Here is a 57,463-nt window from a genome sequence, read left to right as displayed (position 1 = left end):
GCTACGGTAGTAGCGGGTGCTGTGCGCTTGCTTGACCAGCCCACACGCCCGACACTTGGGGAGGTGCAAGTGATCTACGATGTAGTCCACGGCTTGCGCTTCATCGCCAACCGCCGAAAAGAGATTTCCGCGCTGAAACACTAACACTCATTTCCGTCCTGGCTTTCTCAACCAGATCAGTCCGGTTCATGATGAATGCCGGTACGAGGCAGGTCGGGAAGAAGCGCTACGCGCTTTGGCTGTTGACGTGGTGTCCCAGCCCGCTCGCCGGACTTCAGCCCCGGCAACTCGAGCCCGATTGCCGGCAGGTCCGCGTCGAGCGATTCCTCGAGCAGGCTCATTCTGTAACAAGGCGCAAGCATCGGCGGGAGCTTTGCGGCAAACTACCGGCTCGGATCATTCGTGTGCCGCACGAATGCATTTGTCGATCGACCAATATGGAAGCTCATCATGGCCAGCTCGCCCCGCATCAGCATCGCCATCCTCGACGATTACCAAAACGTAGCGCTGGAAATGGCGCGCAAAACGCTAGGCGTCCTCGGTCTCGGACATATCGGATCAGCCGTCGGTGTGATTGGGCGCGCTTTCCAGATGAATGTGATTTCCTGGCGCCAGAACTTCACGGCGGAGCGCGCCGAATCAAAGGGTGTGCAACGGGTCGACAAAGACACCTTGTTCTCGACGTCGGACTTCCTCAGCCTCCACTTTCGCCTGAGCGAACGGACTCAAGGGCTGGTCGGCGCCGAAGCGTTTGCGCGGATGAAGAAGACAAGCCGTCTGATCAATACGTCGCGAGGTCCGATTGTCGATACGTCGGCGCTGATCGACGCGCTAACGAGCGGTCAGATCGGTGGCGCCGCAATCGATGTGTATGACGCCGAGCCACTCGAACTGGCTCATCCGTTGCGCTCGCTTCGGAATGTACTGCCTACGCCGCACATCGGATACGTCACGCGCGAGCGCTATCAGACGTTTTACGGCGATACGATACGCAATTTCGTCGAGTGGCTCGATCAGTCGCAACGGATCGATCATGCGTAAGGGCGCGCCATTCATCCCACTTGGCTCCAGAGACGGGGGTTGGAGTACGAAGCTCGATCCCGTATCGCTCAAGCTCTTTGTGCGCGTGGTCGAAGAAGGCACCATCGCCGGCGCGTCGGAGATCGAGCACATCGCCGCACCCGCTGTCAGCAAGCGGCTCAGAGAACTCGAAGAACTCTTCGGCACGCCTTTGCTCACACGCACGAACAAAGGCATCAGTCCGACCGCGGCAGGCGCAAAGCTGTCCGTCCTCGCGCGTGACGTGCTGGACGACATGCGAAATATCGTGCTGCAAATGAAGGCGTACTCGGATGGCCTGCGGGGATCCGTGCGCGTGCTCGTCAATATCTCCGCGATCTCGACCGATATGCCGCCGATTATCAAATCGTTCACCGAGCGCTATCCCGACATCAACATTTCTCTGCTCGAACGCGACAGCCTCGCGATCACCGAGAGTATCGCCGAAAACGTTGCTGAAATCGGCGTCTTCACCCGCTTGCCTCATAGCGCCGACATAGAGGTCCATCCGTTTCGTACGGACGAACTCAAGGTTCTGGTGCCATCGGGTCATCCACTCGCACATCGCCGGCATGTCACGTACATGGAGACGCTCGCCTATGAGCATGTCGTTCTCCGGGCGGGAACGCATTTGCACTTTCAGATGCTGACGGCAGCAAGCCAGGCCGGCAAGACCTTGCGTGCGAAGGTCGAAGTATCGTCGTACGACGCGTTGTGCCGAATGGTCCAGGTCGGCATAGGCATCGGCATTCTTCCTGCCGGCAATGCGGCGTTGTACCGCCTACCGGGCACGCGGCTTCTGAAGCTGGACGAGGCGTGGGCCAAGCGGGAACTGGTGGTCTGCGTGCGACGCAAGGACGCGCTTTCCCCCGTCGCGCGCCTGTTCTTCGACTACCTGCTCGGCAGCACTCAAGGCTAGTCGCACACGCTCCCGCCATAACGGTTGGCGATGGCGGGATAGCCAACCGCTCATGTACAGCGCGCAACCGCTCCTTTAGCATGAAGAACCTCGAAACGCACAAGTAGCGTTGGTTCCTTCGCCCGTCGTGTGCCCTCTCCCACAGACATGCTCACCGGCCGGGCGCCACCTGGATCAATAGAACGACAATGAACAATACCGGAGCAATGGAGACAGGACGCGCGGGTGCCGCTACGTCCAGCAATCAGATCGGGCGCGCGCAGCGCTACGTCACCCTAGGAGGCTCGTGGGGTGCATGGCTGTTCGACGCGCTCGACGCGACCGTATTCGGCTTCGTGATTCTCGCCGTCTCGCGTACGTTTTCGGCTTCGCTTGCCGACGTGGTATCCACTGTCGCGTGGTTTCTTCTGGCGACGGGCATCGGCGGATTCCTCCTCGGCAATATCTCCGACAAGATCGGACGCAAACGCACGCTGCTCATCTCGGTGCTGACGTATGCGACGGGCACTCTGTTGTGCGGATTTGCCCACAGCATCGCGGAATTGAACGTGTACCGATTTGCGGTCGGCATTGGCGTAGGCGGGCTTTGGTCGGCCGCCGTCGCCCTCATTAGCGAAATCTGGGCACCGTCAGGACGCGCCAAGGCAATCGCCGTGATGCAGACGGGGTGGTCGGGCGGTAGCCTGCTGGCCGCCGTCTTCGCCTGGACATTGCTCGATGCGTCGAACCCCGACTCGTGGCGACGCCTGTTTATTATCTCCAGCATTCCGGCGTATTGCATCGCGCTGTTCATTCTCGTCTTTGTCAAAGAGTCGCCCGTCTGGCTGGCCAATCGCGAGTATTTGAAAAGCAATGCGAGCAAGGCCAATCTGCTGCAGATTTTTCAGCCCAAGTACCGGCGCACGACGCTGCTTGCACTGCTCATTTCGATCATGGGTATGTACGGTTACTGGATCATCACGACGTTCACGCCGACGTATCTGCAGAGTATCTTGCATGTGCGCATCGATCAGGCTCCCGTCTTTCTGGTGTGGACGGGCATCGGCGCAACGCTTGGCTATCTTGCGTACGGCTGGCTCGCCGAGCGAATCGGCAGGCGCGCGGCGTTCGCCGCTTTCTTTGTGGGAATCGCAGTGGCCGTGCCCGTCTTCGCATACGGGGCGACGATGATTCCCCTGACCAACGGCAAACTCGAATTCAACGCACGGAACATCGTGACGATCGGCATGTTGTCCGCGCTGCTCGGATTCTGCACGGGCTATTTCAGCGGCTTCGGTGCATGGTATGCGGAACTCTTCCCCACCAGCATCCGCTCGACGGCAGCCGGCTTTTGCTTCAACTTTGGCCGCGTGGGCGCAATTGCCGGAATCAAACTCGTCCCGGCTCTGATTCCCATCCTGGGATTCACGATGACCTATTGCATCGCTTCGATCGCTTATGTACTGGCCGCAATACTCGTGTTCACGCTTCGCGAGACGCAAGGCGTCAAGCTCACTAGCGGAAACTGATTTTCTCAACCTCTTATTTGCAAGCTCATGAAGACCTATCGAATCGGACAGATCGTCCCTAGCTCGAATACGACGATGGAAACGGAGATTCCGGCCATGCTGACGGCCCGTTACGACCTGTTCCCGCAAGAACGCTTTACGTTCCACTCCGCGCGCATGCGCATGATGCATGTCACTCCGGAAGAACTGAAGAAAATGGACGTCGATAGCGACCGTTGTGCGCTCGAACTCAGCGATGCACGCTGCGATGTGCTCGCCTATGCGTGCCTCGTCGCCATCATGTGTCAAGGCGCCGGCTATCACCGCGTGTCGGAATCCCGCCTGAAGCAGACTGTCGAAGGCAATAACTGGCCGACGCCGATCATCAGCTCCGCCGGCGCTTTGGTCGATGGCGTGAAGACCATGGGTTTTAAGCGCGTAGCGATCATTACGCCGTACATGAAGCCACTAACGCAACAGGTCGTCGATTACATCCAGAGCGAAGACATCGAAGTCACTGATGCGATGAGCCTCGAAGTGTCCGACAACCTCGCCGTCGGCCGTCTCGATCCGATGAATCTCATTGGACATGCAGACCGCCTCGACATCAGCAACGCAGATGCTGTCGTGCTCTCCGCATGCGTGCAAATGCCGTCGCTGCCTGCTATTCAGGCAGTCGAAGATCGGATCGGCAAGCCGGTTCTGTCGGCCGCGACGTCGACTGTCTACCGCATCCTCAAAACACTCGGCCTCGACGCACAAGTGCCGAGCGCGGGACATCTGCTGTCAGGCAAATACTGAGGTTCTCTCGCAACAAGATGGGCCGGTATTCTTTGCCCCCCCCCGAGCGAACGATCCGATCGATGTAGCAAATCGTGACTCCAGCGATGGCGAAAGTGTTCAAATGCCGACACCATCGCTGGACGTGATGCTGCTATCCGCACCGCCCCGGATTTGGTGGAGGCTCGAATTCCTGAAAGAATCGAGCCATGCGCAAGAAGGCAATGAAGTTTTCCTCGACGGTTCGCGAGCGAGCAGTACGTTTGGTGCGCGAGCCGCGTAGCGAACATCCGTCGATACGGGCGGCGGGTCGAGTCGATTGCAGCAATGATCGGCCGTACGTCGCAGGCGCCGCACGAATGGGTCAAGCGCGACCACCGACGAGCGCGAACGGCTCAAGGCGCTGGACGCATCAACTGAAACCAACCAGTCTCCACCATTCCCGGTGCAGCGCCCAATCCTGGGAATGGCTCAGAGGTCATGTGTTCGCCGCTCGGCAGCTCGGCCGCGACACGCGCATCGAAGCGCATTACAGCACGTATCGAATTACCCCGGACCTCGCTGGACACCGCTGAATTTTCCCTTACTCGTTCTCTTCGAAGTAATGTCCGAACTTGACCTGCTTGGTGCGGATATAACGTTCGTTCTCTTCACGCATCGGGATGTCGAGCGCCACGCGCTCGCACACCGGGATACCGTGCTTCGCGAGCGTGTCGAACTTCTTCGGATTGTTGCTCATGAGGCGCACCGAACGCACGCCGAGAATGCGCAGAATCGCGGCTGCCGAGTCGTATTCACGGGCGTCGTCGGGCAAGCCCAAATCGAGATTGGCCTCGACGGTATCGCGGCCCTGTTCCTGCAGCAAATACGCGCGAATCTTGTTGCTCAGGCCAATACCCCGCCCTTCGTGTCCCCGCAGGTACAGCATCACGCCGCGCCCTTCCTCGGCAATCTTGCGCATCCCCGCATCGAGTTGCTCTCCGCAATCGCAGCGATAGGAACCGAAGACGTCCCCCGTCAGGCATTCGGAGTGCAGACGCACGAGCGTGGGCGCATCGCCGCCGACATCGCCCATGACCAGCGCGAGGTGCTCGTTGTCGCTGCCCTTGACGCGAAACGCGTGAGAGATGAAGGTGCCGTATCGGGTCGGCAGGGTCGCCGTTGCGACAAGCTCGACGCATTCGCCAGCGTCGCACGCGGGCGTGGCAGAGGCAGTACCAGGGGACTTCATGTTGACGTTCAAACAGGCCGAAATTGGGGAGTCGCCCGCCACCGGATGGCGGGGCGTGCGCTAGAAGTGTAACGCCATTTCCGAATTTCGGCCCGCAACGGCATGCAACACACCGTTTCACGGCGCCTGATCATCGGCTGACAACCGGCCAGCGTCGATCTAACGTATTTCGCGCTGCGGCGCGTCGTGCACTGGGTCAGCTACGGCGCCGTGTCGTGTCGCGCCGCGCCGACCCGGCAAGGACGCCAACGAGACCATCGTGCCCCCCTTGCGCCAGCCGTCACGATGTTACGATGCCCGAGCGCACCGTCATGCCTGCGACACCGGCCAATGCTTCCGCGCCTTCGGTTGCGTCACCGATCGCGCCACTCCCTCTGCCCCATGATCGATATCACCGTGCTTCCCTACTTTCTGGTCACCGTCGCCGTGCTCGTTGCGATTCCGGGACCGAATACGATCTACATCGCGACGGCGAGCGCCAGCCAGGGATTTCGCTTCGGGTTGGCGTCGTGCTTTGGTGTGATGCTGGCCACGCTTGTCCACGTTGCCCTCGCGGCGGGCGGATTGACCGCCCTGTTGCTGGCCTCCCCACTGCTGTTCAGCGTGATCAAGTCGCTCGGCGCGGCCTATCTCATCTTTCTCGGCGTGAAGGCCATGCGCAGCCAACCCGCGGCGCTCGGCACCGCGCCGCTGCCGCCAGCACGCATGCTCGGCACATCGATCAAGAAAGGCTTTCTCGTCAATCTGCTCAATCCGAAGACGGGGCTCTTCATCGCCGCCTTCCTGCCGCAATTCGTGAACCCCGAGTCGGGCCATGTGCCGCTGCAAATCGCGACGCTCGGCGTATTGCTCGTGTGCGTCGGTGCGTTGAGCGACATCACTTACGCGGCACTCGCGCGCACCATCGGCAAGGCGCTCACCCGCCGGCGCGCAAAGCCCGGGGCCGGGAAGTATGTGACCGGTCTGCTGTACATCAGCCTTGGCGTCGCTGCGCTGGCAACGTCGAACGGTTCAACGCGGTAACGCCGCTTCCCTCGCGTTCCGGGACCTTCCCCGCCCCGCCGCCCTGCTGCCTGCCCCCCCGCCGACACCTTTCATTTTTGTAATCTCCCAGTAACGATCGGGTCAGCCCCCGCACCGCAAAATGCCTTCAACGCTGAGACGCCAACGTCACGGCGGGACCGGCCGGCGCGAAGTGTTCGCGTTGGCACTCACAACCAAACCGTTGAGGCAAAACATCATGAAATCGATCGTAAAGTCCGTCATCGTCGCTTGCGCGCTCGCCATCCCCGCCCTGTCGTTTGCTCAGGCATCGCCGACAACACGTGCAAGCGTTGAGCATGAGCTCGTTCAGATGGAGAACGCTGGCTATGTTCCCTCCGCGAGCAACACTCACTATCCGGACAACATTCAGGCTGCAGAAGCCATGCTGCAATCGCAACCCCACACCGCGAGCGCGTCGAGCCTTGGCTCGGCACCGCAAGTCCTTAGCCAGCAAAGCACGAACGACGCGGCGGCGACGTACGTTGGCTCGTGATCGTGTCGCGAGTTGATGCGCACGGCGAACGGTCACCGGCGGCAATGGAAATTGCACCGTGGCTCGTCCGCCGTGCCGCACGGCTCGTCAACAGGTCAGGCGCCGCGAAGCCGCTCGCACGTGACAACGCGCCGACACAACGCCCGGAGCGGACTATCGCCGATATGGCGTTCAAGACGCGTTCCGCGTTCGGCTATCATGGGCAAGCGTAGCGTCGGCCAATGCGGCGCGACGCGCCTATTCCGAGGCGACAAAGCATGCGCGTTCTGTTGATTGAAGATGAACCGAAGACCGGCGCCTACCTGAAAAAGGGATTCGAGGAATCCGGCATCTCGTTGGATTTGGCAACCGATGGCGCGCAAGGGCTCCTGCTTGCGCAGGAAGAGGAGTACGACGTCATCATTCTGGACGTCATGCTTCCCGTCATGGACGGATGGGCCGTGGTCAAACGCCTTCGCGCGACCAAGGGAACGCCCGTGTTGTTTCTCACGGCGCTGGACGACGTCCACGATCGGGTTCGCGGCCTCGAGGCCGGGGGCGACGACTATCTCGTCAAACCTTTCGCCTTCGTTGAGCTGCTGGCCAGGGTCCGTACGCTTGCCAGGCGGGGGCCTCCGCGAGACTCGGAAACGCTGCGCGTCGGGGATCTGGAGATCGACCTGCTGCGCCGGCGTGTCAAACGGGCCGGCCATCGGATCGAACTTACGCCGCGCGAGTTTGCCTTGTTACAACTGCTCGCGGGCCGACAAGGTGAAGTGCTCACGCGTACGCAAATCGCCTCGTATGTCTGGGACATGAACTTCGACAGCGACACCAACGTCGTCGAAGTTGCCATCCGCCGGCTACGGTCGAAAATCGATGATGACCAAGCGCTAAAGCTGATACATACCGTGCGTGGCGTAGGGTATGTGCTCGAGGTCCGAGACGAATCATGATTCGCCGTTCCCTTGCCGCAACGCTGGCCCTGTCGTTCGGCGTTACGCTACTTGCCGTTTTTGTCCTCGTGGGGTGCTACCTATATGTAGCGCTGGACCGTCAGGTCAAGACAGAGCTCGACTCGGATGTCGTACTGGCCAGCCGCCACGTGCGACGTCTGGCGTCCGAACTCGAGACCAAGGACGATGTGAAGTCGCACACGCCCCGCTTGGTGAGTGCCGTGCTGGGCGATCGCGCCTTGTCCCTCGTGCTGTTCGACCCGAAAGGCGATCGTCTCCTCTCCTATGGCCCGAACCAGGTCATTGATGACCTGGATTCCGCACCGGACAAAGGCGTCCGGCTCGACCCTGCCACCATACCGTTGCAGCAGGCGCGCGTGTCCGACAACGCCAAGATCGCCTCGTCGGATGTCGTCGCGTGGACAACGGATCAGAAAATCCCGGTCAGGAGCGTTGCATTTGACGTTCAGCTTCGCGACGGCACCCGTTTGAACGGGATCGTGGTTCGCGATGTCAGGGCCCCGCTCCGGTTGCTGGACAAATACCGGGATCAGCTCACCATGGCGGGCATCGTCGGCAGCCTGGTCACGATGCTTGCCACCTATCTGTTGATTCAATTTGCCCTTCGGCCGCTACGCCAAATGACCGCTGACGCCACCGACATTACTGCGACCCGTCTCGATGCCCGCCTACAGGTCGTGCAATCGCCAACGGAACTCAGCGCGTTGGCAATGTCGCTCAATCGAATGCTGGCGCGCCTGGAGGAAGGGTTTCAGCGACTGTTCCAGTTCACGGCGGACCTCGCCCATGACATGCGAACGCCCATTGGCAACATCAAAGGGGCAACCGAGGTCGCCCTTCGTCGACCGCGTAGCGTCGACGAATATGAAAATTTGCTGGCGTCGAATCTCGAGGAGTGCGACCGCCTGTCGCGGATGATCGAGAACGTGCTGTTTCTCGCGCGAGCGGAGCACCCCCAATTCATTACCCATATGCAAGTGTTCAATGTTGCCGACGAACTCGGGAACATAGCCGGCTATTTTGAAGGGTTGGCAGACGAGGCCGGGTCGGCGATTCACGTATCAGGCCGCGCCGATACGATGCTGAAAGCCGATTTGGAATTGTTCCGCAGAGCCGTGGGGAACCTGCTCGCCAATGCGATCCGGCATACCCATGTCGGCACGATTGAAATTTCCGCCGAGGTCAAGGCAGGCCGAGTCGACGTATCCGTGTCCAACCCCGGCGTCGCGATCGACGATGAAGATATCGAACGCATTTTCGACCGCTTCTACCGGGGGGACAAATCACGTCGGCAGCCGTCGGGCGTCGGCACCAGCGGCGCTTCGGCCGGGTTGGGGCTCGCCATTGTGCAAACGATCATGGGGCTTCACGACGGGCGCGTCGCCGTCACGAGCCGCGACGGCAGAACGACATTCTGCCTGTCGTGGCCCCAACGGTGACGGTGTTTTTGCCGGGCAATCTCCGGCATCAAACGTCCCGTGCCCCGGGCGCTTCAAGCATCCGGCTCACGGCGAGCGGCAGCCCCGCGTGCGGCTTCGCGGGCGGGCGCTGAAAACTGCCCAGCCGCGCCACGCCCGGCTGCAATGCCACCAGCGACTCGCAATGCCGGACCGCGCTGGAAACGCCATCGACGACCGGCACCGGAATGCGATCGCGCAATGTCCGCGCCAGTCCTGCCAGCGGCGCACCCGCCACCACGATCACGTCTGCGCCGTCTTCCTCCACGGCTTGCCGACTCAGTTCGATGAGGCGCTCTGCGTGGTCCTCCTGCACGGTCGCAATATCGCGCAACGGCGACGTCAGGCTGCGAATGCTGGCGAGCCGCGACGTCAGCCCGTTCGCTTCGACACACTCCCGATACCAGGCTTGAATCCGGTGCGAGATGGCAATGATCGAAAAGCGCGCGCCGAGCAGGCACGCGCTCGCCAACGCCGCTTCGGTCATGCCGACCACCGGCACGTCGAATAGCTCCTTGATCCCCCCTAACCCCGGGTCGCCGAACGCCGCCACCACGAGACCATCGAACGTGCCCGTCTGTTCCGCAGCAGCACACGCCGTGGCATAGCCGCCGACGAGCGCTTCGAAACGCGTCTCGATGTAGGCCACGCCGAACGACGCCGTCGCGAAGGCGAGCGTCGTCTCCGGCGATGCGGCGCGACGGGCTTCGGCTTCGATCAGCCCCGTCACGCTCGTCGAGATGTTGGGATTCACTACAAGTAAGCGCATGAAATCTCCTGCCACTGTCGTTGTTTTGCGTCACACCAGCGACGGCGCGTCTGCGGGCAGAAAGCGCCCGCGCCCGGCAACCGGCGCCAGATATTGCCCACTGGCGACGAGTTGTTCGCCACGCGAGAAGCAGTGCACCGGCCAACCGACGACCTCGCGCCCCTCGTACGGCGTGTAGTCGACGGCATGATGCAGTTGGGTGTTGCGAATCGTCGTGCGCATCTCCGGGTCCCACAGCACGATGTCGGCGTCCGCACCCACGGCGATGGTGCCCTTGCGCGGATACAGACCGTAAAGCCGCGCCGGACGGTAGGACGTCAGCTCGACGAACTGATGAATCGACAGGCGTCCGCGATGCACGCCATCGAACAGCAAGGGCAGGCGCGTCTCAATGCCGGGAATGCCGTTGGGGATATGCTCGAACGACTGCGGCTTGCCGCCCGGCTTCTTGCCTTGCGGATCTTCATAGTTGAACGGCGCGTGATCCGACGAGAACACCGAGAACACGCCTTGCTTCAACGCCTTCCACACGGCCTCCTGGTTGTCGGCATCGCGCGGCGGCGGACTGCAAACGCATTTGGCGCCCGCGTAACCGTCATCGCCCGGATGATTCATGTCCTCGGCGCTCAGATACAGATATTGCGGGCAGGTCTCGGCCAGAATCTGCATGCCACGGCCCTGTGCCCAGCGAATCTGACCGATGGCATCCTTGCCCGAGACATGAACAATCAGGATCGGCACGTCGACCAGTTCGGCGAAGGTGATCGCGCGGTGCGTGGCTTCGCGCTCGACGGCCGCCGGCCGCGCGAGGCCATGGAACTTCGGCGCAATGCGACCCTGCCCGACGAGCTTGTCCGTCAGCCATGCGATGCAATCCGAATTCTCCGCATGCACCATCACCAGCGCGCCATGCTCGCGGGCCACGGACAGCACTTCCAGAATCTCGCGGTCCGAGAGCTTCAGATCGTCGTAGGTCATGTAGATCTTGAACGACGTGTACCCTTCGCGAATCAATTGCGGCAGTTCTTCGCGGAGCACCTTCTCCGTTGGGTCCGCAACGATCAGATGGAACCCGTAGTCCACCACCGCGCGCCCTTCGGCGCGGCGGTGATAGTCGTCGACGGCGGCGCGCAACGAACCGCCCTTCTCTTGCGCGGCAAACGGGATCACCGTCGTCGTGCCGCCGCACACGGCGGCGCGCGTACCGGTGAAGAAGTCATCGGCCATGCGCAGGCCGTCCGGCATCGGCTGGTCGAGATGGCAGTGGCCGTCGACACCGCCGGGCAGCGCGAGCAATCCCGAGGCGTCGACCTCACGCGCACCGCTGGCCAGGTTCCGGCCCAGAGCGGCGATCACGCCGTCGCGCACGCCGATGTCGCAAGTAAAACGATCGGCGGCCGTGACCACATCGGCGTGCCGAATGACCAGATCGAAGGTGTCGCTCATCGTCTTACTCTCCTTGCTGGAACAGTTGACCCCAGCCGCTCAGGGCGCGCGTGTCGACGCCGGCGAGCCGCAGCGACTTCCAGAGCACCGTCGAGATGGTGTCGTACACGGGAATGCCGGTCTTGGCTTCCAGCGCGCGGGCGAGCGGCGCGGCGTGCAGGTTGGTGCAGAACGTGGTGATGGCTTGCGGGCGCGCTTGAGCCACCTCGTTGACGAGCGACTCCAGCGTCTGCGCGCTGACCTCGGAAAACTCGAAGTTCTTGCTCAGCCCCAGATGGCGCTCTGCCGTGCAACGAATGCCTCGACGCGCATAGTTCGCGACGATGCGTTGCTGCACGTCTTCCAGATACGGGGTCACGAGACCGAGTTCTGTCACTCCCGTGCGCGCGAGGATCTCGTTGAGCGCCAGCACGGACGTGGTGGCGGGAATGCCTGTCGTTTCGGTGATCTGTCGGCACAGCGCTTCGTCGGTCTCGAAGCCCAGCCATCCGGCGGAAGTGCCATTCCACGCGATGACATCGACTTCGGCGTCGGCGAGGAGCCGCGCTGCGTCGAGAATCTTTTCCAGGTCGAATTGGCCAAGCGCGTTCTCGCCGAGAGAAATCTGCGTGACGCGAAAGCGGGAGAAATGGACAGAGACATGATCGAGGTCAGCCACCATCGCGCTGGTAATCGGTTCCAGCGCGGTGTTGGAAGACGGCGTGAGCATGCCAAGCAATTTACGTTTTTGGGTCGTCATGGTCGTACCAAAAATGCGATGACCGGCCGCCTGGGCGGCGTGCCGATCAAGGGAGAAACGTGTGTCTGAAAAATCAAACCGGAAGCTTGCGTTCGTAGTCGATCAGCGTCGAGCAGATGAACAGCCCGACACCAGCGGCCGCGAAGAACATCAGCGCGAGGAAATACGAGCCGGTGGTCTGCACGATCACGCCGACGATCAGCGGCACACTGATGCCCCCGATGTTGCCGCCGAGATTCATCACCCCGCCGAGGAACCCGACCTTGTTGCGCGTGCCGAGAATGGACGGAATGCACCAGTACAGGCCGCACCAGCGCAGGAAGAAGAGCGTCGAGGACAGCAGCACCACGGTGATGACATCGCTCTTCACATACGCCACGGAGAAGATCGATGCGGTCGCGATCACGGCGGCTATGCCGAAGAGGGTACGCATGACCTTGTTGGGTGAGCCGCCCGCGGCCTTCCACTTGTCGCCGACCCAGCCGCCGAACAGCTCGCCGATAAAGCCGCAGAAGAAGATGATGAAGCTGGCGCCGCCCATTTGCTTGATATCGAACCCGTGAACCTTGTGGAGGTAGTTCGGCATCCAGGTCAGCAGCCCGTAGAAGACCGTGTTGAAGCACATCCAGCCCAGCGCCATGCACCACACGGAACGGTATTTGAAGAAATCGAGCGAACGACCGGAGAGGTTGGCCGGTTCGGCGCGGTGCTCGTTTGCTTGCGCTTCCTCGATGTAGGTCGCCTCTTCGTCGTTCACGCCCGGGTGTTCGCGCGGGGTATTGCGAATGTAGCGCCAGGCGACGTAGCCGGCGAGCACGGTGCCAACGCCCGCGACGACGAAGGCCAGACGCCATGAGCCAAGCATCGTGATGAGCCAGGTGATGATGATGGCACCCAGGGCGGCGCCCAGCGGCGCGCCGCCGTCGAGCAACGTGGCGCCGCGCCCGCGTTCATACTGCGTCATCCAGATGGCATTCAACTTGCCGCCTGCCGGATAGATCGGTGCCTCGGCCGCGCCGAGCCCGAAACGCGTGAGCAGCAACGACGTGGCATTGGTGCACAGGGCGGCCGCCGCCTGAAAGATGCCCCAGAAGACCGTGGCCAGCGCGATCACGATGCGCGGCTTGTGTTTGTCGGCCAGCATACCGCCCGGAATCTGCATGACGGCATACGTCCAGAAGAATCCGCTCAGGATCAACCCTTCCATCGCGGGCGTGAGGTCGAACTCCTTCGAGATCAGCGGCATGGCCACCGACAACGACGCCCGATCGATGTAGTTGATCGAGATCAGACACAGCATCAAGAAAAAAATCTTCCAGCGCACAGCGCTCTTCGTGCCTGCCATAGCGGCAACCCTGCCTGTCGACTGCATGGTGAATCTCCAGAGTAGATGACTTACATAGCTTTCGTCGCGACTTGAGAGTGAGTATAGAATCTGTAATCTGTAATTACAATATCGGTAAATAATTGATTTCATTGAAATCTATTCTAGGGATTTCCCTATATGGTAGGATGTTTATGACACTGATAAACACGCTCGAGACCGTGACCCTCCCCCTCCAGAAGTCCCTCAAACTCCGCACGCTAGGCATGGCGGCCGAGATTACGGCGCGCTTGCGCGTCATGATCGAAGAAGGCGAGCTGCCGCCGGGCGAGCGTATTGACGAGAAGGCGCTTTGCGAAATGTTCGACGTCTCGAAGACGCCGTTGCGTGAAGCGCTCAAGACGCTGGTGTCCGAGGGGCTGGTGCTGCACCGGCAATACATCGGCTACCGGGTCGCGCCACTCGATCTCGACGAGCTTCGCGCGACGTTTGAAGTCCTCCATGGCCTGGAGGGCATGGCGGGCGAACTGGCGTCTCGGCGATTGACCGAGAGCGCGCTGGCCGCGATCGAACGGAAGCACGAGCAGATGCTCGACGCGCACGGCAAGGGGCTTCGAACGGAGTACTTCCGGATCAACCAGCAGATTCACCAGATGATCGTGGACGGCGCGGGCAACCCGGTGCTCTCGTCGCTCTATGCCACATTAATGAGCAAGGTGCACCGCGCACGCGGCGCCGCGAACGCGGATCTTTCGCGTTGGCAGGAATCGCACGAAGAGCACGACCGGATCATGGCGGCCCTGCGCGAAGCCGGACGGCCGCACTTGGGCGAGGTGCTCAAGGCGCACTCCGAGAACACAGGGACCGAAGTGCTGAGCGTGGTCGCCGAGGCCATTCGGCTCGGCGAACCCCACCGTCGCGGACGCGAGATCGGGGCAAGCTGACGCGTCGCGCCCACGCATCGGCCGCAGGGACACTGGTGAGAAGGCGCGTCGGGATGGCCTGGGCGTTGGCGCAAGCCAATCTTACGGCCGGTACCGGTGTACCGAACGCCCCTCTGCGCCACACCATCGACGCCATCGGCAAGATTGCCGATATTCTCGAACCCCAGACCTCCCGATCCTGACCATGACGCTCGATTCGACTCTCCTTGCCGCGTTTGCGCCGACTGGCGTGCTGCGTGCCTGCATCAACCTTGGCAATCCGATTCTGGCGGGGCTTGACGCCCAATCCAGGCCGGTCGGCATTTCAGTCGATCTGGCGGGTGAATTGGCGAAGCGGTTGGGCGTCGAGCTTGCGCTTGTCGTGGTCGATGCCGCCGGCAAATCGGTGGAGACGGTGACGAACGAGCAGGCCGACGTGGGCTTTTTCGCCATCGATCCGCGCCGCGCCACGACGATCGGTTTCACGGCACCGTACTTGCTTATCGAAGGCTTTTACCTGGTGCGCGACGCCTCGCCGGTGAAGACCAACGCCGAGGTCGATCAGGCGGGCACGCGCGTGGTCGTCGGTAAAGGCAGCGCGTATGACCTGTTCCTGACGCGCGAACTCAAGCACGCGGACATCGTGCGCGCGCCCACGTCGCCGACGGTGGTCAAGACGTTCATCGAAACGGGCTGTGAAGTGGCCGCTGGCGTGAAGCAACAGCTCGAACACGACGTGGCCGCACTGACGGGCTATCGGCTGCTCGACGAGCGTTTCATGGTCATTCAGCAAGCCATGGGTATGCCGATCACGCGCGGCGAGGCGGCTGTGGCATTTCTGAAGACGTTTGTGGAAGACATGAAACGCGAGGGTTTCGTGGCAGATGCCATGCAACGTCATGGTGTGACGGGGGTCAGCGTTGCGCCTGCGGCGTGAGGCGACTTACGCATCCACCACGAAGCCAAAGGCGGCGAACGAAAGTTGACCGATTCGTCATCGTCGAAGCTCCTTCTCCGAATCGAACATGCGTCGACGATGTGTGAAGTTCACACTTGCCGATCATCCCCGTCATGGACTGTCGCCACATGCAGCTGATTTGTTGCTCCATGAATGCTGACGGACATGCCTGGACCGGTCATGCTCCACAGCGATAATTTGCGGATTATCGCTGTGTTCACCGACAGCACGTGAGGGCAAAGTGTTGCCGGACGTATTATTTGCCAGCCGGTGCCGGCGCGTTCATCAAATCCGGCCGGCGATTGGCGCGATCTCGTTTTAATCCCCAGAAATAGGTAACCGCAAGACAGGGCACCAGTGACGCAATCGAATAGGCCACCCCTGCCAGTTGGTTGCCGGTCAGCGCTACCAGCGACAGGCTGATGAGCGGTAAAAATCCGCCGAACAGGATGTTGCCCAGTTGCTGCGCCAGTCCGAATCCGGTTGTCCGACTCTGAGGCGGAAAGCACTCGGCGATAAATGCGGGTAGCGGCGCCATGATCATGGCGGTCAACACGGCGAGTACCGTAATAAGTGCCGCGACCACACCCCAGGCCTCGTTGAGCACACCCGTGCGGATCCCGGCAAAGGTCGGATACGCGCTGGCCATCCATAGCAGTATGCCGATGAACATCACCCGTGCTCGTCCGATTCGATCGGATAAGCGGCCAAACACCGGGAACATAGGCGTCGCGATTATGATGCCAACCGCCACGCAAAGACTGGCGTGAGTCGGTTCCACCTTGAGCACGTTCTGCAGAAAGTACAGCATGTAGACAATCGACGTGTACAACGATACCGAAGTGCCCCCTTGGGCACCGAAAATCGCAACCAGAATGGCTTTCCATGAGGATTTGCTGGTCACCGTGTCGGACAGGGGCGCTTTCGACAAACGCCCGCTTGCCTGCATTTCCACGAACACCGGCGTCTCCTTCATGCCCAACCGAATCATCGTTGCAATCGCGACGATCGGTGCGGAGACCAGGAAAGGCACGCGCCAACCCCAAGTGGCGAATGCGTGGGCGTCAAGCGTCAGTCGCAATGCAGACACTATCGCCAGGGCGAGCAACAGGCCGACCCCGGCCGTGCTCTGCAAGACGCTCGTGAACATGCCGCGCTTGTCCTGCGGTGCGTATTCGACCACATAGACCACAGCTGAGCCATACTCCCCACCGAGCGCAATGCCTTGCGTAACGCGCAGCACCAGCAAGGCGACGGGTGCGGCCACCCCGACTGCGCCATAAGTCGGCAAGCAACCGATGCCGACAGTCGCGACACCCATCAACACAAGTGTGATGACAAAGGTCTTTTTGCGCCCGATACGATCCGCCATAGGGCTAAAGATAATCGTGCCGATGGGTCGCGCGAGGTAAGCAATGCCAAAAGTCGCGACGCCCGCGAGCGCAGCGACGGTTCTGTCCTGCGACGGCAGAAACAATTGCGTCAGTGTGCCCGTCAGCGCGACGTACACGAAGAAGTCGTAGTACTCGAGCATCGTTCCCAAGCTCGAGGTTGTGATGATCTTCAACATTTGCCGTAGCGCCGCCGGTTGGCGATGATGCGTGTTCATGACTGTCTCCTTCCATTGATTTTTATTTGTATTACATAGCGCACGTCGTCTGCCAACGCTTCACTTGAGAAACCGGCGAACCGCGGCCTTGTGCTCTTCACCGCAAAGAAGAATGGCCTGCATCGATGCGGCCATCTCCAAGGCTGTCGGCAACGATGCTTCCGCCGATTGGCGAACCAGTTGCTTGGCCATTCGCAAAGCGTGTGGAGGGCTGTTGGCGATTGTTTCAGCCAGTCGCACCGCCTCCGCGTCCAATGCATCGACGGCCACGACTCGCGAGACGATGCCGGCATCAAGCGCTTGGAACGCATCGATGAATTCGCTGGTCAGCGTCAACTCCATTGTCTTGGCGACCCCGACAATCCGAGTAAGGAACCAGGCCCCGCCGATGCCAGAGACCAAACCCAGTCGCAGAAAGCTTTCCGAGAAACGGGCATTTTCCGCGGCAATGCGCAAATCGCACATCAATGCAACATCGAATCCCGCGCCCACTGCGGCACCATTGACGGCAGCGATAGATGGCACCGGCAACGCATGCAACGCGCGGGGAATGCGATGCAGGCTACCCGCGAGGCGCTCCCTGACCGCCTCGACAGAGCCTTGCATCAGATCGGCGCCAGCCTCCATGTCTTTCACGTTGCCACCCGTGCAGAAATGCTTGCCCGAGGACCGGAGCAAAACGCAGTGCACGTTCGAAAGCCCGCTCGCCCGCTCCAGGGCGTCTGCCAACGCTTCGGTCATCGCCACATCGAGCGCGTTACCGGTTTTCGGTTCATTCAGCGTGATTGTCATCACGCCGTTGACGACGCGGGTCAAGACCAATCCTTCGCTTTGAGCGTCGTCGGTCGTCATGACATCCTGTCTGGTGTTCATTGCGTAGCGATTCATACAGATACTCACTTATTGAAAAATTCCGGCGCTCGCTTCTGCAAGAACGCCGCCATGCCTTCCTTCTGATCGTGCAACGCGAAGCCAGCATGAAAAAGCCGTCGCTCGAATAACAGACCGTCGCCCAGGCGACGACTCAACGGATGGGCATATGTCAGCGCCCGCTGCAAATGTCTTGTCTGAGCCAGTGATGAAAGTTGCATGCACTGGGTCGTCGGCATCGATCCGACCAAGCGCGTCAGTTAGCGGATTGCATGGATTGTCAGATGCCAGCCTGAGCAACGTGCCCCGTCGATGCTTCTCGACAAGTACGGGAGCGCACGTCACCCCCACCTCCTACAGAGCGACCGGCGCATCTTGCGTAGCGGCGGTCTGAATCACGCCCAGGCCGATCAGCCTGGTGATCTCCTCGTGGGTAACACCGTATTCCGCGAGAACCTCAATTGAGTGCTGCCCGACTAGCGGCGCGGCGACATCTGCTCCACGCGCGTCGTCGCTTTTGCCAAGGGCAAAGCCAGGCAGCCGCACCTTGCCGGCAATCGGATGATCGACGCTAGAATCGATTCCGCTTTCGCGATACTCGCGAGAATCCACCACCTCCCTGTACGTCGAAACCGGAGCGCACAGAATGTCGCGAGCGGCTAACAGGTCGAGCCATTCAGATGTGGTGCGGGTCGCAAAGCATTCCCCCAGCGCGCGGCGCAGGGCAGCCCGATTGCGCACGCGATCCGTGTTGGTGACAAAGCGTGGGTCCGATTCGAGATGCGGCAAGTCAACCGCCTCGCAAAGCGACACCCATCTGTGCGGGTGATAAGCGGCAATCATCAGCCAGCCGTCACGGGTTTGGAAGGCTTCGTTGGGAGACGCATAAGGCGCGGCACTGCCGACCTTCTCCGGGTTGGTATCGGAGGCGAGAAACGACGTGAAGCCGACCTGCTGCAGCGCAATAGCTGCCGTAAACAAGCTGATGTCCAGATGCTGGCCTACGCCACCGCGATGTACCTCGTGCAGCGCTGCGAGCACGGCGATAGTGGCCATATAGCCGCCCACCATGTCAGCCACAGGAACCGGTACCTTCAACGGCGCCGAACCTGGCTCACCGAGCGTGCTCATCAGCCCGCTGGCGGCCTGAATGATGCCGTCCACGGCGGGACGACAGCGCGAGGCGCCGGTTTGTCCAAACGCGGAGATCGAGCAGTAAACAAGCTTGCCGTGAGTTGCTTCAAGCGACGCATAATCCAGACCCCACGTTGCCATGACGCCGGGCCGGAAGTTCTCGACAATCACATCGGCCTGCCGAACCATCTCCCTTATCGTTCGCTGGCCAGCCTCGGTTTTCAGATCTATCGCCAGACTGCGCTTGTTGCGATTGACACTGAGATTGGCGACGCTCTCGCCGTTGATCCATGGTGGCCCGATCTTGCGCCCCAGCTCACCGAACGGCGGCTCGATCTTGACCACGTCCGCACCGAAATCGGCCAGCATCATGGAGCAAACCGGCCCGGCCAGCACGTGCGAAAAATCCAGCACGCGTACGCCTCGAAGACTGTCTCTTATCATTTTTTCCTATCCGGTTCTGCGCTGCAAATGACATTCGTGTCACCGATTTGCAGCCATTGAGAACAGGATAGAGAGCGCGCGTAGCGCGGACAAACGACTTTATTGATCGTACCTTTTGACTTTTTGTAAAGTCATGTGCCCCGCCATCAGCGCTAGCTTTGCACCACCGTGGCAAGCCATTCGCGAAACGCGCGCAACGCCGCTGTCTGCCGCTTGCCCGAGGGCCATGCGAAATAGTAGGTGTATGCGCCGCGATCGAGTGTCGGCCCAAACGGGATGACCAGCGTGCCGTCGTTCAAATCCTTCTCGACCAGCGCCTTCTGTGCGATCGCCACGCCGTGCCCCTCGATCGCCGCCTGGTAGGCCAGCAGCGATGTCTCATAACGCATGCCGCGCAGCGCGTTGATTCTCGACACGCCCGCGGCGGCCAGCCACAGCCCCCAGTCGTCGGCGCGAGCGAGCGAATGCAGCAGTGTTTGACTTTCGAGCTGTCTCGGCCTTTTCAAGGTGAGTATGGGCGCAGCCACCGGCACCAGTTCGTTGGGAATCAGGCGCTGCGTGTTCATGCCGGGCCAGTCGCCATCGCCCAGTTGAATGCCCGCGTCAATGTCTTCGAGCGCGAAGTTCAGCGGCGCCGACGACGTGGTCAATTGCACATCGATGTTTTGATTTAGCCGGTGAAAGCTGGCGAGCCGCGGAATCAGCCAGCGCACCGCGAACGTGGCCGGCGAGCGGATGCGCAGCACGTTGTTGCTCTGGCTGCCAGACACGATCGCCTCCGTCGCTTCGCGCAGCGTGGCGAAGAGCGGCATCAACTCCGACAGATAACGAGCGCCCACCGCGGTCAACACGAGACCGCCGCGCACCCGTTCGAACAGCGGCGCCTTCAGAAAATCCTCGAGCGCCCTGACCTGCCGGCTCACCGCCGCTGGGGTGACGGCTAACTCGTCGGCCGCCTTGGAAATGCTGAGCAGACGCCCGGTCGCCTCGAAGGCGCGCGTGGGATTGAGTGGCGGAAGCGAGTCGCGGCGGGCCATGTTCGAGGATTGTCCAGAGAGTATGGGTTAGTGCGACGATACAAAAATCGACGGCGCGCCTTCGTCGGGCAGCGCAAAATTGCGCTTCATGCGCGCGATTTCCTGTAATGGGCTGCCGCCGAACAGCCGCTTGAACTCGCGACTGAATTGAGACGGACTTTCATAACCGACCTGGCTACTCGCCGCCGCCGCGGTCGTGCCGAGCCGCGCCATCAGGAGCCGCGCCTGATGCAAGCGCGTGGACTTGATGTACTGCAGGGGCGAGGTGTCGGTCACCGCCTTGAAGTGCACATGGAAAGTCGGCACGCTCATGCGCGCTTCGGCGGCGAGTTCCTCCACCGTCAACGGTTCCGCAAAATTTGTATGAATCTTGCGGATCGCGCGGGAAATGCGGCCGAAATTGCCTTGGCGACTCAAAGCGGCGCGCATCGAGCCGCCCTGCTCGCCCAAGAAAACCCGGAAATAGATTTCCCGCACCAGCGCCGGCCCGAGGATCTGAGCCTCAAGAGGATTCAACATGGCCTGCAAAAAGCGCAAGACGCTCTGCCCCAGCGGTATATCGAGCGTGGTGGTTGCCATGCCGCGAGGTGGCATCGGCGTCATCGCTTCGTGCTCCTCGAGCTGTAGCAGCAAATCGGCGGCAATGCCGAAATCCAGCCGCAAATAAATCGCCAGTAACGGCTCGGCTTCGCTCGCGTCGGTCTCCATCGAAAACGGCAACGGCACCGAGACCACCAGATAGCGCTGGGCATCGTAAAGATAGACCTGATCGCCCCAGAAGCCGCGCTTGCGCCCCTGGCACACGATCACGATGCCCGGCTCATAGAGCACTGGCGTTCTGGTCAACGACCGATTCGAACGCAGGAAGCGTATATCTGGCAGCGGTGAAAGGTTATAGCCCTCATTGGGCGCGAGCTCGAGCAACAACTCGATCATCTGTTGGCGCACGCGCCCCTGACGTTTCGATGCGGATTCCATGGCGGCGACAAAAAAAACTTAGCGATCGACGAGCGCAGTTTCGCATCGAGTCGGGAAAAGCACCAGCCACTCATAGGATCAGGCAAGAATCACAGACGAATGCGCGTTTTCCGCCGTGTCCCGCGCTCATAACATTTTCACAGGTTGTCGCATGCGGTCATGCCGAGGGCGCGTCATCGGTCGACGCGCGTCGCGCACTTCGCGTGCTTCGAGTGTATTTCCCGCTCACGACAATCACCCTTCCAACATGGACTCAAGGATATTTCATGATCGAAGTAAGGAATCCCGCGGACGGCAGCGTGGTGGGTCACGTCAAGCATCATACTGAGCAGGAGGTGCGTGAGGCGATTGATCGCGCCTGCGCTGCTTTTCCTCAATGGTCCCGGAAGCTGGCCAGGCAGCGCAGCGACTTGCTGCGCAAATGGTTCGAGCTGGTCAGGCAAGACAGGCAGGACTTTGCCGAACTGATCTCGCGCGAGAACGGAAAGTGCCTGACCGAAGCGCTCGGCGAAATCGACTATGGTCTAGGCTTTATCGAATGGTATGCGGAAGAGGCCAGGCGCGTGTATGGCGATACGATTCCATCGCACGCCGCCGATGCTGCAGTGCTGGTCACCAAGGAGCCGATCGGCCCGGTAGCGTCGATCACGCCTTGGAATTTTCCGTTCATGATGATTGCACGCAAGGTCGCTACCGCACTCGCGGCCGGTTGCACGATCATCATCAAGCCTGCCGAGGAAACGCCGCTGACCGCCTATAAGTTGCTTGAATACGCAAGGCGCGCCGGCATTCCCGAGGGTGTTTTTGAAATGGTGACGGGCGACCCTGCGTCCATCGGCGGCATGATGACCAGCGACTCGCGCATCCGGAAGATTTCGTTCACCGGATCGACCAAAATCGGCCGGCTGCTCGCTCGGCAAAGCGCAGATACGCTGAAAAGGCTGACGATGGAACTCGGTGGCAACGCGCCGTTCATCGTGTTCGATGATGCAGACATCGAACAGGCAATTTCAGGGCTCGTTGCGGCAAAACTACGCAACTCTGGACAGGTCTGTATCTCGCCGAACCGCATCTACGTGCAGGCCGGCATTCACGATCGCTTTGTGCAGCGCCTGACGGAAGCCGTCGAGCGAATCCGTGTCGACCAGGGATTACAGCCCGACTTCGTAGTGGGGCCTCTGATCAATCAGGCGGCACTCGACAAGGTGTCTCGGCTCGTCGAGCAGGCGCAAAAGAGCGGTGCGAAAACGTTGCTCGGTGGGCGGCGACACGACAACGGTGGTCTCTTCTATGCGCCGACCATCCTCACGAACGTCGCCGACGACATGGATATCTGCTCGACGGAACTCTTCGGCCCGGTATTCCCGGTTTACACATTCGCCTCCGAGAAGGAGGTGATTGCGCGTGCGAACGCCACCGAATACGGTCTGGTCGCTTACGCATTTACCCGCGATCTCGGGCGGGCATTTCGCCTCTCGCGCGACATCGAGGCAGGCATGGTGATCCTGAACTCAGGCTCGGTGGGTACGGCTTCCGTTCCGTTTGGCGGGGTCAAGCAGTCGGGCTATGGTCGGGAAGGAGGCTATTACGGCATCGAAGAGTATGTTCAAGTGAAGTATGTGCTGATGGCTGGGTTGGCGGAGGCCGCCCAATAGGTTCGATTGGGGGTGCGGACAAATACATGAACTATCGGGAGGTAGTTCATGTATTGACCCAGTGAGAACCCGCTCACGTCATTTTCGAGGTTCAGACGATGAGCTAGGCATTGGAAGAAGACATCAAAAGGTGGACGGCCGGGCGCGAGATATGGGTTCCCCCATCGTCTCGCCGAAAATCGAGCCATAGTCTGGCCGGCTTTATTCCCCCCTCACCAGGCGCCCTCGCCTCGTTGCTTCCCCTATTGAATGGGTGCGCATACATCGCTGGCGAATTCGGCCCACGAATATGTTTCATGCCCGGGTTGATCTTATGATGGGATCTGTTATCTCACGGGTGGCCAGATGAGTTCCCAGCATAGTGAAAGCGATTCGCCGGCATTCTGGAGAGAGCAGGAGATGCTCCTTCTCCAACAAATAATGAGCCTCGTAGGCAAAGGGCTATCGCCGGACGTCATTCTTCGTGAAACGCTCCATCTGATGTCCGAGCTCCTCGGGCTGAACCGTGGGCGCATCGTGCTTCTGGACGATGGTGCGACTGACAGTTGCAGAATCCAATATGCGTATGGCCTCAAGCCGGACGAAATCGAACGCGGGCGCTACAAGGTCGGTGAAGGCATAACGGGGCATGTACTGCGCCATGGCCAGTTGACGATCGTGCAGGACATCGATCGAGACGATGTCTTTCTTGCACGGGCGGTTAAACGAGACCGCCTTCCGCCGGGGCCCGTGTCGTTTATCGCGCTCCCCATCCGAATTGAGGATCGAAGCGTCGGCGTCCTGGCGTGCCATCGAATTCGTGTCCGCAATCGTGCATTATCGAGCGACGTGTCTATTTTGCGGATCTTGTCGACACTGGCCGGCCACCTTCTTCATCTTGATTCGATGATGAAGGCAAAGACTCGCGCACTCGAAGAGCAGAACGAGATGTTGATGCACGCGCTTGAGCATGAGAGCGCGAAGTACGGAATCGTGGGGACTTCGCCTGCGCTGCTTAAAGCGATTTCGGAGCTGGAGCGAGTCTCGAATGCATCGGCGAGTGTCTTGCTGCTCGGCGATTCAGGCACCGGCAAGGAGCTGTTCGCCAGAGCACTGCACTTGTCGGGTCAACGCCGTGACAAGCCGTTCATAAAGGTGAACTGTGCAGCAATCCCCGACACGCTTTTCGAATCCGAATTGTTTGGCTACGAGCGGGGTGCGTTTACGGGTGCGACCGGTGTGCGAGAGGGGCTGTTCGAACAGGCGTCTTCAGGGACGATCTTCCTTGACGAAATCGGTGAGCTGCCTCTCACGTTGCAGGGAAAGCTGCTTCGTACATTGCAGGAGGGAACGATAACCCGGCTAGGTGGGAAGCGTGAAATCAAGGTGGACGTCAGGCTTGTGGCGGCGACGAACAGAAGCCTGGAAACCGATGTTGCGAACGGCCTGTTCAGACAGGATCTGTACTACAGACTCAACGTTATTCCTATTCGGCTTCCGTCGTTAGCCGAGCGCAAAGGTGACATTCGCGCTTTGGCATTGCATTTTCTCAGCCGTACAAACCAGGCAAACCAGCGCAACGTCAATCTTGCGCCCGATGCACTCGCAAGGCTCGAGGACCATCAATGGCCTGGCAATATCCGCGAACTTTCGAATTTTATCGAACGCGTCGTGCTGCTCGCCGACAGGCCAATACTCCATTCGGACGATGTTGAACGGTTTCTACCCGCAGCGGAACCGGCGCCACTGTTCGAGACTCCCGGTTCGCCCCTGCAGCAGACGGTTCAAATTCCGGAAGGGGTGCGTCAGTACATGGCGAACGACTCACATTCGGCAGATGAACTGCGTCAGGCATTGCGCTCGGCTGGCGGCAACAAGTCGCGAGCAGCGCAACGCCTCGGGCTGACGCCCCGTCAGTTCTCGTATCGCTGGCAGAAAATTTGCAGCTAGATACGACTGACAATGTTCGACAAATTGTCGACATTGTCAACAATTTGGGATTGGGTGCTCATTGGGCTTGCAGCGTGGTCGGTCATAAAAAATATAACAAATACAGCACCCTATAGATTTTTACCCTGCCCTGGCACGGTCGTTGCTTTGATGGATGTGCGATCTCGCAGATCGTTTCATCCGGCTCATATGCCACGTCTGTCACCAGGAGAATTACCTTGAGTACCGAAACCGTCACCACGTACCTACGCCCCATCGACCGCGAAGGCCTTCTGAAGTTTGCCGCCGCCGGCCGTGAAAATCCCGAGCGCAAGGGCAGCAACAAGGTCCATACGGTCATGCAGGGGCAGTTCCGCTCGTGGAGCTATGTAGGCACCCACAACCCGGTCGTCGTGGACGAGCCGGTCCATCTCTTCGGTGAAAACACGGTGCCTGCGCCGGGCGAGATCGCGCTCTCGGCGCTGGGCGGTTGCCTGAGCGTCGGCATTACGGCGGTGGCGACCTACCGCCAGGTCAAGCTTTCGCGTCTCGAAATCTTCCTGGAAGCCGACATCGGCAATACCGCCGCGTGGGGCGCTGGTGGCGCCGAACGTCAACCCGCGCAAATGGGCTTCCAGGAAATTCGTGTGAAGGTCCTCATCGAGGGCGACGCCACGCGCGAAGCGCTGGACGACATCGTCAAGCACGCCAATCACTTCTCTCCCGTTGCCAACAGCATGCGCAATCCCATCCCGTTCAGCATCGCGCTCGCGGAGTAAGCCGCAGCACGCTCCATCACACTGAATAACGGGAGTATCGCATCATGAAAGCGGTTGAATTTCCTGGCGACCGGATCGATTCGACGTGGACCGATTCCCACGTCATGGCAAACGTGACGGCCATCTCCGACGGCCCGCTCGCAGAAGCCGCGCATCGTATTGATGAGGGTCATTACCCGCTCGAAATCCTGGGGTCGCTCGGCACCGCAGGCGCGTTCGGCGCGCACCTCGAGCGAGGCGGTCGTCGGGTTGGCCTGGCGCTGGACGCTATGCGCGCTGTGAGTCGCCGTTGTGGGTCAACGGGATTTCTCACATGGGCACATGACGTCTGTGGGCTTTACATGGAGCAATCCGGCAATCCTGCGCTGACTGGCGAACTGCTCGACGATCACACGATGGGGCGTACCTTCGGGGGTACGGCGCTTTCGAACCCGATGAAAGCAATTGCCGGCATCGAAAAGATACTGCTACGCGCAGTGAAGGTGCCCGGCGGATATCACGTTAGCGGCGCACTGCCGTGGGTAAGTCATATCGCGCCGGGACATTACTGCGGCGCCATGGCAGGCGTGTTCCGCGACGATGGCTCGGTGTCGCACGAGATCATGTTCCTGCTGAAGCTGACGCCCGAGGTCGTATTGCGCCAATGCCCGGAATTTTCGGGCATGGAAGGAACCAGCACCTGGGGCGTGCGCCTCGACAACTACTTTGTCGGCGACGCCGCAATGATCGCAGATCCTGCTCGTCCTCTCATTGCGAAGATACGTGCTGTATTTGTGTTGCTGCAAGCCGGGATGGCAATGGGCATTGCACAGGGCAGCATCGACTCTATCCGCGAAGTCGAGCCAGTCCTTGGTCACGTCAACCAATTTCTGGAAGACGGTCCGGCCGAGCTTCAGGCGGAGTACGACGAGCTGTGGAGTCGCGTCGCCAAGCTCGCGCAAACGCCATACGACGGCAGCAAAGACTATCTACTTCATGTGCTGGACGCGCGCGTACAAGGCGCGCAACTGGCATTACGTGCTGCGAATTCGGCGCTTATGCATCAGGGCGCGCGCGGCTACCTTATGAGCGCTGCGCCGCAACGCCGTATTCGCGAGGCTCAGTTCGTCGCGATCGTAACGCCTGCCATCAAGCACCTGCGTTGGGAGATGGCTCGTCTGTCGAAAGAGGAGGTCCCCGAATGAGCACCCCGACGAATTTGCCGTGGCGGCAATTCCTCTGTCGCGCCTGCGGCTTGATTTACGACGAGGCATTGGGCGATCCCGATAGCGGGCTTGAACCGGGGACGAGATTTGAGGACATTCCGGAGGACTGGGCTTGTCCGCTCTGTGGCGTTGTCAAGGCGGATTTCGAGCCTTACGAACCGTTGGAGCGCACTGCACGCTCGGACGATGCCGCGGTCGTTACGCCGACACGTGAGCTCGGCGTCGTGATCGTGGGCGGTGGCATTGCCGGTTGGAGTGCGGCAGAGGCGTTGCGTGCGCTCGACCCCGCTGTACCTATTACGCTCGTGACCGCATGCAACGGCGACAGATACCTCAAGCCGGAACTGTCCGTCGCACTCGGGCGCAGCCTGAAGCCTGCCGATCTGGTTCGGGAGTCGGCCGTCAATGCAGCTCGGCGCCTTAATGTGCGTCTGATGACAGAAACGTTTGTCGTCGGCATTTCTCCGTCCATCAAACAGGTACGTACCACGCGAGGTGCGCTTCGCTATACGAAGCTCGCGATCGCGCAGGGCGCGCGCCCTGCACTACCGGAGCAAATGCCGGCCTCGCTATGTTGGCGTGTCAATGATTTGGCGGGATGGTCGGGGATTCAGGCACGCCTGGATGGCGCGAAAAAGACCGTTGCGATCGTCGGTGCCGGGATGATTGGGTGCGAACTCGCGGAGGATTTTGCGCGTGCAGGCCATGCCGTGTCGCTAATCGATATCAACCTCGGCCCGCTGGCCAGTCTGGTTCCAGCGGTCGTCTCTGACAGGCTCCTGACGGGCCTACAGGATGCGGGTGTCAGATTCTTGGGGGGGCGTCGCATCGAGAGGATCGAGAAAGCGGACAACGGCCAAAGGATCATTCAAATGCAAGGCGGCGAGCAAATTCGCGTTGATGAAGTCGTCGCTGCGACGGGGCTCGTCACTGAGACCCGCCTCGCGAAAATGGCCGGGCTCGCGTTTGATCGAGGCATCGTAATCGATCCGCACACGATGCAGACAAGCATCGAAGACATTTATGCGATTGGCGATTGCATCAGCGTTGCCGGCGTGCCATGCCGATTCATCGAGCCGATCGTGCGGCAAGCGGGGGCGCTTTCGCATCACGTGCTCAACCGCGAGCATGCCGGTTATGTTCACAGCACGCCGCTGATTCGTCTGAAAACGAAGGCATTCCCCATCGTTATCCACGGCGTCCCGAGCGCCAAGGGTACGTGGGGTGCTCCCGATGATCGAGAGGGTCAGATTCGGATTGAGCAGCGCCTCGATGGTCGAGTCATTGCCCGCATCGAAGCGGGTTTCGCACAGCAGCGGCTTGTCGCTTGAATGCCTTGCTGCCCGTAGGGCGGCTAACCCGAGTCCGAATCAAACCAGGTGCGTCGAACATGAAAGATGAAAATCCGTATCGTCCGTATAGCGCAGACCACTCGCTGGAGCGCTGCTCATGCGGCATGCACGCCAGTCAGGACGAACACGATGCCCGCAGCGGCGTTGTCGCTCGCCCCCCAGTGCACGATGAAGACGTCCAGTCGCGCCATTTCCTCGAAATGGTAGCTGTCAGGGCGCTGTTCCCCCACGACGCGCTGCGCCGGCGATTCCTTCGCGCGGTCGGCATCAACGCCGCGCGTGCCGCCATTGCCAGCGTGCTCCCATTGGCCGACCTTCAGGCGATGGCGGAAGAAAGGCGTCCTCTGGAGAAGAAGGACCTGAAGATAGGTTTCATCCCGATCAACTGCGCCACACCGCTGATCATGGCGGATCCCATGGGCTTCTATCGGGAGCAGGGTCTCAACGTCTCGCTTCGCAAGACGGCCGGTTGGGCGCTGGTTCGAGACCAGATGCTTAATCACGAGCTCGACGCGTCGCATTTCCTGGCACCGATGCCGCTCGCTATTTCCATGGGGCTTGGGTCTTCCGCCCAGCCCATGCGAGTCGCAGCTATTCAGAACGTCAACGGCCAGGCCATCACGTTGGCGCTGAAGCATAAGGACAACCGGGACCCGAAGCACTGGAAGGGCTTCAAGTTCGCCATTCCGTTCGAGTATTCCATGCACAACTTCCTGCTCCGCTACTACCTGGCGGAGCATGGACTTGACCCCGACCGTGATGTTCAGCTCCGCGTGACTCCGCCTGCGGAAATGATCGCCAATCTGAGGGCCGGCAACATTGATGGGTTCCTCGGACCGGATCCCTTCAATCAACGTGCTGTGTATGACCAGGTGGGTTTCATTCACATCTTGTCGCGCGACATCTGGGACGGGCACCCGTGCTGTGCGTTCGGTGTAGCGCAGGGCTTCATTGACCAGAACCCGAACACATTCGTGGCGTTATACCGTGCGTTGCTGAAGGCGTCCGCGAGCGCTCACAAGTTAGAGAACCGTCCTGCGATCGCGCGCGCCATCGCGACGCCAAACTATCTGAACCAGCCGGAATCGGTCATTCTGCAAGCGCTCAGTGGCCACTACGCCGATGGGCTCGGAAATGTGCGTGATCAGCCAGATCGAACGGATTTTCAACCGCTTCCGTGGTACTCGATGGCCACCTGGATGCTCACGCAAATGCAGAGGTGGGGCTACATCAAGAAGCAAATTTCCTACGATGACCTTGCCAAGAAGGTGTTCTTGCTTACAGATGCAAGTGCGCAAATGAAGGCACTGGGGCAGGAAGTCGACCACGATGCGTTGGCTGGCGGGATGCGGAAATTCTCAGTGATGGGCCGTGAATACGACCCTGCCAACCCGGCCAAATACCTTGCAAGTTTTGCGATCAGGCGGACCTGATTCAAAGGATATGAGATGAAGTCTTCAATTCGATTGCAAGCTGCACTGGTGTCACTTGCCATGGTTGCGATTTTTCTCGTTTGCTGGCAATTCGCGACAACGGCGGGGAAGCAGGCCCAGCACGCGCCAATGACTGCGGAGCAAAAAGAGTATGCACAGTTGATGGGACAGACGCCCGACGACCCATCGTCGGAGCCGAAGAGCGACGGTTTCCCCACACCCGCACAGTTCTTTTCCGTCGCGGCGCAGAACCTCGCGCACCCATTTTATGATCATGGTCCCAATGACAAAGGAATCGGCATTCAATTGGGCCATTCCCTTCTGCGTGTCGCCGGCGGCTATCTACTCGCCGTCATCGTGTCGATCCCTTTGGGTTTCTTGATTGGCATGTCTCCGCTGCTCTATCGCGCTTTTGATCCATTCATTCAGTTGCTCAAGCCGATCTCTCCGCTCGCGTGGATGCCAATCGCGCTATACACGATCAAAGACGCCTCTGTCTCTGCAATTTTCGTGATTTTCATCTGCTCGCTATGGCCAATGCTGATCAATACCGCGTTCGGCGTGGCGAACGTAAGACGTGAGTGGCTAAACGTTGCCCGCACTCTCGAAGTCTCGCCGTTGCGCAAGGCGATGCAGATTGTCTTGCCCGCCGCTGCACCGACCATCATCACCGGCATGCGTATCTCGATGGGGATTGCGTGGCTTGTCATCGTGGCTGCCGAGATGCTGGTCGGCGGAACGGGCGTCGGCTATTTCCTATGGAACCAGTGGAACAATCTTTCGCTGACAAATGTCCTGTTTGCGGTGCTCGTCATCGGCGTGGTTGGGATGCTGCTTGATCAACTTTTTGCCCGCCTGCAAAAGAAGGTGACCTATGCAGAGTAATGACAATCGCGCCGCAAGCGGCAGTGCTTTCATTGAGGTCGACAACCTCTCGAAACGCTATCGCGCAGATCTTCCGCCGGTCTTCGAAGACGTGACATTCAAGATTGATCGTGGCGAGTTCATTTGCGTAATTGGTCACTCCGGCTGCGGAAAGAGCACGATTTTGAACGTACTCGGAGGGCTTGAGCAGGCGAGCGGTGGCGGGGCCGTCATGGGCGGGAGAGAGATTGCAGGCCCGAGCCTCGATCGGGGGGTCGTGTTCCAAGGTCATGCGTTGCTGCCCTGGCTCACCGCGAAGCAGAACGTCGAATTCGCCGTTCGCTCCCGGTATCCGGATTGGACGCGTCAGCAAATCGACGAGTGCGCAATGCGCTTCCTCGATATGGTCGGCCTCACGCGCGCGATCGACAAAAAACCATCGGAGCTATCGGGCGGCATGCGCCAGCGAGTGGGGATCGCTCGCGCATTCTCCGTCGCACCAAAGATGCTTCTGATGGACGAGCCGTTCGGGGCACTCGATGCGCTGACGCGTGGTGTTATCCAGGATGAACTTCTGCGCATCTGTCTGGCGACTCATCAGACCGTTTTCATGATCACGCACGATGTCGACGAAGCGATCCTGCTTGCTGATCGAATCTTCTTGATGAGTAACGGGCCGCGCGCGCGCCTTGCAGAAATTGTGGTGAACACGATGCCACGGGAGCGAACGCGAGAGACGCTTGTCCACGATCCGCAGTTCTACAGGATTCGAAACTATCTTATCGATTTTCTGGTGAGACGCTCCGCCACGATTCAACAGGATATCGAACATGGTCGTGAAACGCATCAAACGACGCAAATTGTTCGTCCAGGCTTATCTCAGGACAACGTTACGGAGCTTGATCAAGGCCGCGCGCTCCGCATGGGCAATACGGCTTAATTTTCCAGTGGTAGTTTTTTTGAGGATAGTCACATGATTTCGAGTCGCACACAGGTTACCGAGATGATCGTCTCGGCGAAGGTACGCAAGGGCCTCAAGTGGGCAGATGTTGCGGATAAAGTCGGCATGGCCAAGGAGTGGACGACTGCCGCATGCCTCGGTCAAATGCAGTTGAGCAAGGAGCAAGCTGCCGTCGTCGGTGAGATCTTCGAGCTTTCCGACGAGGCCATCGCATGGCTGCAGATCGTTCCGTATAAGGGATCACTGCCGACGGCGGTTCCGACGGACCCGCTGATCTACCGCTGGTACGAGTTGGTGAACGTCTATGGCACGACCATCAAGGAACTGATCCACGAAGAATTCGGGGACGGCATCATGAGTGCCATCGACTTCTCGATGGACATCCAGCGTCAGGCGGACGCGAAGGGCGATCGCGTCAACGTGGTGCTTTCCGGCAAATTTCTGCCATACAAGGCCTACTGACCGGCTGGCGGAAATGCCTATGACGCTCACCGGGGCCATCTAAGGCCTGGCCATCGGCGCCGTGCCCGGCTTGACTGGAACTGGCGCGTGATGGCCGGGCACTAAGTGCGCAATCGACGCTGCGATAAAGCGAAGTCCACGAAGTGAATTTTGCGGAACAAGAATACGGCGGATTTCCGGAACGCAAAATCGCTGAAAGCCTTGTGGCGGAAAGCAGCCGGAGTCGAACCGACCTGGGAGCGGCTGACGCCCCCAACCGGGTTTGAAGCCCGGCCGCATCACCGGATACGGATGCCTTCCTTCGGACAACGCAATGTGACTGACTAAATCGTCGTGCACGCGCTCAGGCATCGCTTGAATCACCTGAGTTCGGCATCCCGACTACTTTACGCCGCGCCCCATTCCGCCCCGGGGCGGCGCACATGCCAATCGCCAACGCGGCGAGTATATCCCGCACGATCGAAGAACTCCAGAATCTGGATCGCACGCTTGCGCCCCAGGCCCGTCGTGTCGCGAAACGCACCGGCTTCCACCTTGCCGCCGGCGTCGGCGATCATGCCGGCGAGTGTCTGGACACAAGCGTCGTCGTAGAACAGATCCTTCACGATCTGATGCACTCGTCCCTGTCTCGCAAGCTTGCGCAATACCGCACGCACCCGCTCTTCAGGCACGTTCAGCGAACGCCCCATGTCCCTCACCCACGGCGGATCGAAACGACCCTGCACCACCAGCGGCAGCAGCGCGTCAGCCAACGCCGTCTCGTCAACCGTCATTTCCACACGGTGCGCCGGCAGATGCCACCACGCCCCGGTACGGGCCAGCGCTCCGTCGCGCAACATGGCCTGCACGAAGGCGCGCCAACGCCACGCATCCATCGACGGCCACGTCATGCGGCCCAGCCGTGCAGCATCGAGTCCCGGCTCGTCCGGCTGGCGCGCGTGATAGTCGCGCAGCACATCGAGCACGCGTGTGCGCACGGTGTCCCACGCCTGAGGGGCAAACGCGAGCGATTCCCCCTCCCCTCCCGCCAGCACCACCGCATTCGCCGGCCACTGCCATTGCCCCGCCGGCAACCCGGTGAGCGCAATGACCTGCTCGCTCGTCAGTCCAAACGCGGCCTGCGCGAGTAGTGCATCCAATCCTTCGCCATCGAGCGCGCGCGCCACGGCGTCGAGCCACGCCAACCGCGCCGCCGACCGACGCCTGCGCTCCGGCGCCGCAGGGTCAAGCACCCGCCCGCCACCCACCGTTGCCGTCGCCTGCGGATTGCGCACGATGAAGCGGTCGCCCGGCATCGTGCACACCGGCGTATCGAAGACCAATTGCACGCGCATTGTGCCACCGGGGGCCAGCGTGTCCCCTTCCAGCAATACCGTGCGGGCCTGCCCATGCGTCGTGCCCACATGCACATGCAGCGGAAACCATTGCGTGAGTGGCGCACTGTCTTCAAGCCAGTGCAGTTCGACATCCACATGCGTCGACGGCCCCGGCAATCCCGCCGCCACGATCCAGTTGCCCCGCCGAAGCTGGTCGCGCTCCACCCCCGCCAGATTCAGCGCACAACGCTCCCCGGCGCGCCCCGCCTCCACCGAACGGTTCTGCGCATGCACGCTGCGCACCCGCACCGGCAATCCCTGCGGCATCACGGTGAGGTTGTCCCCCACGCGCACCGTGCCAGCGAACGCCGTGCCGGTCACGACCGTACCATGGCCTGCCAGCGTGAAGACACGATCGACGGCGAGACGAAACAATGCGTCCTCGCGACGCGCCGCATTGCCGGACGAGTGCAATGCCTGCGCCGCCTGCGTGAGCTGCTCGCGCAGCGCCGCCACGCCCGTGTCGCCCGGCGTCGTCGCTGACACCGGCACCGTCTCGGCATCGGCGAACGGCGTGTTCGCGAGCCATTGCGAAATCTCCTGGGTCACAGCGGCCAGCCGCGCCGCGTCGACGCGATCCGCTTTCGATAGCGCGACCACGCCACGCCTCACCCCCAGCATCGAAAGAATGGCGAGATGCTCGCGCGTCTGCGGCATGATGCCGTCGTCCGCCGCAATCACGAGCAGCGCGAAATCAATGCCGACGGCCCCCGCGGCCATCGTGTGAATCAGCTTTTCATGGCCGGGAACATCGATGAACCCCAACACCTCGCCATCCGGCAATGGGGTGTAGGCGTACCCCAATTCGATGGAAATGCCGCGCGCCTTTTCTTCTTTCAGACGATCCGTGTCGACCCCGGTCAACGCGCGAACGAGACTCGTCTTGCCATGATCGATGTGACCGGCGGTGCCCACGATCATGCGCGAAGCTCCGAAAACTGCAACGCCAGACGCGCTTCGTCAGTCGCTTCGAGACATCGCAGATCGAGCCATAGCCTTTGATCGGCAATCCGGCCGATCACCGGATACGGCAGCGCGCGCAATGCCGCTTCAAGCGCCGCCAGCGCGCGTCCGCTGCCGCGTTTGCCGCCGCCAGCCGGCACGATCGCCAGGCCATAACTCGGGAGCTGCTCGACCGGTAGCGCGCCGCTGCCGATCTGGCTCACCATCGGCGCGGCGCTCACGGTATAGGCATCGCCCAACGACTGCGCGAGCACCGGCGCCAGACGCTGCGCCTGCGCCATCATGTCGTCGCGCGTACGCGTGAGCAGCCGCAATGTGGTGAGCCGCTCGGCCAGATGATCGGGATCGCGATAGAGCCGCAGCACGGGTTCCAGCGCCGCAAGCGTGAGCTTGCCCACGCGCAGCGCGCGCTTGAGCGGATGCTTCTTGATCCGTGCGATGAGATCCTTGCGCCCGACGATCATGCCCGCTTGCGGACCGCCCAGCAGCTTGTCGCCGGAGAACGTCACGAGATCGGCGCCGGCGGCGATCGTCTCCTGCACCGTGGTCTCGTGCGGCAGCCCCCAGCGCTCCAGCGGCGTCAGGGTGCCGCTGCCGAGATCGACCGCCACCGGTACGCCATGCGGCTTCGCAATCTGCACGACCTCCGCGACGTCGACACTCTTGGTGAAGCCGGTGACCGCGTAATTGCTGCAATGGACCTTCATCAGCAAGGCCGTCTTCTCGCCGATGGCATTACGATAGTCGGCCGCATGCGTACGGTTGGTCGTGCCCACTTCGACAAGCTTCGCGCCCGCGTGCGTCATGATGTCGGGAATCCGAAACGCACCGCCGATTTCCACCAGCTCGCCGCGTGACACCACGACGTCGCGACGCTTGGCAAGCGTCGCCAGCATCAGCAGTACTGCCGCCGCGTTGTTGTTCACCACCGTCGCCGCCTCACCGCCCGTCAATTCGCACAGCACGGGCGCGACGAGATCGTCGCGGTCGCCGCGTCCGCCCGTTGCGAGATCGAATTCGAGGTTGGCCGGCGCCGTGAGCGCTTGCATGACCGCTTCCACGGCAACCTCGGGCAGCAACGCTCTCCCGAGGTTCGTATGCAGCACCGTGCCAGTGAGATTGAAGACGGGACGCAGCGTCGCCCGGTTGCGCTCGGTCAGCGCGCGGGTCACACGTGCCCCGAAACGAGCCGGGACCAGGGTGTCATGTGTCAGCGTGCCCGCAAGCGCCGCCGCGCGGCACGCGTCGAGATCGCGACGCAACGCGTCGGTCACCTGCGTGCGACCGAAGTCGGCCAACGCTGCCTGAAAGTCGGGCATCCCCAGCAGCCGGTCTAGCGACGGGAGATCCGCCGCCCCTGCAAACTCAAGATCGTGCTCGGCCATCCGCACCCCCGCAATCCCTTAAGCCGTTTCGGTGTTCTGCCAGAGCAACGGATTGCCATTGGCGCGCGCGTACCCCGCTTCGCCCATCAGCACGTCGAGGGCCAAGCTCGCGAGATCGTCGGCAACCGGCTCCACGAAAGGATCCTTGTCCTGGTAGAAGATCTTGCGATAGCTATGACAGTCGTCGCACGACTCTGCCCGGATCGGGGATGACGCCACGCGTTTGGCCGCGTCGTCGAGCGCCGGACGACCATCGGCACCCCTGACAACGTCCCCTCCGACATGCGCCGCCTGCAGGTCCGCCCCCGATGCCGCCGCATCCCCTGTTTTGTCGAGCACGTGATAAGCGACATGCTGGCTCGCTTCGCAATGTGTGCATTTCACGCGAACCATATGCCACTCGGTCGAGCATAGCCCGCACGCGAGATAACGATAGCCCTCATGCGCCCCGCCAATGCGCACGACGCTCGCCACCGGCAGCGTGCCGCACATGGGACAGACGTTGGGGACGTCGAGCATCGGCACGTCGCCCGCGTCGAACGTGCTTGCCACGCCCGTCCAGAGCACTTGCAGCGCCGCCGTCAGGAACGGCGCGCTGGCGGCATCGACGCCCTTGCCATGCCCGGCGAGCAACGATTGCGCGGCCGAGTCGAGCGCGGCCGGACTGGAGGCACGAACGCGTTCAAGCACAGCGCGTACCGGCGCGGGCAAGTCCGGCTGTGCCGACATGGCATCGAGCAACCGCGCGAGCAGCGGCTGCCATCGGCCCGCGTCGTATCCCCCGTTCGCGGGCACGAGCGGCATGCAGTGCAATTGCGCCTGCTCGATCGACTCGGCCGTCGGACGCTCCGCCTGAAAAGTGTCGAGCACACGCTGCTGTGCGTCGACCAGCGAGGCCATGAGGCGCAGGTAGTCGCCGAGTGGATGGCCGTCGGCCAGTTGACGCAGTCGTGCCGCGCGCGCCGAGAAAACTTCGGCGCGTTGCGGCATGCGTAGACGGGGGATGGCGGTCCGATCGAGCGACTCGATCTGTCCGGGTTCAAGGATACGTTGCAAGGTAGCCGGCCTCGTAAGAGCGCCCGGCCACCGGGGCCGGACTCATTTGTTGAGCTGCTTGTACCAGGCGCGATGGTGCTTCCACGCCCAGCCGCGGGTGACGGTGCCGCGCGTCATCGCGCGCACGGAACCCTTGATCCAGATCGCGGCATAGATATGCGTAATGATGCCGCAAATCAACACGAATGCACACACCGCATGCACGTCGGAAGCCAGACGAATCACCCCGACCGGGAAGTAGAACGCGAAGTAGGCGCGCCAGATCACGATGCCCGAGAGCAACAACCCGATCATGCACAACACCATCACGTAGAAAAGCAGCTTCTGGCCGGCGTTGTAGCGCCCGACTTCCGGCAGATTCTCTTCGCGATTGTTCAGCACGTCGCCGATTTTCTTCATCCACTCGGTGTCGCGCGATTCGAACCGGTTGTAGCGCGCGAGCCGCAAGGCGAGGCACACGAAGGTGACGAACATCACCAGCCCGACAAACGGATGCAGAATCCGCGTCCACGATCCACCACCGAACAGCGTGGCCAGCCAGAACATCGACGGATGGAACAGCGCGAGCCCCGAGAGCGCGAGCAGAATGAACGTGCCCGCGACAATCCAGTGGTTGATGCGCTGCCCGGCACTGTAGCGCTCGATCAGATCGTCCTTGTCCGCCTGACGATCACTGCGTTCGTTCGACATGGTCAGACCTCCTCGTGCGTGGCGACGCCCTTCTGGCCATCGGGACCGTTACCCTTGCGGGATGCGTCGTAGCGGCGGGCCGCCGCCTCATCGTCCTCGGTCGTCTCGTTCGGACCGGTCTTGATGTAGTGGAAGAACCCGGCGAGCGCCGTCAGCGCCATGGCGGCCACGCCCAACGGCTTGGCGATGCCCTTCCAGAGCGTCACCATCGGACTGATGCGCGGATTGTCCGGCAGACCGTGATACAGCGACGGCTTGTCAGCGTGATGAAGCACATACATCACGTGCGTGCCGCCGACCCCCGCCGGATCGTAAAGCCCGGCGTTCTCGAACCCCCGCGACTTCAGGTCTTCGATGCGCTCGGCCGCCTGATCTTTCATGGCGTCCTTGGTGCCGAACAGGATCGCGCCGGTCGGGCACGTCTTCACGCACGCCGGCTCCAGCCCCACCGACACCCGGTCGGAACACAAGGTACATTTGTACGCCTTGTGATCCTTCTGCGAGATACGCGGGATGTTGAACGGACATCCGGTGATGCAGTACCCACAGCCGATGCACGCCTCTTCATGAAAGTCGACGATGCCGTTGGCGTATTGCACGATGGCCCCCGGCGACGGGCACGCCTTCAGGCAGCCCGGGTCCTCGCAATGCATGCAGCCGTCCTTGCGGATCAGCCACTCGAGGTCGCCCTTCGGGTTCTCGTACTCGGTGAAGCGCATGAGCGTCCAAGAATCGGCCGTCAGGTCCGCCGGGTTGTCGTACACGCCGACGTTCGTGCCGACCTCGTCGCGCAAGTCGTTCCATTCCATGCACGCCGTCTGGCAGGCCTTGCAGCCGATGCATTTCGACGTATCGATGAGCTTGGCAACGTCTCCCGTGTGCGACTCGCGCACGGAGGGCGAGGGCAGCGTGGTGGCTGAGCGCCGTTTGATATCCAGTGATTGCAATGCCATGGCGCCCCCTTATGCCTTCTCGACTTTCACCAGGAACGACTTGAACTCGGGTGTCTGCGAATTGGCGTCGCCCACGATGGGCGTCAGCGTATTCGCGAGGAACCCGGGCTTGGTCAGTCCCTTGAAGCCCCAGTGAATCGGAATGCCCACATGGTGAATCGTCTTGCCGTCCACCTTGAGCGCGCGAATGCGCTTGGTCACAACCGCCCGGGCCTTGATGAAGCCGCGATTGGACGAGACCTTGACCATGTCGCCCGACGCAATGCCGATCTCCTTCGCGAGCGCCTCGCCGATCTCGACGAATTGCTCGGGCTGGATGATCGAATTGAGCAGCGCGTGCTTGGTCCAGTAGTGGAAGTGCTCGGTCAGACGGTATGTCGTGGCCACATAGGGGAACTTGTCGGCGGTGCCCATCACGGCCAGATCGTCCGGGAACACGCGGGCGCCCGGATTGCTCGTGGCCTTCGGTTGCTTCGGATGCAGCGGGTTGTAGCCCAGCGGCGTCTCGAACGGCTCGTAATGTTCGGGGAACGGCCCTTCGGCCATGGCTCCCTTCGCGAAGAAGCGCGCCACGCCCTCGGGGTTCATGATGAACGGACTCATGCCAAGCGCCGGATCCTCGTCGACCTTGAAGTCCGGCACGTCCGCCCCGGTCCAGATCTTGCCGTTCCACCACACCAGCTTGTGCTTCGGATTGAACGGCTTGCCCGCAAGATCGGACGACGCGCGGTTGTACAGAATGCGACGGTTCGCCGGCCACGACCATGCCCAGTTCAGCGTCTGCCCGATGCCGGTCGGATCGCTGTTGTCGCGCCGCGCCATCTGATTGCCCGCCTGCGTCCACGCGCCGGCGAAGATCCAGCAGCCCGACGACGTACTGCCGTCGTCCTTCAGTTCGGCGAAACCCGCCAGTTGTTCGCCGGCCTTGCGGGTGACCTTGGTCGGATCCTTCGGATCGACGAGGTCCCTGAGCGCCCGACCGTTGTACTCCTTGGCAAGTTCTTCGGGCGACGGGCGCTCCGGCTGGGCGTACGGCCACGACAGGTTGACGATCGGATCGGGGAATTTACCCCCCTGCGTCTTGTACATCTCCCGCAGGCGCAGGAACAGTCCCGTCATGATCTCGATGTCTGTGCGCGCCTCGCCCGGCGGCTCGGCACCCTTCCAGTGCCACTGCAACCAGCGCCCCGAGTTGACCAGCGCACCGTCTTCCTCAGCGAAGCAAGTGGTCGGCAAGCGGAACACTTCCGTCTGAATCTTGCTGGAGTCGACGTTGTTGTGCTCGCCGAAGTTCTTCCAGAACTCCGACGTTTCCGTCGCCAACGGATCCATGATGACGAGGAACTTGAGCTTGGCGAGTGCCTGATCCCACTTGAACTTGCCCGGCGCTGCCGCGAGCGGGTTGAACCCCTGCGCGAGGTAGCCCGTCATCTTGCCCTGGTTCATCAACTCGAGCACCTGCAGCAGGTCGTAGGGCTTGTCGAGCTTGGGCAGATAGTCGTAGCCCCAGTGGTTCTCGGCCGTGGCCGCGTCGCCCCACCACGACTTCATCAGGCTTACGTAGAACTTCGGATAGTTCTGCCAGTAGCTGAGCTGGTTCGGACGCAGCGGCTTTTGCGTGCGTGCCGTCAGGTATTGCTCCACGGTCTGCTCGGCCTGCTTGGGCAACGTCATGTAGCCCGGCAGCAAGTCGGTCATCAGCCCCAGGTCGGTCAGGCCCTGAATGTTCGAGTGACCGCGCAGCGCATTCATGCCGCCGCCCGCCACCCCGATATTGCCCAGCAACAGTTGCACCATCGCGCCGGTACGAATCATCTGCGAGCCGATCGAGTGCTGCGTCCAGCCCAGCGCGTACATGATGGTCATCGTGCGCGTCGGAGTGGAACACTCGGCGATCTGCTTGTAGATCTGGTCGATCTTGTCGGCGGGCGTGCCGCACACGCGCTCGACCATCTCGAGGGTATAGCGCGAGTAGTGCTGCTTCATCAACTGAAACACCGTGCGCGGGTGTTGCAGCGTCGGGTCGGTGAGAACGTATCCGTCCGCGCCCTTCTGGTAGTCCCAGGTGCTGCGGTCGTACGTGCGCTTCTCGGCGTTGTAACCCGAGTAGATGCCGTCTTCGAACGCGAATTCGTCTTTCACGAGGAACGTGAAGTCGGTGTAGTTCTTGACGTATTCGTGCTGGATCTTGTCGTTCGTGAGCAGGTAATGGATCAACCCGCCGAGGAAGACGATATCCGTGCCGGAACGGATCGGGGCGTAGACATCCGCGACCGATGCCGAACGGTTGAAGCGCGGGTCGACCACGATCAGGCGCGCGTTGTTGTGCGCCTTGGCCTCGGTGACCCATTTGAAACCGCATGGGTGCGCCTCGGCCGCGTTGCCGCCCATGATGAGAACCAGATCCGCGTTCTTGATGTCGACCCAATGGTTCGTCATCGCACCACGGCCAAACGTCGGGGCAAGACCTGCCACCGTCGGGCCGTGTCAGACACGTGCCTGGTTGTCGAATCCCAGCATCCCGGTACTGCGGATGACTTTGTGCGTGATATAGCCGACTTCGTTGCTCGACGCGGACGCCGCCAACATGCCCGTCGTGAGCCAGCGGTTGACGGTCAGGCCGTCCTCCGTCTTCTCGACGAAATTGGCGTCGCGATCGTCCTTCATCAGCTTGGCGATGCGATCGAGCGCATCGTCCCAGGAAATCCGCTCCCACTTGTCGGAACCGGGCTTGCGGTACTCCGGGTGCGTGAGACGGTTCGGGCTGTGGATGAAGTCGATGAGGCTCGCCCCCTTCGGACACAACGTGCCGCGATTGACCGGGTGGTCGGGGTCGCCTTCGATGTGGAAAATACTCTTCCGCGCATTTTTCGCCCCGTCGCCGTAGCTGTACATCAGCAGGCCGCAGGCCACGGAACAGTAGGGACAGGTGTTGCGGGTTTCCGTCGCTCGCGCCAGCTTGAACTGGCGGACTTCCGCCAGTGCCGCATCGGGCGCGAACCCGAGCATTGCCAGGCTGGACCCGGCCAATGTTGCGCCACTCACTTTCAGGAACTGGCGCCTCGACATATTCAGCATGGGGGAAATCTCCTCAAATATTCGAAAACTTTGCGGGAGTTCGTTGAGTATAGAGCAAACCATTGCGGTTTTCCGTGACTTAGCACAAACCATGCCGAATGTTGCGCCGCAGCGCACAATGCAGGAACTTCCTCAACAATTTGGTATTCTGAGCGTCACTTTGGTCACCGTCCCCGGGAATGAACCCCTTGCCCCCTGAAGATGACGTGACAAACCTGATGGCATGTCCCAACTGCGACACGCTGCACCGTCGCACGGACGTGCCCCCGCGAGAGGCGGCCCGCTGCGTGCGCTGTCACTCGGTGCTTTACCGCGCCCCCGACCTGCGCCTGTCGCGCGTGCTGGCGCTCACGCTGACTTGCCTGATCGTGTTCGCCATCGCGAACGCGTTTCCCATCGTCGAGATCGAGGTGCAGGGCATCTACACGCGCACCACGCTCATCGGCGCCGCCTGGGCGCTGTATCGCGAAGGCATGTGGCTCGTCGCCTTGCTGGTCTTCACCACAACGGTGCTCTCACCCCTGTCGCAATTGCTCGCACTGGTCCATCTGATCGGCCCGCTCTCGGTCGGGCGACGGCCGTACGCCGTCTTTCACGTGATGCGCGCCATCGAGTTCTGCCGCCCCTGGGGCATGATCGAAGTGTTCATGCTGGGCGTGCTGGTCTCTGTGGTCAAACTCTCGTCCATGGCCAGCGTGTTGCCCGGCATCGCGTTATGGGCCTTCGGGGCGCTCACGGTATTGCTGGCGATGGTGTTGTCTTACGACCTGCGCAATCTCTGGCTCGTGATCGACCACACACCGGATGCGGACGCGCCCGACGCCTCGCCATCGCGCACGGTGCCACGATGAAATACCTCACCGCCAAAGACGCCGGACTGGTCGCGTGCACGGCGTGCGGACGGCTCTCGCGCCACGTTAGCTCGCTCGAGACCGCGCGCTGCCCGCGCTGCGGCGCGGCCCTGCATCAACGCAAGATCGACAGCCTCACGCGCACCTGGGCCTTGCTGATCGCCGCCGCGATCCTGTACATTCCCGCCAACGTCCTGCCCATGATGCAGACGCGCTCGCTGCTCGGGAATTCCAGCGACACGATCATGAGCGGGGTGATCTATTTCTGGGTCAGCGGCGAGTACGATCTGGCCATCGTCGTCTTTACGGCGAGCATTCTCGTGCCGATGCTCAAGCTCATTGCGCTGTCGCTGCTATGCCTCACCGCGCAGCGCGGCGCCCGTTGGAACCCGCATCAACGCACCAAGCTTTACCACATGATCGAGTTTATCGGCCGCTGGTCGATGCTCGATGTCTTCGTCGTCGCGCTGATGGTCGCGCTCGTGAACATTCAGTCGCTGGCCGTGATCCAGGCCGGTCCCGGCATCGTGGCGTTCGGCGCGGTGGTCGTGCTCACGATGCTCGCCTCGATGCAGTTCGACCCGCGGTTGATCTGGGATCAGATCCGCGACGACGATACCGAACAGGACGATCATGACTGACCCGAAAGATCCGCAAGCCCCCAACGCCGCGCCGCCGCCCGGCGCCGGCGAGCTGCCCACGCCGGTCATCGAGCCGCGCAAACGCTGGGCGCCGTCGCTCGTCTGGCTCATTCCGCTGGTGGCCGCCGTGATCGGCCTGTCGCTCGTCGCCAAGGCGATCATCGAGCGGGGCCCCAGCGTCGTCATCGACTTCAAGACGGCCGAAGGCCTCGAAGCCGGGAAGACGAAGGTCAAGTACAAGGAAGTCGATATCGGCACCGTCAAGAACATCGAGCTGTCCGACGACCTGTCGCACGTGCGCGTGACCGTCGACCTCACGCAGAACGCCAAGCGGTTCGCGGTCAAGGATTCGCGTTGGTGGGTGGTGCGACCGCGCGTGGCCGGCGGCAGCGTCTCGGGTCTGTCGACGCTGCTCTCGGGCGCCTATATCGGCGCCGACGCCGGCAAGTCGAAGGAATCGTCGGAGCATTTCGTGGGCCTCGAAGTGCCGCCGGTCGTCTCCAGCGGCCAGCCGGGCAAGCCCTTCGTGCTGCATGCGGCCGACATCGGCTCGCTCGACATCGGCTCGCCGATCTATTACCGTCGCATTCAGGTCGGTCAGGTCGAAGCCTACTCGCTCGATCCGGATGGCAAGGGCGTCACGCTGCGCGTGTTCGTCCAGGCCCCCTATGACCAGTATGTCGGCTCCAACACGCGCTTCTGGCATGCGAGCGGCATCGATTTGCGGCTCGATTCGAGCGGCTTTCAGGTCAATACGCAATCGCTGGCGTCGGTGGTCATCGGCGGCATCGCCTTCCAGGCACCGAACGAGTCGGGCGCCGGCGTGATGGCCAAGGCTGGGCAGGAATTCCGCCTGGCCCCTGATGAAACCACCGCCATGAAGGCCCCCGACACACATCCGATGACGGTCGTGTTCCGCTTCCAGCAGTCGCTGCGCGGTCTGGCAGTGGGCGCACCGGTGGATTTCCGCGGCATCACGCTCGGTGAAGTCACGTCGATCGGCGTGGAATTCGACCAGGCGACCAAGCAGATCAACATGCCGGTGACGGTCGAGGTCTATCCGGACCGTCTGCGCCGCCGCGATCCGAAGAACAACCTGCCGCCGGACGAACTTGCCAGCCGCCAGATTCTGAATTCGCTAGTGGCGCGCGGTCTGCGCGGTCAGTTGCGCACCGGCAATCTGCTGACGGGCCAGTTGTACGTGGCACTCGACTTCTTCCCGAACGCCAAGCCCGCCCGTGCCGAGGAAGTCGACAACGTTGTCGTCATGCCGACGGTGCCCAACACGCTCGACCAGTTGCAGCTCCAGATTGCCGACATCGCGACCAAGCTCGACAAGATTCCGTTCGACAGCATTGGTCAGAATCTCGATTCGTCACTGCGCAAGCTCGACAAGACGCTCGACAGCGCGCAGGGCCTGTTCCGCCAGCTCGACGGCGAGATCGCGCCCGAGGCGAAGGCCACGCTCAGCGAGGCGAAGAAGAGCTTCGGCGCCGCCGAGCGCACCCTCTCCGAAGACGCCCCAGTACAGCAGGATGTTCGTCAGGCCATGCAGGAACTGACGAAGACCTTGCGCTCGCTGGGCACGCTGGCCGATTATCTGCAGCAGCATCCCGAGGCGCTGCTGCGCGGCAAACCCAAGGATCCGCAACCATGACGAGCCCGCCTGACATGACCCGTAGCCCGCGCCGCTGCGCGACGCCGATGGCCCGCGCCGTGCTCGCCGCGCTGACCCTGGTGCTCGCCGGCTGTGCATCGCCGCCGTCGCGCTTCTACACCCTGACCGACGACACGGGAACGCCCGCGGGCAGCGCCGCCACGAGTGGCGCCAACGTGCCGGCGGCGCGCTATGCGGTCGAAGTCTCGCCGGTCGCCGTGCCTGAGCAGGTCGACCGGCCGCAGATCGTCGTCACGCGCGGCGGCGGTCGCGTCGACATTCTGGAGGAATCGCGCTGGGCCGCGCCGCTCAAGACCGAACTGACGTCGACGATCTCGCGCAAGCTCACGCAACATCTCGGCGCGATGGACGTGTATGGCCTGCCCCGCGCCGATGGTCTGACCGTGTACCGCGTCTCGACGTCGGTACAGCGTTTCGAGTCGGTGCCGGGCGAGCAGGCCGCACTCGCCGCCGTGTGGAGCATTCGCCGGGTACCGGGCGACGTCGTGCTCACTTGCCGCTTCGCCGGCACGGAGACGGCGTCGGGTAGCACGGGTGGCATCGATGACGTGGTCGCGGCGCAACGCCGGCTCGTCGACCGGCTGGCATTGGGCATCGGCAACGCCATTGCCACCAGCGCGCAGGGCGCCACGCCGCACTGCGAGCGCTGAAGGCCGTTGCCGCCTTGCATACGCCGTCTCCCGGGCAGGCGAAACCCCAGGGAAATCCCGATACGCGCCAACGCGATTACGGATTGCGCAAGCAATTACGGGATGTTTAATATGTTCGAGACCTAACGACCCCTGTCGTCCGACGGCGGGGCGTCATCACGCGAACATTGGAGACACCCCATGCCCAGCCTCACCGGCCACTTGCGCCGCGCGATTGCCGTTGCCGCTTCGTTCACCCTTACCGCGCTGGGCCCCGTTGTCTGCGCCGCCCAACCCGCGGCCGGCGGAGGCATTTCGGACGGCGTCGTGAAGATCGGTGTGCTCACCGATCTGTCCGGTGTGTCGAGCGACAATGCTGGCAAAGGCAGCGTGGTCGCCGCCACCATGGCGATCGACGACTTCGCGCACGATCACAAGGTGCTCGGCGCGCCGATCGAATTGATCTCGGCCGACTCTCAGGGCAAGACCGACACCGGCGCCACGATCGCCCGCGAGTGGTACGACCGCGACAAAGTCGACATGATCACCGACCTGACATTCTCGAACGTCGCGCTCGCCGTCGATCGCATCGCCGAGGAAAAGAAGAAGATCGCGCTGGTGACCGGCGCGGGTTCGTCGGCCATCAGTAATGAACAATGCACAGCGCACAGCGTGCAATGGATGTACGACACGTACGCGCTCGCGAATTCCACGTCGCAGGCGTTGCTTCGCCGAGGCCTCAAGTCGTGGTACTTCATCACCGCCGACTACGCGTTCGGTCAGGCGCTGGAGAAGGACGCCAGCGAGATTCTCACGCGCCAGGGCGGCAAGGTCGTGGGTTCGGTGAAGCATCCGGTGAACTCGCCCGATATGTCGTCGTACCTGCTGCGCGCGCAGACGTCCGGAGCGCAGGTGATCGCGCTGGCGAATTCGGGCACGGACACGCTCAACACCGTCAAGCAGGCGTCGCAGTTCAACATGATCCAGGGCGGCAAGCAGGTCTTCACGCCACTGTTGTCCTTGATCACTGAAGTGCACGGCATGGGCCTGAAGAACGCGCAGGGCATGATCCTCACGAACGGCTTCTATTGGGACCAGGACGACCGCTCGCGCGCCTTCGCCCAGCGCTTCTTCGCGCAGCACAAGAAGATGCCGACCATGATGCAGGCCGCCGTCTATTCCGCCGTTTTCAATTACCTGAAGGCGATTCGGGCGGCGGGCACCGACGACGCCGACACCGTCATGGCCAAGCTCAAGTCGATGAAGATCGACGACCCGGTGATCCGCAACGGACACATTCGCGCCGATGGCAAGCTGGTGCACGACATGCTGCTGGTGCAGGTCAAGACGCCGGCCGAATCGAAGTCGGCGTGGGATCTGTACAAGATCCTGGAGACGATTCCGGCCGACAAGGCGTTCGCCCCGTTGGCCGATTCGAAGTGTGCCCTGGTAAAACGGTAACCCGCGCGCTCAGCGCCTGAGATCGGTGGCAGACGCGGGTCGCGTCTCGCTGCCGCCTTGGGCGCCCCCTGCCGCGGGATCCTCCACGCGGCGGAAAATGATCGCCGACGCGAGCGTAATCAGCCCGACACATACGAACGTCAGTCGAAACCCCGCCACCGTACCGCCCATTCCGCCCTCGCCTGCCTGCCCGGCCAATTGACCGAACAGTGCCAACAACTGGCCGCCGATGGTCACGCCCAGTCCCAACGCAAGCATCTGCGCCATCGAGAACAGGCCATTGCCCGCGCTCGCGCGGCGCGTGCCAAGATCCTTCAGGGTGACACTGTTCATCGCGGCGAACTGCATCGAGTTCGCGCCGCCGAAGATCGCCAGTTGCCCCAACCCTAGCCACATCGGCCACCCCGGCCCGAACAGCGCGAAGCTCGCGATCGCACCGCCGACCACCGCCGTGTTGACCATCAGAAAACGCGTGTAGCCGAAGCGCGCCACCAGCGGCGTCACCATCCGCTTGACCACCACGCCCGCCAGTGCAACCGGCAACATCATCAGTCCCGACGCAAGCGGGCTATACCCCATGGCCACCTGAAGCAGCAACGGCAAAAGGAAAGGCACGGCGCTACTGCCAATCCGCGCGACGAGATTGCCCAGCAGCCCGAGGCGGAAACTCCGCGTCGCGAAGAGTTCGAGCGGGAACAACGGCGCGGCGCGACGCCGGGCATAAGGCCAATATCCCAGCGTCGTGACGACGCAAAGCAGCGCCAGCCCGACGGACACCCCCCATCCCCGGTCGGAGAACGGATGATCCAGCGCCAGTGTGAACGACACCATCGCCATCGAGAGCAGCGCGAAACCCGCCCAGTCAAAGCCGGCGTCGATGACCTCGTCACGCGCCGGAGGCGGCAAGTAGCGCCGTACCGCCAAGCTGCCGACGATGCCGATCGGCACATTGATCAGGAAAATCCAATGCCATGAGGCAACCTGCACCAGCCAGCCGCCCAGCACAGGGCCGATCATCGGCCCGACCTGCCCGGCAATCGACACGAACGCGAGCGCCGCCAGATATTGCCCCGCCGGGAAGGTGCGCAGCACCGCGAGACGCCCGATCGGCAAGAGCATCGAGCCCCCCGCCCCCTGCAACACGCGCGCGAGCACCAGTTGCGTCATCGTGTGCGCCATCGCACAGCAGATAGAACCGATCACGAACAGCAAAATCGCAACGAAATAGACGCGGCGCGTGCCGAACCGGTCGGCCAGCCAACCCGACGCCGGGGTGAGCATGGCCATCGTCAGCGAGTAGGCGACCACCACGGGCTGCATGCGCAGCGGGTTCTCGCCCAGGCTCGCCGCCATCGCGGGCAGCGCCGTATTGACGATGGTCGTATCGAGCGCCTGCATGAAAAAGCCCGCCGCTACGATCCACAGCAGCGCGGTGAGTGTTTTGTCTTGCGTCATGCGGCGTGGTGGCGAGACGCGGCGGTCAACCCCGTCCCTCAAAAGAATTAAGCGAAAGCAGAATTCTAGCCCGCTTCAGGCGGGCCGACCCTGTTGCGCCGCGCGCTCCACCTCAAACCCCGATCGCGCGATACCCCACATGTTCAAACCGATCCTCGTCATCGGTATTTTGTTCGTCTGCCGAATTATCCGCGCGGTCGTCATCGGCAAGCGCTTCGAGTCGGATGGCCGCATGCACGAGCGCGATGTGCGAAAACGCCTGCGGGAAGTTGCCGACCTGACGCGCATGATGCGTGTCGTACTCCTCGGCCAGCAGACCGACGTCGTTGCGCAACGACAGCAACCGCTCGAACAGGGCACGGGCGTCGCGCTGACGGCCGATCATCACCAGGCAATCGACCATCCAGAAGCTGCAGGCGAGAAACGCGCCCTCGCCCGCCGGCAGGCCGTCGTCGACCCGGCTCGTGCGATAGCGTTGCACCAGCCCGCCGTGCATGAGGTCTCGCTCGACCGCCTCGATGGTGCCTATGACGCGCGGATCGTTCGCCGGCAGGAAGCCCACGAGCGGAATCATCAGCACGCTCGCATCCATCTCCGCGGAACCATAGGCCTGCATGAACGCATTGCGCGTCGTGTCGAAGCCGTGCGCGCAGACGTCCGCATGAATCTCCTTGCACAAGTCGCGCCAGTGATCGATCGGCCCCGGCAGGCCGAAGCGCTCGGCCGACTTGATCGCCCGATCGAACGCGACCCAGGCCATGACCTTCGAGTAGGTGAAGTGCTGGCGTCCGCCGCGCACTTCCCAGATGCCCTCGTCCGGCTTGCGCCACACCGTCTCGAGATGCGCCACAAGCTTCGTCTGCACCTCCCACGTGGCCTCGTCCGGCGTCAATCCGCCCAGACGCGCCTGATGCAACGCGTCCATCACTTCGCCATACACGTCGAGCTGCAACTGCCCGACCGCGCCATTGCCCACGCGCACGGGCTTCGCCCCTTCATAGCCGGGCAGCCAATCGACCTCCCACTCGGGCAAACGCCGCTCGCCCGAGAGTCCGTACATGATCTGCACCTGCGACGGCGCACCGGCCACGGCGCGCACCAGCCAATCGCTCCAGTCGTTCGCTTCGGTGTAGTAGCCCCCGAGCATGAGCGCCTGCAAGGTGAGCGTGGCGTCGCGCAACCAGCAATAGCGATAGTCCCAGTTGCGCTCGCCGCCAAGCTGTTCGGGCAACGACGTCGTCGGCGCGGCCACCACGCCGCCCGTCGGCACGAACGTGAGCGCCTTGAGCACGATGAGCGAGCGGCGAATCGCATCGGCCCAGCGGCCGTCGAGCTGGCAGCGGTGAGCCCAGGTGCGCCAGTAGCGCTCGGTATCGGCGAGGGCGGCGAGCGGATCGATCTCGCGCGGATCGGCGTGATGCGACGGCACGCGCGAAAGCACGAACGGCACGGTGTCACCGGCCGTCACATCGAAGCGCGCGCGCAGACTGCCCGGCACATCCTGAATCTCGATGGGCGTGCGCACCACGACCTTGTCGGGTCCCGCGATGAGACGCATCCCCGGCCCGGTGGGATCGTCGCCGTCGAGCGGACGCGACCACGGCACCGACGCCCCATAGTCGAAGCGCAGGATCAACTCCATCGACATGGTCACCGTTCCGTGGATGCCCTTGACCAGCCGCACAAGGTCGGCCGCGCCGTCGCGCAACGGCATGAAGTCGATCACGGCGACGCAGCCCTCCACCGTCTCGAAGCGGGTCTCGAGAATCAGCGTGTCGTCGTGATAACGACGCGTACAGGTCACGCGAGGATCGTCGGGGGCGAGCTTCCATCGGCCATGCTCCGGGCCGCCAAGCAGCGCCGCGAAACACGCGGGCGAATCGAAATACGGCCAGCAGAGCCAGTCGATCGAGCCATCGCGCGCGACGAGCGCAGCGCTTCGGCAGTCGCCAATCATTGCGTAATCTTCAATACGTGCCGGCATGCTCACCTCGCGAAGGGAAGAGGAACAGCGCGCCCATCGGCAGACGATGGAGCGCAAGCGAGTGAAGCCCTATGTTACGCGCGTGGTCAAGACGCGACCATCGGGCCGGCGACGGGCCGAGACGATTGTCGGAGATACTGCCAGAAGTCATGCGCTCCCTCCTGTCGACGTTGGGCGTCGGGTCGGATTGATCGGTGGCCTGTCATGCGCCAGTCTAAAACCGACCGGCCACCGGGAGGGAAGTTCTGCGCTGCGCGTCAACACGCGGAGAATCCGCATCGCCGACGGTCGGCGTACGTCATGCACTCACGCGTGCCGGTCCTCCAGCGCATGCACCGCCCCCTGCGCGATCAAGTCGCGAATCCGCGTCGTGTCGAAGCCATACTCCATCAACACCTCGCACGTGTGTTCGCCAAGCCGCGGCGCGGGACCACCCGTGCGTTTCGGCGTCTCGGAAAAGCGGATCGGCAGACCGATGCTCCGTGTCGGGCCGTCCAGCGGGTGCACGGTTTCCACCACCATCTCGCGCGCTACGATCTGCGGGTGCGTCACCGCTTCGGAGATCGGCAACACCGGGCCGACCGGCAAGCCCACGGCGTCGAGCCGTTCGACCCAGCGCTCGGTGGTGTCGCGCATCAGGTACGCCGTGAGGCGCTCGACGAGTTCGGCACGGTGCGCCGTGCGCCCGGCGTTGGTGGCGAAACGCGGATCACCGGCGATCTCGGGGGCGTCGAGCACCTGCAGCAACCGTTCGTAGTTCGCCTGATTGGCCGCGCCGATATTGATCCACCCGTCTTGCGTTCGAAACGCCTGATAGGGGGTGCTCGTCGGATTCGCCGAGCCAAGCTTCGGCGGATTCTCGCCGCTCGCGAAGAAGTTGGCCGCCGCCCAGTACATCTGCTGGAATCCCGCTTCGAGCAGCGACGTGTCGACGATCTGTCCTTGCCCCGTGCGCAGTCGATGCGCGTACGCCGCCGAGATACCGAGCGCCGCCAGAATGCCCGCGTTGATATCCGCAATCGGCGAGCCCGCCTTGATGGGCGCCTGGCCCGGCTCGCCCGTCACGCTCATCAGGCCTGAGAGCCCTTGCGCAATCAGATCGAAGCCGCCTTTGTCGGCGTACGGGCCAGTGCGTCCATAGCCGGAAATCGAGCAATAGATGAGCGCCGGATTGGCTGCGCGCAGGGTCTCGTAACCCAGGCCGAGCTTCTCCATCGTCCCCTTGCGATAGTTTTCGGTGACGACGTCGGCGCTCGCCAGCATCTCGCGCAACACCGCGCAGCCGCCCTCCGTCTTGAGATTGAGCGCGATGCCACGCTTGTTGCGATTGAGCATCATGAACGACGCCGATTCGCCGTGCGGGAGGATCGGCGCAAAACGACGGGCGTCGTCGCCGTCCATCTTCTCGACCTTGATGACGTCGGCGCCCATGTCGGCCAGCATCATGCCGCACACCGGGCCGGACATGATGTGCGACAGCTCGATCACCTTGACACCCTGCAACGGCCCGCCGGCCGGTTTGACGGTATCGGTCATGTCACCGCCCCTCGAACACGGGCGGCGTCTTCGCGAGGAAGGCGCGATAGCCCGTCTGAAAATCGGCCGTGCCGAAGCACGCGAAACCTTCGTCGATCTGCGCGGCGCTGAGCGGCTGGCCGCTGGCCAGTTCGCGCACGAAGCGCTTGTGCCAGCGTGCCACCAGCGGCGCGCCGGCAGCGATGCGCGACGCGCTCTCCAAGGCCTCGCGCGTGACGTCGCCGTCGGCCACCACGCGGGTCACGAGCCCGATGCGCAACGCCTCCTGCGCATCGAAGATCCGGCCTTCGAGCAAGATCTCGAGCGCGCGCGAGGGACCGAGCAGACGGACCAGGCCCGATAGCTCCGCGTGCGCCATCACCAGGCCCAGCTTGTTGATCGGCGCCCCGAAACGGCTCGTTTCGCCGCAGATGCGCACGTCGCACGCCGCCGCGATCTCCATGCCGCCGCCGACGCAAATGCCGTGAATCATCGCGACGAGCGGCACAGGGCATCGGGACAAGGCGTCGAGCGTACGGTGCATGAGCGCGCCATACGTTCTTGCCTGCTCGACGTTGGCGCGATCGGTCTCGAACTCCGCAATGTCGTTGCCCGGCGCGAAGGACTTCTCGCCCGCCCCTCGCAGCACGATACAGCGCACGTCGGGCGTTTCGGACAACGTGAGGATTGTGTCCCCCAACGCCTGCCACATCGACTTGGTCAACGCGTTGAGCTTCTCAGGACGATTGAGCGTGACCCGCGCGATGGCGCCGTCTCGCTCGGTCAGAACGGTGGATGTCACATAGCCTCCTTCCAACGCCAGCACGCACCCGATGTCGGCCAGCCTTTCTTTTTGGTATACCAATTTTTTGTAAACGATAAGATCTTCGAGATGGGATTGGCAAGCGGCAATCGCAAAATTCAGGGTTAACGTGGAAAAAGCGCGCATTCTCGATTGACGACGGATGACATCCCCATCAAAATTGGCATTCCATTTTCCCGATCATTGCGCATGAGCACGTCCGCCTCGCTGAACGCCGCCGCTTACGAAGCCCTCAAGGCGCGCATCGTGCGCGGCGAGCTTCGTCCCGGCGCGCCCCTCTCGGAACGCGCGCTATGCGACGCGCTGGCTGTCTCGCGCACGCCGCTGCGTGAAGCGCTCAAGCGACTGGCGAACGAAGGGTTGGTGGAAATCTCGGAAACGCGCCGGGCACGCGTGGCGCGTGTGAGTGTCGACGAAGTCGTGAATCTGCTCGCAGTGATGGCAGTCCTCGAAGGACTCTCGGGCGAGCAGGCGTGCGAAAAAGCGTCGGAGGCCGATCTTGACGCCCTCACGCAACTGCAAGCCGACATGGAATCGGCTTACGCCCGCGCCGATCACGCCGCCTACTTCGCCCTGAATCAGCAGATTCACCTGAGCATTCTGCGCATGGCGGACAACGGGCCGCTGGCCGAGTATTTCCACAATCTCAACGCACGCCTGCGGTATGTACGCGAGCGATTGACGCCAACGCCCGAGCGCTGGCGTCAGGCCGTCGATGAACATGCGGAAATGCTCGCGCTGCTACGCCGACGCGATGGCAAGCGACTGCGCACGCTGATGGAAGCGCACCTGCGCAGCAAGACCGACGCCTATGTCGCCGCCATGCTCAACGAAGGATTGGTGAGTCTGGGGCGCGCGGCGTGAGCCTGTGAACGCATGAATGTGTGAGCGTGTGAACACGCCAGCGCATTCCGACGCCTGCGCCGCGCCGGCGTGTCACGCGGCGGCGAGTCGATGGGCGAGCACGGTGGCACACTTGGCCATCAGATGCCCACGCAATAGTCGGCCAAGCGCGGCACCGTCGCGCGCATGCAGGGCGCGCAGCATCGCAACATGCTCGTCGACGGCTTGCTCCCATTTGCCGGCATGCAGATTGGAGCGGAATCGCAGCGCCTGCAGCCGTTGATTGACCGATTGGTACATTTGCGTGAGGGCGGGATTACGCGCCGCCGCATTGATACGATCGTGAATCCGCTGATTGCAGTCGAAATAGCCGGGAAGGTCGCCGTTCGCGTGACACGTCATCATTTCGCTGTGCAACGCCTGGATATCGTCGATTTCCGCGGACGTGATGCGCTCGCAAGCCAATTCGCCAGCCAGCGCTTCGAGGCCGCTGAGCAGTTCGAAGGCATCGGCGATATCGCTGGCCGACAACGTCACGACACGCGCGCCGCGATTCGGCAGCAGTTCGATCAGCCGCTCGACGGCCAGCATCTTGAGCGCCTCGCGCAGCGGCGTGCGCGACACACCGAGTTGCTCGCACAGGGCGCGCTCGTTCAGATGCGCGCCCGGCGGCAGGGTGCCTTCGATCATCATCTTGCGCAGGCGGTCCATCACGGCAAGATGCAGCGCCTGCCGGCTGATGGGCGCCGCCGTCTCGCCGTCCGGCGGATGAATGACAGGGTCACGCAGGACGTTCAGGGTCACAGAGTGCATAGGCTTGGCCAGGTCGTTCGCTTGGAGAAGAAGGTCATCGACTGCACGCACTGCACTTTCGCAAGCCATGGCGAGCGTCCCCGCTGCCACATCGCGCGAAATATTACGAAATATTACGAAGTCCGATTCTCGCAGATCCCCAGGATTTTGACTACGTTAGGTGGTGTTTTCACCGAGTAGGCGTCATGTTCACCGCACTGCGCAACGACGACTGAATTTTGTATACGATGTGGAGCCACTTGCCTCCAGCGCATCGCTGGGGCATCGCTTTTTTCCCAGGAGACTTACAAGATGTTCGAGACCCCCGCCGTCGAATCGCTGGCCCAGTTGCTGGCCGACACCCGTCGCGGCGATACGCCGATCGCCTCCCCCGCCCCGGCGCTGCTGCCGGTGGACTTCGACGCCGCCTACGCCGTGCAATTGCGCACCCTCGATTTGCTCGGCGAGACGATCGCAGCGTGGAAAGTGGGGGCGAAAACGCCGATGGATCTGCCGAATTGCGCGCCGATTCCCGCCTCCGTCGTGAGCGACGCGTGCGGCACGCTGGCGTTGGGTGACTTCTTCCGGCCAGGACTGGAGTTGGAGATCGCGTTCCGACTGGCCCGCGATATCAAACCGGGGATTTACGACGAGCGTGAGGCGCTCATGTTTGTTGGCGAAACGCTCGTGACGATCGAGATCACCGACAGCCGTTTCGCGACGAGCGGTCTCGACAGTCGATTCACGTTGGCCGACTTGCAGAACAACGGTGCGCTCGTGATCGGGAGCGGGCGCGCCTACGATGCGTCGCTCGACTACCTGGCGCCGAAGCTTACGTTCTCGCTCGATGGGGTGAACATCGCGCCGGCGGACACGGGATTCAACACGGGGGGCGATCCGCGCACCTTGCTCACGTGGCTCGTGAATCACAACGGCAAGCGCGGCATCACGATGCACGCGGGCGCCGTGATCACCTGTGGCTCTTATGTGGGCATGCTTCCCGCGCGCGGTGCAGGCGTACTGCGCGGCACGATCGACGGGATCGGCGAGGCGTCCGTTACGCTGAAGTAAGGGTGGTCGATCGCCCGGGGTCGCCGTGAGTGTGCCCTTCGGTCAAGCCGCGACTTATCCACAGTTTTTGTTCACAACGTTGTGGACAACGAATGAGGCGCGGTTGCCAAGCGCTTGATCGGTATGGCGTTTTCGACCGAACGGATCAGGAGGCGCTCCCCGCAGGCAAACTGCCTGCGAGCGCCTACGATTTATCCACAGATTTTGTGTTCAAGTCTGTGGACAAGTCCTTGATGAGAGAACGCAAGCCGTTGATTCGACTCAGAGATTCAGTTGACAGCCGTCGTGGAAGCAGCGCTCTGGCGGTCCATCGCCAGCGCAAAGCTCTTGTTGCGCTCGCGAACGACACGGTGAATCAGGTCCCACACTGTATGCGCAACGGGCGAGAGCGAACGGTTCTTGCGCCGCACGAGCACGATGTTGCGCTCGAACGCGGGCAACAGCGGACGCACGGCCAACGTGGAGTTCTCCGGCAACGGCAACGCGAGCGGCGGCAGCACGCTCACTCCCAGCCCCTCCTGCACCATGCGGAAGATGGTGCTCACATGCCCCAGCTCCTGCGTGATCGTTCCCTGCACCTTTTGCGTGGTGAGCGCGCGATCGATGAGCGGACGACTGCCCGAACTCTGATTGAGCAGCACCAGATTTTCGCCTGAGAGCTCCGACCAGTGCACGGCCGCCTGCGTGGCCAGCGGATGATCGCTGCGGCACACCAGACAGAACGGCTCGCTCATCAGGTGCTCGGTCGTGAGGTCGTCCGCGCCCTGCGGCGCAACCACGATGCCGAAGTCCACATCGCCCGCGCGCACGCTGTCCAGAACGGCGCGCTGCATCTGGTCGACGAGGGCAAGCGCCACACCCGGATACGTTGCCTGCGACGCCAACAGCACACGCGGCATGAGCGTGGCCGAGATGGTCGGGGCGGCGCCGATGCGCACCCTTCCGGTCGTGCGGGCTTCCGCGCCATGCGTCTGCAGCAGGGCAATCTCGAGTTCGTCGAGCACACGGTCGAGACTGGCGGCGAGCGTCACACCGGCGTCGGTCAGGGCGACCTCGCGCGTGGTCCGGTCAACGAGACGCAGGCCAAGCTGTCCTTCCAGTTCATTGATGCACCGGCTGATGGCCGGTTGTGTCAGGCCGATCTCGGCCCCGGCGCGGCTGAAGTTCTTGCTGCGCGCCACGACCATGAAAACCTTCAGTTGTCTCAGCGATACGTTCATGTGCGATTGCCCTGCGGAAAATTAAGCGAACGAACCACCGCAGTGGCTCCGGCGCGCCGCGCTCGGCGGCGCGCCCCGTATTGCGCAAGTCAAACGGTCGCGGCGATCAGGCCGCTGCCTTGACCATCTCTTCGACCACTTTCTTCGCGTCGCCGAAGACCATCATGGTCTTGTCGAGGTAGAACAGGTCGTTGTCCAGCCCGGCATAACCCGCCGCCATCGAACGCTTGTTGACGATGATCGTCTTGGCCTTGTACGCCTCGAGAATCGGCATGCCGGCAATCGGCGACGTCGGATCGGTCTTCGCGGCCGGATTCACCACGTCGTTCGCGCCGAGCACCAGCACCACGTCCGTCTGACCGAATTCGCCGTTGATCTCGTCCATCTCCAGCACCTGGTCGTACGGCACTTCGGCTTCCGCGAGCAGCACGTTCATATGACCCGGCATGCGCCCTGCCACTGGGTGGATCGCGTAACGTACACTCACGCCCTTCTCGACGAGCTTGTCGGTCAACTCCTTCAGGGCGTGCTGCGCGCGGGCGACAGCCAGACCGTAACCCGGCACGATCACCAGCGATTCGGCGTTGCTCATCAGGAATGCGGCGTCGTCAGGCGAACCCGACTTCACCGGCCGCTGCGGTTGATCTCCCACTGCGCCCCCCGCCCCCGCCTGGGCACCAAAGCCGCCGAGAAGCACGTTGAAAAACGAGCGATTCATGGCTT

The 57,463-nt window shown here is 62.1% G+C and carries 52 protein-coding genes, 1 tRNA gene and 3 pseudogenes (1 of these 56 cut by a window edge); 28 read left to right on the top strand and 28 right to left on the bottom strand.

What is annotated here, in order from left to right; all coding sequences use genetic code 11:
• Nucleotides 1-96: pseudogene (locus BGP02_RS13825) on the bottom strand (IS3 family transposase) (its annotated part extends 212 nt beyond the left edge of the window); the annotation flags it as partial.
• 80 nt (nt 97-176) lie between these two features.
• The gene (locus BGP02_RS13820) at nt 177-341 is read right to left on the bottom strand and encodes a hypothetical protein (RefSeq protein WP_157211362.1); all 165 of its coding nucleotides are present in this window, start codon (nt 339-341) and stop codon (nt 177-179) included.
• 109 nt (nt 342-450) lie between these two features.
• On the opposite strand from BGP02_RS13820, the gene BGP02_RS13815 reads away from it, so the two are divergent.
• The 5 genes and pseudogenes from BGP02_RS13815 to BGP02_RS13795 all read left to right on the top strand — a co-directional run.
• Entirely contained in the window at nt 451-1,041 is a 591-nt protein-coding gene (locus BGP02_RS13815; RefSeq protein WP_017232415.1) for an NAD(P)-dependent oxidoreductase, read from the top strand.
• Nucleotides 1,034-1,978 (top strand): LysR family transcriptional regulator, encoded by a 945-nt coding sequence (locus BGP02_RS13810; RefSeq protein WP_017232416.1) that lies wholly within the window; start codon nt 1,034-1,036, stop codon nt 1,976-1,978. The genes BGP02_RS13815 and BGP02_RS13810 overlap by 8 nt, the downstream gene beginning before the upstream one ends.
• A gap of 206 nt (nt 1,979-2,184) precedes the next feature.
• A complete protein-coding gene (locus tag BGP02_RS13805) occupies nt 2,185-3,486 on the top strand; it encodes an MFS transporter (RefSeq protein WP_017232417.1) in 1,302 nt (433 codons plus the stop codon).
• 27 nt (nt 3,487-3,513) lie between these two features.
• The gene (locus BGP02_RS13800; protein WP_017232418.1) at nt 3,514-4,266 is read left to right on the top strand and encodes a maleate cis-trans isomerase family protein; all 753 of its coding nucleotides are present in this window, start codon (nt 3,514-3,516) and stop codon (nt 4,264-4,266) included.
• A gap of 188 nt (nt 4,267-4,454) precedes the next feature.
• Nucleotides 4,455-4,620 (top strand): annotated as a pseudogene (locus BGP02_RS13795) (IS3 family transposase); the annotation flags it as partial.
• A gap of 208 nt (nt 4,621-4,828) precedes the next feature.
• On the opposite strand, the gene ribA reads toward BGP02_RS13795, so the two are convergent.
• On the bottom strand, nt 4,829-5,476 hold the full coding sequence (ribA, locus tag BGP02_RS13790; protein WP_017232419.1) for a GTP cyclohydrolase II: 648 nt from the start codon (nt 5,474-5,476) through the stop codon (nt 4,829-4,831).
• 396 nt (nt 5,477-5,872) lie between these two features.
• Between ribA and BGP02_RS13785 the strand changes: the two genes are divergently transcribed.
• The 4 genes from BGP02_RS13785 to BGP02_RS13770 all read left to right on the top strand — a co-directional run bounded on the left by BGP02_RS13785 (nt 5,873) and on the right by BGP02_RS13770 (nt 9,408).
• Nucleotides 5,873-6,499 (top strand): LysE family translocator, encoded by a 627-nt coding sequence (locus BGP02_RS13785; RefSeq protein WP_268567544.1) that lies wholly within the window; start codon nt 5,873-5,875, stop codon nt 6,497-6,499.
• A gap of 217 nt (nt 6,500-6,716) precedes the next feature.
• A complete protein-coding gene (locus BGP02_RS13780) occupies nt 6,717-7,013 on the top strand; it encodes a DUF4148 domain-containing protein (RefSeq protein WP_261938847.1) in 297 nt (98 codons plus the stop codon).
• A 257-nt stretch (nt 7,014-7,270) separates the two neighbouring features.
• Nucleotides 7,271-7,948, top strand: coding sequence for a heavy metal response regulator transcription factor (locus BGP02_RS13775; RefSeq protein WP_130025430.1), 678 nt, complete (start codon nt 7,271-7,273; stop codon nt 7,946-7,948).
• Entirely contained in the window at nt 7,945-9,408 is a 1,464-nt protein-coding gene (locus BGP02_RS13770) for a heavy metal sensor histidine kinase (protein ID WP_261938848.1), read from the top strand. Before BGP02_RS13775 ends, BGP02_RS13770 begins: the two co-directional genes overlap by 4 nt.
• 28 nt (nt 9,409-9,436) lie before the next feature.
• Here the strand turns inward: BGP02_RS13770 and BGP02_RS13765 are convergent, their stop codons facing one another.
• From BGP02_RS13765 to BGP02_RS13750, 4 genes are all read right to left on the bottom strand, one after another.
• A complete protein-coding gene (locus tag BGP02_RS13765; RefSeq protein ID WP_286798723.1) occupies nt 9,437-10,195 on the bottom strand; it encodes an aspartate/glutamate racemase family protein in 759 nt (252 codons plus the stop codon).
• Between the two features lie 30 nt (nt 10,196-10,225).
• Nucleotides 10,226-11,641 carry a dihydropyrimidinase gene (gene hydA, locus BGP02_RS13760; RefSeq protein WP_286798722.1) on the bottom strand — a complete coding sequence of 472 codons (1,416 nt, stop codon included), beginning with the start codon at nt 11,639-11,641 and terminating at the stop codon, nt 10,226-10,228.
• Between the two features lie 4 nt (nt 11,642-11,645).
• The gene (locus tag BGP02_RS13755) at nt 11,646-12,380 is read right to left on the bottom strand and encodes a maleate cis-trans isomerase family protein (RefSeq protein ID WP_286798721.1); all 735 of its coding nucleotides are present in this window, start codon (nt 12,378-12,380) and stop codon (nt 11,646-11,648) included.
• Nucleotides 12,381-12,453: 73 nt separating this feature from the next.
• Nucleotides 12,454-13,752 (bottom strand): MFS transporter, encoded by a 1,299-nt coding sequence (locus BGP02_RS13750; protein WP_261938851.1) that lies wholly within the window; start codon nt 13,750-13,752, stop codon nt 12,454-12,456.
• A gap of 146 nt (nt 13,753-13,898) precedes the next feature.
• Here BGP02_RS13750 and BGP02_RS13745 point away from each other — a divergent pair, with 146 nt between their 5' ends.
• From BGP02_RS13745 to BGP02_RS13735, 3 genes are read left to right on the top strand one after another with little or no spacing between them, the layout of a single operon-like run.
• Nucleotides 13,899-14,648 carry a GntR family transcriptional regulator gene (locus BGP02_RS13745; RefSeq protein WP_369751549.1) on the top strand — a complete coding sequence of 250 codons (750 nt, stop codon included), beginning with the start codon at nt 13,899-13,901 and terminating at the stop codon, nt 14,646-14,648.
• A 53-nt stretch (nt 14,649-14,701) separates the two neighbouring features.
• A complete protein-coding gene (locus BGP02_RS13740; protein WP_286798720.1) occupies nt 14,702-14,830 on the top strand; it encodes a hypothetical protein in 129 nt (42 codons plus the stop codon).
• A gap of 2 nt (nt 14,831-14,832) precedes the next feature.
• Nucleotides 14,833-15,564, top strand: a complete 732-nt coding sequence (locus BGP02_RS13735) for an ABC transporter substrate-binding protein (RefSeq protein WP_150564173.1) — start codon at nt 14,833-14,835, stop codon at nt 15,562-15,564.
• A 277-nt stretch (nt 15,565-15,841) separates the two neighbouring features.
• On the opposite strand, the gene BGP02_RS13730 is transcribed toward BGP02_RS13735, so the two are convergent.
• From BGP02_RS13730 to BGP02_RS13705, 6 genes and pseudogenes are all read right to left on the bottom strand, one after another.
• On the bottom strand, nt 15,842-17,155 hold the full coding sequence (locus BGP02_RS13730) for an MFS transporter (RefSeq protein WP_261938852.1): 1,314 nt from the start codon (nt 17,153-17,155) through the stop codon (nt 15,842-15,844).
• A 99-nt stretch (nt 17,156-17,254) separates the two neighbouring features.
• The gene (locus BGP02_RS13725) at nt 17,255-18,046 is read right to left on the bottom strand and encodes an enoyl-CoA hydratase-related protein (RefSeq protein ID WP_286798780.1); all 792 of its coding nucleotides are present in this window, start codon (nt 18,044-18,046) and stop codon (nt 17,255-17,257) included.
• A gap of 44 nt (nt 18,047-18,090) precedes the next feature.
• Nucleotides 18,091-18,210 (bottom strand): annotated as a pseudogene (locus BGP02_RS13720) (enoyl-CoA hydratase); the annotation flags it as partial.
• 208 nt (nt 18,211-18,418) lie between these two features.
• Nucleotides 18,419-19,642 carry a CaiB/BaiF CoA transferase family protein gene (locus BGP02_RS13715; protein WP_286798719.1) on the bottom strand — a complete coding sequence of 408 codons (1,224 nt, stop codon included), beginning with the start codon at nt 19,640-19,642 and terminating at the stop codon, nt 18,419-18,421.
• A 152-nt stretch (nt 19,643-19,794) separates the two neighbouring features.
• Complete coding sequence (locus BGP02_RS13710) at nt 19,795-20,679, bottom strand: LysR substrate-binding domain-containing protein (protein WP_017232433.1); 885 nt, start codon at nt 20,677-20,679, stop codon at nt 19,795-19,797.
• Between the two features lie 27 nt (nt 20,680-20,706).
• Complete coding sequence (locus BGP02_RS13705; protein ID WP_150564168.1) at nt 20,707-21,657, bottom strand: AraC family transcriptional regulator; 951 nt, start codon at nt 21,655-21,657, stop codon at nt 20,707-20,709.
• A gap of 266 nt (nt 21,658-21,923) precedes the next feature.
• Between BGP02_RS13705 and BGP02_RS13700 the strand changes: the two genes are divergently transcribed.
• The 9 genes from BGP02_RS13700 to cynS all read left to right on the top strand — a co-directional run bounded on the left by BGP02_RS13700 (nt 21,924) and on the right by cynS (nt 32,276).
• Nucleotides 21,924-23,312 (top strand): NAD-dependent succinate-semialdehyde dehydrogenase, encoded by a 1,389-nt coding sequence (locus BGP02_RS13700; protein ID WP_286798718.1) that lies wholly within the window; start codon nt 21,924-21,926, stop codon nt 23,310-23,312.
• Nucleotides 23,313-23,711: 399 nt separating this feature from the next.
• Nucleotides 23,712-25,241, top strand: a complete 1,530-nt coding sequence (locus BGP02_RS13695) for a sigma 54-interacting transcriptional regulator (RefSeq protein WP_286798717.1) — start codon at nt 23,712-23,714, stop codon at nt 25,239-25,241.
• 218 nt (nt 25,242-25,459) lie between these two features.
• Entirely contained in the window at nt 25,460-25,999 is a 540-nt protein-coding gene (locus BGP02_RS13690; protein WP_017232437.1) for an OsmC family protein, read from the top strand.
• A gap of 44 nt (nt 26,000-26,043) precedes the next feature.
• A complete protein-coding gene (locus tag BGP02_RS13685) occupies nt 26,044-27,183 on the top strand; it encodes an acyl-CoA dehydrogenase family protein (protein ID WP_150564166.1) in 1,140 nt (379 codons plus the stop codon).
• Entirely contained in the window at nt 27,180-28,535 is a 1,356-nt protein-coding gene (locus BGP02_RS13680; protein WP_017232439.1) for an FAD-dependent oxidoreductase, read from the top strand. Before BGP02_RS13685 ends, BGP02_RS13680 begins: the two co-directional genes overlap by 4 nt.
• A gap of 59 nt (nt 28,536-28,594) precedes the next feature.
• The gene (locus tag BGP02_RS13675; RefSeq protein ID WP_026131681.1) at nt 28,595-29,989 is read left to right on the top strand and encodes a CmpA/NrtA family ABC transporter substrate-binding protein; all 1,395 of its coding nucleotides are present in this window, start codon (nt 28,595-28,597) and stop codon (nt 29,987-29,989) included.
• Between the two features lie 15 nt (nt 29,990-30,004).
• Nucleotides 30,005-30,874: a nitrate ABC transporter permease gene (gene ntrB, locus BGP02_RS13670; RefSeq protein WP_017232441.1), complete on the top strand. Its 870-nt coding sequence runs from the start codon at nt 30,005-30,007 to the stop codon at nt 30,872-30,874.
• Entirely contained in the window at nt 30,864-31,793 is a 930-nt protein-coding gene (locus BGP02_RS13665; RefSeq protein WP_017232442.1) for an ABC transporter ATP-binding protein, read from the top strand. The genes ntrB and BGP02_RS13665 overlap by 11 nt, the downstream gene beginning before the upstream one ends.
• 33 nt (nt 31,794-31,826) lie before the next feature.
• Nucleotides 31,827-32,276 (top strand): cyanase, encoded by a 450-nt coding sequence (cynS, locus tag BGP02_RS13660; RefSeq protein ID WP_017232443.1) that lies wholly within the window; start codon nt 31,827-31,829, stop codon nt 32,274-32,276.
• A 204-nt stretch (nt 32,277-32,480) separates the two neighbouring features.
• On the opposite strand, the gene BGP02_RS13655 is transcribed toward cynS, so the two are convergent.
• The 7 genes from BGP02_RS13655 to fdnG all read right to left on the bottom strand — a co-directional run bounded on the left by BGP02_RS13655 (nt 32,481) and on the right by fdnG (nt 41,777).
• Nucleotides 32,481-32,576, bottom strand: a tRNA-Sec gene (locus tag BGP02_RS13655).
• 86 nt (nt 32,577-32,662) lie between these two features.
• On the bottom strand, nt 32,663-34,573 hold the full coding sequence (gene selB / locus BGP02_RS13650; protein WP_286798716.1) for a selenocysteine-specific translation elongation factor: 1,911 nt from the start codon (nt 34,571-34,573) through the stop codon (nt 32,663-32,665).
• Nucleotides 34,570-36,000 (bottom strand): L-seryl-tRNA(Sec) selenium transferase, encoded by a 1,431-nt coding sequence (gene selA, locus BGP02_RS13645; RefSeq protein ID WP_286798715.1) that lies wholly within the window; start codon nt 35,998-36,000, stop codon nt 34,570-34,572. The genes selB and selA overlap by 4 nt, the downstream gene beginning before the upstream one ends.
• An 18-nt stretch (nt 36,001-36,018) precedes the next feature.
• A complete protein-coding gene (gene fdhE / locus BGP02_RS13640; RefSeq protein ID WP_437343829.1) occupies nt 36,019-37,047 on the bottom strand; it encodes a formate dehydrogenase accessory protein FdhE in 1,029 nt (342 codons plus the stop codon).
• A 51-nt stretch (nt 37,048-37,098) separates the two neighbouring features.
• Nucleotides 37,099-37,746 (bottom strand): formate dehydrogenase subunit gamma, encoded by a 648-nt coding sequence (locus BGP02_RS13635; protein ID WP_286798714.1) that lies wholly within the window; start codon nt 37,744-37,746, stop codon nt 37,099-37,101.
• A gap of 2 nt (nt 37,747-37,748) precedes the next feature.
• Complete coding sequence (gene fdxH, locus BGP02_RS13630; protein ID WP_017232448.1) at nt 37,749-38,699, bottom strand: formate dehydrogenase subunit beta; 951 nt, start codon at nt 38,697-38,699, stop codon at nt 37,749-37,751.
• Nucleotides 38,700-38,708: 9 nt separating this feature from the next.
• A complete protein-coding gene (gene fdnG, locus BGP02_RS13625; protein WP_286798713.1) occupies nt 38,709-41,777 on the bottom strand; it encodes a formate dehydrogenase-N subunit alpha in 3,069 nt (1,022 codons plus the stop codon).
• A gap of 218 nt (nt 41,778-41,995) precedes the next feature.
• Between fdnG and BGP02_RS13620 the strand changes: the two genes are divergently transcribed.
• The 5 genes from BGP02_RS13620 to BGP02_RS13600 all read left to right on the top strand — a co-directional run bounded on the left by BGP02_RS13620 (nt 41,996) and on the right by BGP02_RS13600 (nt 47,037).
• Complete coding sequence (locus BGP02_RS13620) at nt 41,996-42,628, top strand: paraquat-inducible protein A (protein ID WP_130025404.1); 633 nt, start codon at nt 41,996-41,998, stop codon at nt 42,626-42,628.
• Nucleotides 42,625-43,269, top strand: a complete 645-nt coding sequence (locus tag BGP02_RS13615; protein WP_286798712.1) for a paraquat-inducible protein A — start codon at nt 42,625-42,627, stop codon at nt 43,267-43,269. The genes BGP02_RS13620 and BGP02_RS13615 overlap by 4 nt, the downstream gene beginning before the upstream one ends.
• Complete coding sequence (locus BGP02_RS13610; RefSeq protein WP_017232453.1) at nt 43,262-44,926, top strand: PqiB family protein; 1,665 nt, start codon at nt 43,262-43,264, stop codon at nt 44,924-44,926. The genes BGP02_RS13615 and BGP02_RS13610 overlap by 8 nt, the downstream gene beginning before the upstream one ends.
• Nucleotides 44,923-45,597 carry a PqiC family protein gene (locus BGP02_RS13605; RefSeq protein ID WP_017232454.1) on the top strand — a complete coding sequence of 225 codons (675 nt, stop codon included), beginning with the start codon at nt 44,923-44,925 and terminating at the stop codon, nt 45,595-45,597. The genes BGP02_RS13610 and BGP02_RS13605 overlap by 4 nt, the downstream gene beginning before the upstream one ends.
• 180 nt (nt 45,598-45,777) lie before the next feature.
• A complete protein-coding gene (locus BGP02_RS13600) occupies nt 45,778-47,037 on the top strand; it encodes an ABC transporter substrate-binding protein (protein ID WP_286798711.1) in 1,260 nt (419 codons plus the stop codon).
• Between the two features lie 9 nt (nt 47,038-47,046).
• On the opposite strand, the gene mdtD is transcribed toward BGP02_RS13600, so the two are convergent.
• The 5 genes from mdtD to BGP02_RS13575 form a co-directional block, all read right to left on the bottom strand.
• The gene (mdtD, locus tag BGP02_RS13595) at nt 47,047-48,492 is read right to left on the bottom strand and encodes a multidrug transporter subunit MdtD (RefSeq protein WP_286798710.1); all 1,446 of its coding nucleotides are present in this window, start codon (nt 48,490-48,492) and stop codon (nt 47,047-47,049) included.
• A 112-nt stretch (nt 48,493-48,604) separates the two neighbouring features.
• The gene (locus tag BGP02_RS13590) at nt 48,605-50,476 is read right to left on the bottom strand and encodes a glycoside hydrolase family 15 protein (protein ID WP_286798709.1); all 1,872 of its coding nucleotides are present in this window, start codon (nt 50,474-50,476) and stop codon (nt 48,605-48,607) included.
• Complete coding sequence (locus BGP02_RS13585) at nt 50,460-50,627, bottom strand: hypothetical protein (RefSeq protein WP_157211366.1); 168 nt, start codon at nt 50,625-50,627, stop codon at nt 50,460-50,462. Before BGP02_RS13585 ends, BGP02_RS13590 begins: the two co-directional genes overlap by 17 nt.
• Nucleotides 50,628-50,782: 155 nt before the next feature.
• Entirely contained in the window at nt 50,783-52,012 is a 1,230-nt protein-coding gene (locus BGP02_RS13580) for a CaiB/BaiF CoA transferase family protein (RefSeq protein ID WP_261938862.1), read from the bottom strand.
• 1 nt (nt 52,013) lies between these two features.
• Nucleotides 52,014-52,793 carry an enoyl-CoA hydratase-related protein gene (locus BGP02_RS13575; protein ID WP_026131685.1) on the bottom strand — a complete coding sequence of 260 codons (780 nt, stop codon included), beginning with the start codon at nt 52,791-52,793 and terminating at the stop codon, nt 52,014-52,016.
• Nucleotides 52,794-53,003: 210 nt separating this feature from the next.
• On the opposite strand from BGP02_RS13575, the gene BGP02_RS13570 reads away from it, so the two are divergent.
• Complete coding sequence (locus BGP02_RS13570) at nt 53,004-53,678, top strand: GntR family transcriptional regulator (protein ID WP_039829942.1); 675 nt, start codon at nt 53,004-53,006, stop codon at nt 53,676-53,678.
• Nucleotides 53,679-53,750: 72 nt separating this feature from the next.
• Here the strand turns inward: BGP02_RS13570 and BGP02_RS13565 are convergent, their stop codons facing one another.
• Nucleotides 53,751-54,470 (bottom strand): GntR family transcriptional regulator, encoded by a 720-nt coding sequence (locus BGP02_RS13565; RefSeq protein WP_017232461.1) that lies wholly within the window; start codon nt 54,468-54,470, stop codon nt 53,751-53,753.
• A 291-nt stretch (nt 54,471-54,761) separates the two neighbouring features.
• Between BGP02_RS13565 and BGP02_RS13560 the strand changes: the two genes are divergently transcribed.
• The gene (locus BGP02_RS13560) at nt 54,762-55,520 is read left to right on the top strand and encodes a 2-keto-4-pentenoate hydratase (protein ID WP_017232462.1); all 759 of its coding nucleotides are present in this window, start codon (nt 54,762-54,764) and stop codon (nt 55,518-55,520) included.
• 269 nt (nt 55,521-55,789) lie between these two features.
• Here the strand turns inward: BGP02_RS13560 and BGP02_RS13555 are convergent, their stop codons facing one another.
• On the bottom strand, nt 55,790-56,740 hold the full coding sequence (locus BGP02_RS13555; RefSeq protein WP_017232463.1) for a LysR family transcriptional regulator: 951 nt from the start codon (nt 56,738-56,740) through the stop codon (nt 55,790-55,792).
• Between the two features lie 106 nt (nt 56,741-56,846).
• Nucleotides 56,847-57,463: NAD(P)(+) transhydrogenase (Re/Si-specific) subunit beta (locus BGP02_RS13550; RefSeq protein WP_286798708.1), on the bottom strand; the 617-nt coding region annotated here is incomplete at its 5' end.

The sequence above is a fragment of the Pandoraea sp. 64-18 genome, assembly GCF_001899225.1.
GTDB lineage: Bacteria > Pseudomonadota > Gammaproteobacteria > Burkholderiales > Burkholderiaceae > Pandoraea > Pandoraea cepalis.
Note: the sequence above shows the minus strand (reverse complement) of the source record. Positions and strands in the feature narration are given on the sequence as shown.

Coding starts and splice junctions, on each gene's coding strand:
- BGP02_RS13820 (WP_157211362.1), bottom strand. CDS start 341: ATGAGCCTGCTCGAGGAATCGCTCGACGCGGACCTGCCGGCAATCGGG.
- BGP02_RS13815 (WP_017232415.1), top strand. CDS start 451: ATGGCCAGCTCGCCCCGCATCAGCATCGCCATCCTCGACGATTACCAA.
- BGP02_RS13810 (WP_017232416.1), top strand. CDS start 1,034: ATGCGTAAGGGCGCGCCATTCATCCCACTTGGCTCCAGAGACGGGGGT.
- BGP02_RS13805 (WP_017232417.1), top strand. CDS start 2,185: ATGGAGACAGGACGCGCGGGTGCCGCTACGTCCAGCAATCAGATCGGG.
- BGP02_RS13800 (WP_017232418.1), top strand. CDS start 3,514: ATGAAGACCTATCGAATCGGACAGATCGTCCCTAGCTCGAATACGACG.
- ribA (WP_017232419.1), bottom strand. CDS start 5,476: ATGAAGTCCCCTGGTACTGCCTCTGCCACGCCCGCGTGCGACGCTGGC.
- BGP02_RS13780 (WP_261938847.1), top strand. CDS start 6,717: ATGAAATCGATCGTAAAGTCCGTCATCGTCGCTTGCGCGCTCGCCATC.
- BGP02_RS13775 (WP_130025430.1), top strand. CDS start 7,271: ATGCGCGTTCTGTTGATTGAAGATGAACCGAAGACCGGCGCCTACCTG.
- BGP02_RS13770 (WP_261938848.1), top strand. CDS start 7,945: ATGATTCGCCGTTCCCTTGCCGCAACGCTGGCCCTGTCGTTCGGCGTT.
- BGP02_RS13765 (WP_286798723.1), bottom strand. CDS start 10,195: ATGCGCTTACTTGTAGTGAATCCCAACATCTCGACGAGCGTGACGGGG.
- hydA (WP_286798722.1), bottom strand. CDS start 11,641: ATGAGCGACACCTTCGATCTGGTCATTCGGCACGCCGATGTGGTCACG.
- BGP02_RS13755 (WP_286798721.1), bottom strand. CDS start 12,380: ATGACGACCCAAAAACGTAAATTGCTTGGCATGCTCACGCCGTCTTCC.
- BGP02_RS13750 (WP_261938851.1), bottom strand. CDS start 13,752: ATGCAGTCGACAGGCAGGGTTGCCGCTATGGCAGGCACGAAGAGCGCT.
- BGP02_RS13745 (WP_369751549.1), top strand. CDS start 13,899: ATGACACTGATAAACACGCTCGAGACCGTGACCCTCCCCCTCCAGAAG.
- BGP02_RS13740 (WP_286798720.1), top strand. CDS start 14,702: ATGGCCTGGGCGTTGGCGCAAGCCAATCTTACGGCCGGTACCGGTGTA.
- BGP02_RS13735 (WP_150564173.1), top strand. CDS start 14,833: ATGACGCTCGATTCGACTCTCCTTGCCGCGTTTGCGCCGACTGGCGTG.
- BGP02_RS13730 (WP_261938852.1), bottom strand. CDS start 17,155: ATGTTGAAGATCATCACAACCTCGAGCTTGGGAACGATGCTCGAGTAC.
- BGP02_RS13725 (WP_286798780.1), bottom strand. CDS start 18,046: ATGACGACCGACGACGCTCAAAGCGAAGGATTGGTCTTGACCCGCGTC.
- BGP02_RS13715 (WP_286798719.1), bottom strand. CDS start 19,642: ATGATAAGAGACAGTCTTCGAGGCGTACGCGTGCTGGATTTTTCGCAC.
- BGP02_RS13710 (WP_017232433.1), bottom strand. CDS start 20,679: ATGGCCCGCCGCGACTCGCTTCCGCCACTCAATCCCACGCGCGCCTTC.
- BGP02_RS13705 (WP_150564168.1), bottom strand. CDS start 21,657: ATGGAATCCGCATCGAAACGTCAGGGGCGCGTGCGCCAACAGATGATC.
- BGP02_RS13700 (WP_286798718.1), top strand. CDS start 21,924: ATGATCGAAGTAAGGAATCCCGCGGACGGCAGCGTGGTGGGTCACGTC.
- BGP02_RS13695 (WP_286798717.1), top strand. CDS start 23,712: ATGCTCCTTCTCCAACAAATAATGAGCCTCGTAGGCAAAGGGCTATCG.
- BGP02_RS13685 (WP_150564166.1), top strand. CDS start 26,044: ATGAAAGCGGTTGAATTTCCTGGCGACCGGATCGATTCGACGTGGACC.
- BGP02_RS13680 (WP_017232439.1), top strand. CDS start 27,180: ATGAGCACCCCGACGAATTTGCCGTGGCGGCAATTCCTCTGTCGCGCC.
- BGP02_RS13675 (WP_026131681.1), top strand. CDS start 28,595: ATGAAAGATGAAAATCCGTATCGTCCGTATAGCGCAGACCACTCGCTG.
- ntrB (WP_017232441.1), top strand. CDS start 30,005: ATGAAGTCTTCAATTCGATTGCAAGCTGCACTGGTGTCACTTGCCATG.
- BGP02_RS13665 (WP_017232442.1), top strand. CDS start 30,864: ATGCAGAGTAATGACAATCGCGCCGCAAGCGGCAGTGCTTTCATTGAG.
- cynS (WP_017232443.1), top strand. CDS start 31,827: ATGATTTCGAGTCGCACACAGGTTACCGAGATGATCGTCTCGGCGAAG.
- selB (WP_286798716.1), bottom strand. CDS start 34,573: ATGATCGTGGGCACCGCCGGTCACATCGATCATGGCAAGACGAGTCTC.
- selA (WP_286798715.1), bottom strand. CDS start 36,000: ATGGCCGAGCACGATCTTGAGTTTGCAGGGGCGGCGGATCTCCCGTCG.
- BGP02_RS13635 (WP_286798714.1), bottom strand. CDS start 37,746: ATGTCGAACGAACGCAGTGATCGTCAGGCGGACAAGGACGATCTGATC.
- fdxH (WP_017232448.1), bottom strand. CDS start 38,699: ATGGCATTGCAATCACTGGATATCAAACGGCGCTCAGCCACCACGCTG.
- BGP02_RS13620 (WP_130025404.1), top strand. CDS start 41,996: ATGGCATGTCCCAACTGCGACACGCTGCACCGTCGCACGGACGTGCCC.
- BGP02_RS13615 (WP_286798712.1), top strand. CDS start 42,625: ATGAAATACCTCACCGCCAAAGACGCCGGACTGGTCGCGTGCACGGCG.
- BGP02_RS13610 (WP_017232453.1), top strand. CDS start 43,262: ATGACTGACCCGAAAGATCCGCAAGCCCCCAACGCCGCGCCGCCGCCC.
- BGP02_RS13605 (WP_017232454.1), top strand. CDS start 44,923: ATGACGAGCCCGCCTGACATGACCCGTAGCCCGCGCCGCTGCGCGACG.
- BGP02_RS13600 (WP_286798711.1), top strand. CDS start 45,778: ATGCCCAGCCTCACCGGCCACTTGCGCCGCGCGATTGCCGTTGCCGCT.
- mdtD (WP_286798710.1), bottom strand. CDS start 48,492: ATGACGCAAGACAAAACACTCACCGCGCTGCTGTGGATCGTAGCGGCG.
- BGP02_RS13590 (WP_286798709.1), bottom strand. CDS start 50,476: ATGCCGGCACGTATTGAAGATTACGCAATGATTGGCGACTGCCGAAGC.
- BGP02_RS13585 (WP_157211366.1), bottom strand. CDS start 50,627: ATGACTTCTGGCAGTATCTCCGACAATCGTCTCGGCCCGTCGCCGGCC.
- BGP02_RS13580 (WP_261938862.1), bottom strand. CDS start 52,012: ATGACCGATACCGTCAAACCGGCCGGCGGGCCGTTGCAGGGTGTCAAG.
- BGP02_RS13570 (WP_039829942.1), top strand. CDS start 53,004: ATGAGCACGTCCGCCTCGCTGAACGCCGCCGCTTACGAAGCCCTCAAG.
- BGP02_RS13565 (WP_017232461.1), bottom strand. CDS start 54,470: ATGCACTCTGTGACCCTGAACGTCCTGCGTGACCCTGTCATTCATCCG.
- BGP02_RS13560 (WP_017232462.1), top strand. CDS start 54,762: ATGTTCGAGACCCCCGCCGTCGAATCGCTGGCCCAGTTGCTGGCCGAC.
- BGP02_RS13555 (WP_017232463.1), bottom strand. CDS start 56,740: ATGAACGTATCGCTGAGACAACTGAAGGTTTTCATGGTCGTGGCGCGC.